Genomic DNA, 56,972 nt, shown 5'->3' with positions numbered 1-56,972 from the left:
CGAGAAAGGCTTCCTCTTCCGCAAACGCCGCATTCATCGAATGCCGGTACAATTCCTCGATGCCCGCCGACAAATGATATTTTCGCAGGAAACGATCACCGAGAAAATTGACGGCTTGGATGCTGTTGGCGACGAAACTGGCCAACAACCCCTGATGAAACCGGTATTCGCGATGCGACGAAAATGTGATCTGGCTATTCATGGGCGGGGATGAGAGCAATGTCCGGCGTGCCTGGTATCACGCGTTGGTACTCCAGACATCATTGATTCGTCTCTCCGCAACAGTGCGGGGCAGAGTGTCATCGAACTGTCATGTAGGTCTGTAGGGTGGGTGGAGCGAAGCGATACCCACCACATGACGCTGCCGATTACCGCCGTTTTACGTTGATGATGACGCAGTTGGGACCCCGCCACAGTCCAGTCTGCAGGCATTGATTTTTCCATTCCACGCAGGAATGGACGCCCATGTCACCCAGCGTATCGCGAAGCGTGTCGGTTGGCGCTTTGGGACTTCTGAAATAGGCAACGCATGCATCTGCAAATTCGGAACAGGTGGAAAAAGACGGTTCTCGAGAAGCGCAGGGTGAAGGCACATCGTCAGCACTGGCGACCGCCCCCATTCCAACAAGCATCATGACGATCAATAAGCTTGGCTTAACGGATGTCACATTTACCCCCGGGCTCGGCAGAACGTCGTAGAGTAGAGCGAAGCCTCCAAGAGAATGGGCTTCGCTCTACCCATCCTACGACGTCTTGTCATGCCCCGCGAAGGCGGGGCATCCAGTACGTCGCGGCTTCTCGGCTCAATCACTGGCGCCTCTGGAATACTGGATCGCCCGCCCCCGTGCGCAATTGCGCACTCGGGCGGGCGATGACGGCTGAGAGTGCGGCGGTCTAAGCTTTCCCTGCCCCACTCGTCTCCCTCGGCCTGAAATTCTCCACCAGCCTCAGCAGCACCCTCGCCCCTGCATCGGCATCGGCAAGTTCGACATGCTCCGCCGGGTTGTGGCTGATGCCGCCGCGGCAGCGGACGAACAGCATGGCGACGTCTGATATATCGATCATCGCCATGCCGTCATGCCCGGCGCCGCTCGGCAGTTCGAACACGCCGAAACCTTCGGCGGCGACGGCGTCCGCAACCTGCGCCTTCAGCCAGGGCGCGCAGGGCACGGTGCGGTTTTCGTGGGTGACGTCGAGCTGCAGGACAAGATTGCGGCGCTTGGCGATGGCTTCGATGCGGCGCACGATGTCGGCGAGGGCCATCTTGCGGTGCGGATCTGATGGCGCGCGGATGTCGAGCGTGAAGGAAGCGAGGCCGGGGATCACGTTGGTGGCGCCGGGCATCGCGTCGATATAGCCGACGGTGCCGACGAGGCCGGCCGCATCGGACTTGCAGAACTCCTCCACCATGCAGATGCATTCGGCGGCGCCCGCCAGCGCATCGCGCCGGAACGCCATCGGCACCGTGCCGGCATGACCGGCCATGCCGGTCAGTTTTGCCGCCAGCCGCGTGGCGCCTGCGATCGCGGTGACGACGCCGACCGGCAGATTATTCTCTTCCAGCACCGGCCCCTGCTCGATGTGCAGCTCGACATAGGCGTGGAGTTCGCGGCGGGTGCGCGCGGCCGCGCCGATATGATCGGGGTCGAGGCCGAATGTGACCATCGCATCGCGCATCGAAATGCCGGCATGGTCGCGTGAATTGAGCGCGCTCTCGACAAACGTGCCCGCGACCGCGCGGCTGCCGAGCAGCGTCGAGGCAAAGCGCACGCCCTCCTCGTCGGCAAAGCCAACGACTTCGACCGCGAACGGCAGCCGCCGTCCGCGCCGGTTCAAATCGGCGACGCAGGAGATGGCCGTGATCAAGCCGAGCGGGCCGTCCCATTTACCGGCATCGCGCACGGTGTCGTAATGCGAGCCCAGCATCAGGCACGGCAGGCCGGGCCGGTCGCCTTCATAGCGGCCGCAGACGTTGCCGATGGCGTCGAGACGCGCCGTCATGCCGGCCTCGCGCATCCATGACAGAATGAGGTCGGCAGCGGTGCGGTGCTCGGGCGAAAGGAAGATCCGCGCCAGATGCGCCGGCGTCTCGGAGATCGCCGAGAGCTGGTCGATCCGGCCGACGATTTCATCGCCAAGCGCTGCTTTGCCCGACGCGCTGCTGGCCACTTCTGTCTTGCTCATGCTTTTCCTGTACAGCGCCGCGCCGTTTCCAGCGCGGGCCGATCGATACACATTCAATGCCGGCGCCGTCGACGCAACCCGCCGCGGCCCCCTGACTGGTAGCAGCCCCAATTCGCCTGACCAGCCGGCAAGGCAAGAAATCCGCCGCCAATCGGCCGGCTGACGGCGCTGCGGGATCTAACAATTGCTTAACGACCTTGCATACAATCAGGAAATGCCGCCTAAAAATTAGCCATCTCTGCCCTGCACAAATTTTACATGGCGGATAGCGCTCCCGGATAATTCAATCCGTTCATTAGCTTATGCAGGAATGCCCGCTTCACGCCCTCTGGCATGAAGATTGCGACATCGCTCCCCGAGCCCGCCGCATCGGCGCGGCCCGCGAAATAGGGGGCGGTCCAGCCGCCAGAGGGAGCAGCACATGGAATTTGGCAGGATTTCACGACGGCATCTGTTGCAGGGCGGTGCGGCGCTGACACTCGGCACCGCTTTCGGCGCGGGCGCCGCGCGCGCGGCCGGCACCACCATCGGCTTCGTCTATGTCGGGTCGCGCGACGACTACGGGTACAACCAGGCGCACGCGCAAGGAGCGGCGGCGCTGAAGAAACTGCCCGGCCTCAAGGTGATCGAGGAAGAAAAGGTCCCCGAGACCGACGCGGTCGAGAAGACCATCGAGTCCATGATCAACCTCGACGGCGCGTCGCTGCTGTTCCCGACCTCGTTCGGCTACTACAACCCGCACGTCATCAAGATGGCGAAGAAGTTTCCAAAACTGCGCTTCGAGCATTGCGGCGGCCTCTGGAGCGACAAAGACCCGACCAATGCCGGCAGCTATTTCGGCTATATCGACGAGGCGCAGTATATTTCCGGCATCGTTGCCGGCTACTCCACCAAGAGCGGCAAGCTCGGCTTCGTCGCGGCGAAACCGATCCCGCAGGTGCTGCGCAACATCAACGCCTTCACGCTCGGCGCAAGACTAGCCAACCCGAAGGCGACCACGCAGGTGATCTTCACCGGCGACTGGTCGATGCCGGTCAAGGAAGCCGAAGCCACCAACAGCCTGATCGACCAGGGCGTCGACGTCCTCACCTGTCACGTCGACGGTCCCAAGACGATGGTCGAGAACGCCGCGCGCCGCGGCGCGATGGTGTGCGGCTATCACGTCAACCAGTCGCCGCTGGCGCCGAAGGCGTATCTCACCGGCGCGGAGTGGAACTGGGAAGCGCTGTATCCGAAATTCGTCAAGATGATCGCGGCCGGAGAGACCATTCCGAACTTCTATCGCGGCGGCCTCAAGGAAGAGATCGTCAAATGCTCGCCCTATGGCGAGGCGGTCTCGGCCGAGGCGCGCAAGCACGCCGATGACATCAAGGCCAAGCTCGTCGCCGGCAACTACACCATCTTCAAGGGCCCGATCACCGACAACAAGGGCAACGCGGTCATTACATCAGGCACCGATCGCGGCCAAACCGATCCTGAACTCGAGAAGATGAACTATCTGGTGGAAGGCGTGCTCGGAGCCACTTCGTGACAACAGGTTCGGCGGATCCGGTGGAGGCGGTCGGCGTTGCGCCGGCCGCTGATCCCGGCTTCCTCCAACGCTACGGCGCGACCATCGAATATATCCTGATCCCGGGCGCGGCGCTGGTCGGCGCGCTCGCAACCTTCGGGCTGTTCGTGGCGCTGTTCGGCAAGAACCCGCTCGATCTGTATTTCTACATGTACCAGGGCGCGTTCGGCACCTGGTTTTCCTGGCAGAACACGCTGACGCGTGCCGCGCCGCTGATCCTGACCGCGCTGTGCACGGCGCTGCCGGCGCAACTGGGTATGGTCATTATCGGCGGCGAAGGCGCGCTGCTCATTGGCGCGCTTTCGGCGACTTCAGTCGCATTGGCGATGCCGTGGGCCTCGCCGCTGGTGGTGCAGACCGCGATGGTGTGCGCCGGCGTGATCGGCGGCGGCCTCTGGATCACGCTGGCGGGCGCGCTCCGGCAATACCGCGGCGTCAACGAGACGATCTCGAGCCTGCTGCTGGTCTATATCGGGCTTGCGGTGCTCAACCATCTGGTCGAGGGCGCGATGCGCGACCCCGCCAGCCTCAACAAGCCCTCGACCCGCGAGATCGGCGCGGCCAACATGATCGGCAGCATTCCCGGCACCGACGTGCATTGGGGGCTGGCGTTCGGCCTGGTCGCGGCGTTCGCGTCCTACGTCCTGATCTATCACACTGTGTTCGGCTTCTCGGCGCGGGTGGCAGGCGGCAACATCCGTGCGGCGAAAATCGTCGGCCTCGGCGTCAACAAGCTGATCCTGACGATCTGCTTCCTCGCCGGCGGCGCCGCCGGCATTGCCGGCATGGTCGAAGTCGCCGCCGTGCAGGGCCGCACCAACGCCAATCTCGCGGCCGGTTACGGCTTTACCGGCATCCTCGTCGCGTTCCTGGCGCGGCATAATCCGCTGGCGATCATTCCCGTGGCGATCCTGCTCGGCGGTATCAGCGCCAGCGGCGGGCTACTGCAGCGACGGCTCGGATTGCCTGACGCCTCGGTGCTGGTGCTGCAGGGCATCATCTTCGTATTCGTGCTGGCGAGCGACGCGCTGTACGGCCGGATCGGCTTCCTGAAAGGAAAATCCTGATGGCGGATGGATCGCTCGGACTGTGGACCGTTCCGCTCGCGGTACTCGGCGGCGCCATCCGCGTCTCGACGCCGTTTCTGTTCGTGAGTCTTGGCGAATGCATCACCGAGCGTTCGGGGCGCATCAATCTCGGCCTCGAAGGCACGCTGGTCATGGGCGCGATGAGCGCCTACGGCATCTCCTATCTCAGTGGCTCGCCCTGGCTCGGCGTGCTCGCCGCCGGGATCACGGGCGCGATGCTGGGCGCGCTGCATGCCGGCATCTGCTCGCTGCCGCGCGTGAATGACATCGCGGTCGGCATCGCGTTGATGCTGTTCGGGACTGGTCTTGCCTTTTATCTCGGCAAGCCGCTGATCGAACCGACCGCGGCGCGGTTGCCGGCGATCGATTTCGGCTGGTGGAGCGATGTGCCGCAGGTGCGCGCGGCGTTGCGGATCAACGTGCTGTTCCTGATCGGCATTGCGCTGGCGCCGATATTATACTGGGCGTTCAAGACCACGCGCTGGGGTCTGCTCATCCGCACCGCCGGTGAAAGTTCGGATGCGGCGCGGGCGATGGGCTATTCGGTGCTGGCGATCCGGCTGCGCGCCACCATGGTCGGCGGCTTCCTGTCCGGGATCGGTGGCTCGTTCCTGTCGCTGTTCTATCCCGGCAGCTGGAACGAGGGCCTCTCCTCCGGCCAGGGCATCACGGCCGTGGCGCTGGTGATCTTCGCGCGGTGGGACCCGATGCTGTGCCTGTGGGCGTCGCTGGCGTTCGGCGGCGCCGCGGCGCTGGGACCGGCGCTGCAATCGGTCGGCGTCACCTCGGGCTATCACCTGTTCAACGCCGCGCCCTACATCCTGACGCTGGCGATCATGATCATCACCTGTTCGCCGAAGCGCACGCTGACCGGCGCACCAGCCGAATTGTCCATCACCCGATAGACGGGAGCGACCCATGCCCGAGCGCTATATTTCGTCCGAACCTTACGCGTGGCCCTACAATGGCGATCTGCGCCCGCAAAATACCGCGCTCGTCATCATCGACATGCAGACCGATTTCTGCGGCGTCGGCGGCTACGTCGACAAGATGGGCTATGACCTCTCGCTGACGCGCGCGCCGATCGAGCCGATCAAGGAACTGCTCAGGGTGATGCGGGCGCAGGGCTTTCACATCATCCACACCCGCGAAGGCCACCGCCCTGACCTGACGGACCTGCCCGCCAACAAGCAGTGGCGCTCACGGCAGATCGGCGCCGGGATCGGCGATCCCGGCCCGTGCGGCCGCGTGCTGGTGCGCGGCGAGGCCGGCTGGGAGATCATTCCCGACCTCGCGCCGCTGCCTGGCGAGCCCATCATCGACAAGCCCGGCAAGGGATCGTTCTGCGCCACCGATCTTGAGCTGATGCTGCGGCTGCGCGGCATCGAAAACCTTGTACTCACAGGCATCACCACCGACGTCTGCGTCCACACCACGATGCGCGAAGCCAACGACCGCGGTTTCGAATGCGTGCTGATCGAGGATTGCTGCGCCGCCACCGACAAGAGCAATCACGACCACGCGCTGAAGATGATCAAGATGCAGGGTGGCGTGTTCGGCGCGGTCGCAACCTCCGGCGCGTTCATCAAGGCGGTGTCATGATCATCGGCGAGACACCGCTTCCCGAAGGCCCGCTCGGCGTCGACGCGGTGGCGGTGACCATGAAGTTTGGCGACTTCCTTGCGCTCGACAATGTCGAACTGAAGGTGCGGCCAGGCTCGTTCCACGCGCTGCTCGGCGAGAACGGCGCCGGAAAAAGCACGCTCGTCAAATGCATCATGGGTTACTACCACGCGACCGAGGGCGACATTCTGGTCGGCGGCCGCGAACAGGCGATCGCCAACCCCAAGGACGCGCACGCGCTCGGGCTCGGCATGGTCTACCAGCATTTTACACTCGTGCCGGCGATGACGGTCGCGGAAAACCTGGTGCTGGCGCGCGATAACGTTCCTGCTGTCGTCAACTGGGCCAGGGAAAAGCAGGAGCTGGAAGCGTTTCTGGCGCGGATGCCGTTCAAGGTGCCGCTCAACGCCAGGGTTTCCGACATTTCCGCCGGCGAGCGGCAGAAATGCGAGATTTTAAAGCAGCTCTATCTGAAGCGGCGCTTTCTGATCCTCGACGAGCCGACTTCGGTGCTGACGCCGGGCGAGGCCGACGAGGTGCTGGGCATGCTACGCGACATGGTCGTGAACGGCGGCCTGACCATCCTGATGATTACGCATAAATTCCGCGAGGTGATGGCGTTCGCCGACGAGGTGACGATCCTGCGCCGCGGCAAGCTCGCCGGCAACGGCAAGGTCGCTGACCTCACACCCGACAGCATGGCGCGGATGATGATCGGCGCCGAAGAACTGACGGTTCAGCCGCCGCGCGTCGGACAATTGGGCGAGGCACGGCTGGAACTGAGCAAGCTTTGTGCGATCGACGATGCTGGCGCGGTCGCGGTCCACGACGTCTCGCTCACCGTCCGCGGCGGCGAGATCGTCGGCATTGCCGGCGTCTCCGGCAACGGCCAGCGGCAACTCGTGGAAGTGCTGGCCGGCCAGCGCGAGGCCGAGAGCGGCGAGGTTCGCGTTCGCGGCGATCTCTATTCGGCGAGCCGCGAGGAGATGCGACGGCACAAGATGTCGCTGCTGCCGGAGGAGCCCTTGAAGAACGCCTGCGTCGGCGGCATGAGCGTCGCCGACAATATCGCGTTCCGTGAGTTCGACCGCACGCCGTTCGCCACGCGCGGCTGGTGGCTCAATCGCTCCGCGTTCCGAAAAGACGCCGAGCACAAGATCGGGCTGTACAAGATCAAGACCCGCTCGCCGGACACCCCGATCTCGGCCCTGTCGGGCGGCAACGTGCAGCGCGCGGTGCTGGCGCGCGAACTCGGCGGCGAGGTCGAGGTGCTGATCGCCGCCAATCCCTGCTTCGGGCTCGATTTCGCCGCGGTCGCCCAGATCCATGCCGAGATCATGGCGGCGCGTAACCGCGGCGCCGCGGTGCTTCTGGTCAGCGAGGACCTCGACGAACTGCTGGAATTGTCGGACCGTCTGGTGGTGATGTTCCACGGCCAGTTCGTCCATGAAGCCCGCGCCAGCGAGGCCGATCTCACCGAGATCGGACGGCATATGGCAGGGCATTGACCGCCCGACCGCATTCGCGGAAGTGTGATCTGCCAGCACCACGCATTCCCTGCGGCAATGCCTAGATGCCCCCTTGGAACAATCCGGAGAGAGCGCCCGAAGGCAGCACTCGCCGCCGCAAGCTATTGCGCAAAAAAGCGATAATGGAGAACGACCATGACTGGGCTCAAGGCGCTCGTCGCGGGCGCGCTGGTCTCGACGATACTTGCAACGTCTGCGCTTGCGCAGGAGCCGGCGGCTTATGCGGCACGAAATCCGGACCGGGATGTGCTGAACGGCGGCGTGCTCACGCCTGCGGGCCGGCTGGCGCGGGAACAGCCTGGCGACGCTGCCGCCGCGCTCTATGCGATAAACAGGGCCAACGCGGGATTGGGAGGCGCCGCGCCTTCAGCGAGCGTCCAACGCCCTCGGCGCCGTCCGTTGCAGTAAGCAACGGCACGATCAATCAATACGCGCGGCGAGACCCGCGGGGCATTTGCGCGTTCGCAAAATATGGATTGGCGAGGCACTGGGCTGAGAGGCCCGACGCCGTCGCGGCGCACTGCGCCATCGAGCTAAAGCGGCAATCGATGTCGCTTCCTCCCCATCGGTAGTTCTGGATGCAGACCGGATAATTGCCGCCATAGGTCTGGGCCGGAGCCGGCGCAGACGTCAAAACGGTGACGGCCGTCAATATCATCAAAGCCGGAATGCGCATCGGGACCTCCATCGGGACTGACGTCACAGCATCAACCCACCGAACCAGACAAGCCATACCGCCGGCAGTCAATTCACATTCACGCGCGGGTCCGCGAAAGCGCCATGCGTTGAGCTCAGGCTATGTCCGAGTTGGGTCGTTCAGTACGTCGCGATTATCCCGCTGACGGCGGCGGCGCCGGAATTAGCCCATAGCGCAGCATCGTTGCCTTCATTTTTGCCGGATCAGGCGCGCCACCAACCAACAGCGCGGACATCTCCTTGAAGTAAGACGGCCCCAGCACACCGGGGGTAAGCGTGCAGAGACAAGTTGCCGGCGCGGGTGGACGACGCCGCGCTTGATGAAGACGCTTTCGCCGGGCGCTAGATCGATGTCTTCGCCATCGATGCGCCAGGTTGCCGTTCCCGTCAGGCCATAGACGATTTCATCCCAATTCTCGTGATAATGCGGCACCGGCATGCGGGCATTCGGCTGCAGCGTCATTTCGAACATATCGAGACTGCCTCCGGTCTCATCTTTGGTGTGCAGGAACTTGAGCTGCAGCGTGCCCATATTGATCAATTCCGGCATGACACTTCCTTTTTCGATCGAGGTATCACGGCGCAAGCGCCTTCGGCATTCCCCGGCCTAGCCGATATCAGCGGCGCTTTCGGCGAGATGGCTGAGATTGGCGTGAAAATGCTGCGCGATCTGCAATCGCGTCGGCACCCAGACGCCGTCATGCTTCATGACGTAATCGAGAAAGCGCATCAGCGATGCCGCGCGGCCGGGGCGGCCGACGACGCGGCAATGCAGGCCGACCGACATCATCTTCGGCGAGGTCGCGCCTTCCGCATAGAGCACGTCGAAACTGTCCTTCAGATAGGTGAAGAACTCGTCGCCGCCACCAAAGCCTTGCGGGTTCACAAAGCGCATGTCGTTGGCGTCGAGCGTGTAGGGGATCACGAGATGCGGCTGCAATCCGCCTGCCTTGATCCAGTATGGCAGATCGTCGGCATAGGAATCGCTGAGGTAGAGCAGGCCGCCGGCTTCCATCAAAAGCCTGAGCGTATTGATCGAGGAACGCCCGGTGTACCAGCCGAGCGGACGCTCGCCGGTCGCCTCGGTATGAACGCGGATCGCCTCGGCGATTTCCGCCCGCTCCACGTCTTCCGACATGTCCTTGTGTTCGATCCATTTCAGGCTGTGGCTGGCGATATCCCAGCCGGCCTCCTTCATGGCCGCGACCACTTCGGGATTGCGCTTCAGCGCGGTCGCGACGCCGAACACGGTGGCCGGCATCTTGCGCTCGGTGAACATCCGCCACAGCCGCCAGAAGCCGGCGCGCGAGCCGTATTCGAACATCGATTCGATATTGGCGTGGCGTTTGCCGGGCCAGGGCTGCGCGCCCAGCACATCCGACAGGAACGCCTCGGAGGCGCGATCGCCATGCAGGATGTTGTTTTCGCCGCCCTCTTCGAAATTCACCACGAACTGCACGGCGAGGCGCGCATTGCCCGGCCAGCGCGGATCGGGCGGATTGCGGCCGTAGCCGCGGAGGTCGCGGGGGTAGCCCGTCACCTAGACTTCCTCGAAACGGATTTTCTGCGCACCCTTCCACAGCACGGTCTTGCCGAATGCAGTGAGGTTCTCCAGCCCCGAGGTCAGGGTGATGAAGTGATTGCCGGCGAGCTGGCCCATCTTGCTGGCGAAATGCACGCCGCCATAGGCGAGCAGGATTTCGGTCTCGCTGATGCCGCCGGGATAGAGGATGATCTGGCCCGGCGCGGGATAGCTAGTGTGGTTCTCGTAGGAAACGCCGAAATCGAGATCGCCGAGCGGCATCCAGACCCCCTCGCCGCTCCAGCGGACATGGATCGCCTGGCTCTCGAACGGCATCGCCTTGCGAAAGGCGGCAACCGTCTTGGGCGCCAGTTGTTCTTCAAAACGGGCCTCAAAGGTGAAGTCGCCGGCACGGACAATTAGTTGGCTCATCGATCTCTTCTCTTGGGTAGGGATAGGGTTCAGCCATATCCATTGCAGCCGCCAAAAGCGGAAGCAAGGACCATTCAAGCTGGAAAATGCGGTTTGTGGGGCGCCTGCCGATAAAATCAGCCGAAAATGCCGTCGGTTGGCGTTCGCAAGTCAACCCGCGCTTATCCGGTAGCACAGGCTCCGCTTCTCGCCCGGCGCAATCTGCATCAATCCGGGCTTGCCAGTAAATTCGCCGTCGAACTCCGACGGGCTGGCAAATCCATGCCAGGGCTCGATGCAGACAAACGCCGCGCCTGATGGTTTCGACCAGACGCCGAGTTCGGAAAATCCTTCCCAGGACATCTCGATCGACGGCCCACGACCGGCCGCATAGCGAACCGATCCGCTCGCGAGCCGGTCGATAATAACCGCATCGTCTTCGAACAGCCGCTCGGTGAGCGCGAGGCTGTTGCCGCGAACCGGCGACGGTTCGGCCTTGGCGCGCATCAGGCCGCCTGCCAGCCTGCGGATCGGCGCGGGCTCTTCGTTCGAGAAGGTGAGCGCGTAGGCTTCCTTTTCCAGCCCCGGCAGCAGCGGCCAGTTGAACGCCGGATGGGCGCCGATCGAAGCCGGCAAAGTCTCGTCGCCGGTGTTGGTGATGTCGAACGTCACTTTCAAGCCGGCAACTTCAACGCTGTAGGTAACCTCGAGCCGGAACGCGAAGGGATAGCGGGCGCGCGTCGCCTCGCTATCGACAAGCACCAGCTTGCACGACGAGGCTCCTTGTTCCCGCCACTCGAACCGGACATCCCGCGCAAAGCCATGCTGCGTCATCGGATAGACCTTGCCACGGTGGCGCAGTTGATCGTCCTTGAGGCGGCCGACGATCGGGAACAGCAACGGCGAGTGGCGCGGCCATGCCGGCCCCGCCTGCCAAAGCAGCTCGATCCCTTCATTTCGCAGCGAGCACAGTTCAGCGCCAACGGCCTTGATGGTCGCCTCAATCGCGCCGCTGCGAAGCGTATGCTTGTCCATGCTGATACTTCACCACGCGGGGTGCCCCTGCCCCTCTCATAAGTCATGGCATTGCCCCCAGCAAGCGATGCCCTGGCGGCGTCATTTCCTGATGGCATGGTTGCAAGGCTGACACAGCTTCCGGCCTGTGAAGCGCTTGATTTCCCCTGTTGTTGCGCGTTTCATTCAGGCAACGAACGAATACCCCGGGGAAACAACCATGCCAGCCAGAATCATCGGTATGATCGGCACCCAGCAGGAGGGCGTCGCGGTTCACCTGATCAAGGGCCAGATATCGCGCCAATGGGTGATCGATTTCACCCGCCTGCATGAGCAGTGGAACTATGATTCCGTGCTGGTCGGATATTACGCCTCGGCCGCCGAAGGTTTTGCGATTGCCCTGTATGCGGCTGATCATACCGAGCGAATAAAATTCCTGATCGCGCATCGCCCGGGCTCGGTGGCGCCGGCGCTGGCGGCGCGGCAGATCGCAACCTTCGATCAGCTGACGCAGGGGCGGATGTTGCTGCACGTCATCGCAGGCACCAGCGACCAGGACCAGGCCAGCGAAGGCGACTTCCTGCCCAAGAACGACCGCTACCGCCGCGCCGGTGAATATCTCGACGTCATGCGCCGGATCTGGACCAGCGACGGCCCGCTCGACCACAAGGGCGAGTTCTATCGGGTCGAGGGCGCGTTCAGCGACATCAAACCGTTTCAGCAGCCCTACCCGCAGCTGTTCTTCGGCGGCTCGTCGGACGGCGCGCTGAAAATGGGCGCCGAACATTGCGACGTGTTCGCGATCTTCGGCGAGCCGCTCGCCGAGACCCGCGCCCGCGTCGACGATTTCCGCCGTCGCGCGGCCGCATTCGGACGCCGGGTCGGCTTCAACATGTCGTTGCGTCCCATCATGGCGGACACCGAGGGCGCCGCCTGGGACAAGGCGCACGCGCTGCTGGCGGACGTCGAGCGCAAAACCGGCGAAGCGCCGCAAGCAACCAACCATTCCGCCGAACGCCTGCTCGGCTACGCCGCACGTGCCGACGTTCATGACGAACGGTTATGGATGGGGATCGCGCGCGCCACCGGTGCACCCGGCAATACGTCCTGCCTGGTGGGAACGCCGGAACAGATCGCGGCTGCGGTGCTCAGGTATTACCGGCTCGGCATCCATTCGTTCCTGCTTCGTGGATTCGAAAATCCGCATGACACGATGGCGATCGGCCGCGACCTCATTCCATTGATCAAGGCCGGTGCGGACGCGATCGACCAGCAGGCCGAGGCGGCCGAGTAGCGTTGGCCCTCAGAATCTGCAAACACATCAAGATGCCGGGTCACAGCACGGCGCCAGGGAAGACTTTGGGACCAATTGCATGAAAGCCGTGGTGGTCGAGAATTACGATTCGATTGACGGCATCTCCATCAAGGAGATGCCGATGCCCGATATCCCGCCCGGCGGTGTCCGCGTGCGGATCGGCGCCGCCGCCATCGGCTTCGTCGACGGCTTGAAGGTGCAAGGGCTGTATCAGACCAAGGACCCGCTGCCGTTCGTGCCGGGCACGGAATTCGCTGGCGTGGTCGAAGCTGCCGCAGGCGACGTCGCCACGTTCAAGCCGGGCATGCCCGTGGTCGGCATGGTCAGGTCCGGCGCGCTCGCCGAATACATCTCGGTACCGCCGGCGGCGCTGAAGCATTTGCCGCCAAACATTGCCTTCGAGGCCGGAGCGTCTTTTCAGGCAAATTACCTGACCGGACTTTACGCACTGGATGCGCGCGCCGAACTGCGAAAGGGCGAAACGCTGCTGGTGCTGGGCGCGGCAGGCGGCGTCGGCATCGCGGCGGTGCAACTCGGAAAGCTGATGGGCGCGAAGGTCATCGCGGCGGCCTCGACGCATGAGAAGCGCGAATTTGCCAAAGGTTACGGCGCCGATGAAACCATCGACTACACCAAGGCGGACTGGCGCGACACACTTAAGGGCCTGACCGGCGGTAACGGTCCGGACGTTATTTTCGACCCTGTCGGCGGCGAGGTGGCGCTGCAGGCGTTCCGCTCGATCGCCTGGCGGGGACGGCACCTGGTGGTCGGGTTCGCCTCCGGCACCATTCCGGCGCTGGCCTTCAATCTGCCGCTGCTCAAGGGCGGCGCCCTGCTCGGCGTCGACCTCGCGCAAATCCAGAAGCGTGAGCCGGAAACCCATACCCGCCTGATGGCGCAGTTGTTCGACTGGCTCGCCTCGGGCCGATTGAGCCCCGTGGTCGGCAAGGTCGTGCCGTTCGAGAATTTTCGTGAAGCGTTCAAGACCATGCAGTCGCGATCTGCGCTCGGTAAAATGATCGTCAAATTTTCTTAAGGACCGAAGATGCCCGAACAGAAAACAGGTAGCAAAACCGGGCGTCGCCTGATGCATACGCGAACGGTCGAATGCAACGGCTACATCAGGGACGACGGGCTCTGGGAAGTCGAGGCCCGGCTGGTGGATACGAAGCCGTTCACGCAAGCTGCCGACCGCTATCGCGAGGAGCTGAAGCCCGGCGACCCCGTGCACGACATCCGCCTGCGGCTCGCGATCGACGACACGATGAAAATCCACGAGGCGGAAGCCACCATGGCGGCGACGCCCTATCCCACCTGCATCGACGTCGAGCCGATCCTGCAGCGGCTGGTCGGCGAGAGCATCGGCAAGGGCTGGCGCGAGGTGGTCCGGCGCAAGATCGGCCGGCTCGAGGGCTGCACCCATCTGTCCGAATTGCTGGGTCCGGCGGTGACCACGCTGTTTCAGACCATGTCGCACGGCGACGCGCCGGAAGGACGCGACTCGCTGGAACTCCAGCAGAACTCCGGCAAGCGGCCGTTCTTCATCGGTGGCTGCTACTCCTGGCGCACCGACGGCCCCATCGTCGCCGACAAGTTTCCTCAATTTGCGACCAAGCCGGCCGCACGGGACTAGGGTATTCAGACCAGGCAGAAACGCGTCCAGCAGGAGCCGACGCGACAATCCGGCGCAGGTCCTGATCACGCAATTGCAATCCCCGACTGCGCCGCCTTGTGAAGCCACGCGCTTGACAAGCCACTAACCTATGGTTGTCTTCTCTCCACCGATATACGTCTCATATTTTGCGAAGTCGCGAACGGCGTTCTGAACGGACATTGCGCTTGAAGCAAAACGCCTGTCCGGCCGTTTCTCGCTTCTGGCGCGCGGGGGATCTCATGTCGAAGCGTTTTGTGTCGAAGCGTTTTGGAGTTGGATTATTGCTCGCCTGCGTTACGGCACTTCTGCTTCCGGTGCTGGTCATACTCGTTGACATGATTTTCCTTCACCAGACGATGGTCAACTCCATCTACAAGAACGTCGATGACGTCTCCGACAGCGAGATGCCACCCACCGTTGCTTCCTTCCAATCCGGCCCTGACGTCGTCAGCACCATCGGCGGCAGCGGCGAAGGATTGAACTGCAGCCTCCCTGCCCTGACGAACATTTTCTTCGACCATCGCGCAGACGATAAAGGCAGACGCCATCTCGTGTTGCAACGGTTCCGGCAGGCGTGCGTGTTTCACGACCTCTGCTATCGCCATGGCCTGGCCACCTACGGCTATAACCAGAACGACTGCGATCGCATTATGCAGAATGCGGCTTTCCGGCTCTGCCTCTATATCCGGAACGGCGACGATGCGGATCAGGCGGCACGCTGCGAGACCGATTCAAAAATGGTTCTGGCGGGCGTGAGTATCGGCGGCGCCGACGCCTATCGCGCCTGGGACCGATCGACCTACTTCGAATTCGATTCGGATCCCTGGCGTTCCAGCGGATTCCTGGTCAGCCGGGTGGTCGATCATCCCTTTAAATCCATCGATCGGGAGAAGTACCAGGACGAGCCCGATCAAGTCATTCTGACATTCGAGAACAAGCGATCAAACCTTACGGTAACCTGCGTCACCTGCAAGGACGTACCGGTCTTTCAAACAACCGAACGCCGGAGCGACGTCAGCGCGGAACTCCGATCGGTCGGGATCGAGCGGCTTCCCGACGCCTTGCTCAAGCGCGAAGATCAGATTCTATCCAACACCAGTCCGGTTTGGCTGCCGCCGCGACGTCATCACGCCGCACCGCATCTGCTGGTCGATGGTGCGGGCAAGAATCATCTGATCTGGGTGACGCGGAACAATCCGGGAGACACCATCTCCTGCCTGGTCCTGGCGGATGCGGCGAAGCTGTTGACCCACACATTGCCAAAGCGAGACCTCTGCTCCGAGGAGGCGGGCTCCCAACTTACCATGGTTGAGGTCGATATGTATGCGAGCTCACCACTTCCAATGGAGATACCAAGTGCAAATGGCATTTTTGCAGCCGCAATCAGCGCGAAGCGGGAAGATGATCGCAGCCTGAGCTTCTGTCTGCGGTCCGCGTCCAGGAAGGTCGAGCGAGAAACGGTAAAGAACGACGACCAAGCCGATTGCATTCTCCTCTCCGGACCGGAGGTTTCCGGCGGCGCCGGCCTCGGCGCCTTTCAGAACTTTGCGGTCGTCCGTCCAGGTCAGCAAATCCTGTTCGCGCGTGATATTGCACCATCACCGGCATTGCTGCCGGTCAGGCTTCTCCAGAATGCCCTGGGCGTCAAATACTCGTCCAAAGGAACCATGCTGGTGATCGATGTCACCGCGCACTCCCAGGAAAAAAGGGCTTCGGGATCAAGAATCAAGAAGACGGTGAAGTTTGACATCGACGACCGTTTTGATCCGATGATGCCGATCACGCGCAAGCGAGACGATCTCCGCTTCCTCAGTCTGGAGTCTTCGATGGAAGGGGTCGGTGTCCGCATGATTGATTTTGAAAAAGAAAGCCCTGCCGTCGGCGATGTGAAGCTCACGATGAATGGAAGTGACGTAAACCTGCACCGGTCCTGGGCCTCACGACCTGTCCTTGTGCTTGAAACGCGCGAGGGACTCCCAAAAACCAAACTTGTTTTCTCGCGTGCAGAAATTGCGGGCGGATCTGCCGGTCCCAACGCCGAATCATTGAGTCTGGAAACGCTGGTATTTGAGCGCGCAGCGGACGGCCCCTCCGACGCGCCCTTCGTGAAGACCGGCGGGGCGGCATGCACGGTGAAGTACAAGTTCCAATCGCTTCCTGATTACCCCTGCTATCGTCCGTTCGATCCGAAACGCCCGATGCGGGCATCGGCGGCCGCCCGAATGCAAGCATCCCAACTGCTGGTCGGAAAATTCGCAGGCCAGGACGGACACGGCATTGCATTTCCCGATTTCTGCCTGCAGGGGGAACCCATCATCCTCAAGACAAAAGACGGCAGCTTCGCGCCAACGACGAAAACAGTCGGCGAGGAAATCGACAAGACACGCACGGTCACGTGCGATCCGCTCGACTCCCACAAATATGTCAGCGGGCCCATCAAACCTGGCCCTGACGTGACGGCGTCGGTTGCCGACCGGCCGCGGCCTTAGGGCAGCCGGTCAGCTCTCACGCGGACCCGTCTTGACGACCTCCGCATGCGGATCGCCCTCCGGCAGGATGTCGCGTATGTAGTCGCGGCCCTTCCACTCCGGTGGCGGCGGAGGCCCCTCGCCTTCGCGGGGAACGTAGGGCGACGGACTGGCGCCGGCGAGATCAGGCACATAGCGCGGGCAGTTCGGATAGATTTCGCACTCGATCCGCACCACGAGCTGCGCGCCGTAATGCCGGCCGATCGCCGCCGCGTCGTCCAGGATTGCCGCACGGCCGTTGATGCGCATGCGCCGGCTCTTGCCGTCGAAGCGCACGAACAACAGCCCGACATTCGGATTTTTCGACAGGTTGCCGAGCGTCCGGTACATCGAATTGCCGTCATATTCCGGATACTCGATGACGTTGGGACCGACGATTTTCACGAAACCGGGATCGCCCGACTTGATGTTGCAATCGACATAATCCGCATGGGAAGTGCCGATGAAGAAGAACGGCGAACTCTCGATCAGCGCCTTCTCGTCATCCCAGAACTCGTAATGCTTGCGGTGCCGCTCGATCGCCTCGGCCACCCGCCGCCCGTCGAACCGGTCCTGCAGTTCGCTCATGCCTTCATGATAGAACGCCCGCTGCCACATCGACTTGCTCCCTTTTTTCCCAGGAGACATTAACGCCGATCCAGCGCAGCCGCCAGCTGTCGCCGGACGGCTAGTATTCGAGATGGGGACGAAGCGCTTTCAGCTTGGCGGCAAGTTCGCGGGCGTCGGCGTCGTCCGACTGCGAAAGATGCCGCGTGATCGAGGCATAATCCGCATCTGACTTGTGCTGGTTCAGCTTGCGCTGCCCTTCCACCTGCTTCACGTCCATTTCGAGCACGACGATCGATTGCAGCATCGACTCGCGCTTGGCGGCTTCCATCGATGACAGCGACCATGGCTGCTTCGGCGTCAACCGCTCCTCGAAGGTCGACAGGAGCACGTCGCCATGGCTGCGATTACTTTCCATCGAAAGCCGACGCACCGGACCGGAAAGATGCACGGCCTCGTAGAGCCAGGTCGAGACGTGGTCCGGCGTCGCATACCAGTCGTTGGAAACATAGGCGTCCGGACCCCACACAATCAGCAGGAACGAATTCTTGCCGTCGGCGAGTTCGGCCAGCCTGTTGCGTGCGGTCAGGTGAAACTGCACCGTGACGGCATCGCCCGTCCGGTTGATCCTGAACGGCACATGCGAACTGATCGGGCCGTCGGCGCCGCTCGCAACCATCGCACCGAACCCGCGCGAGGCGGCGAATTGCAGCGCGCCATCGCGGTCCCAGGCAAACATCGGACGAAGGATGTGCACGGCAGCTTCCTTGCTTTGCTCAGGGGGACGGGTCTTGCCGCCTGGCGCGGTCGAAAATGGCGAACGCCGCCGCCAGCGCACAGCCGGCGATGATGCCGACCGTAAGATCCTCGATCAGCGTGAGTCCGAAAGTGGCGAGCAGCACGCCGGCGCCGCGCCAATCGTGCAGCAGATCAAGGAATTCTTCCTTCTCCGCCATGTTCCAGCACACCACGACAAGCACGCCCGCCAGCGCCGACAGCGGGATGAAGCTTGCCAGCGGCGCTGCGACCACCATGAACACAAGCACGAACAGCGCATGCATCATGCCGGAGACTGGGCTGACCGCACCGGCACGAATATTGGTGGCCGTGCGCGCGATCGTTCCGGTCACGCTGATGCCGCCGAACAGTGCGGATGCGATGTTGGCGACACCCTGCGCCACGACTTCCATGTTGTAGCGGTGCTTGCGCCCCGTCATGCCATCGGCGACCTTGGCGGAGAGCAGGCTCTCGACCGCGCCGAGCAGCGTGAAGGAGAGCGCGGCCGGCAACACAGCGAGTACGGACGCATACGAGATCGATGGCAACCGGGGTCCCGGCAATCCATCCGGCAGTTGGCCAAAGCGGCTGCCGATGGTCTCGACCGGCAGGCCGAACAGCCATGCCGCCACCGAGGCCAGCGTCACCACGATCAGCATGCCCGGCCAGTTCGGCGCTATCAGCCGCAGCAGGAAGATCAAGGCGACCGAGCCGATGCCGACCGCAAGTGCAGCCGGGCTGATGGTCGGCAGCGCCTGACCGAGTGCCGCAAGCTTGGGCAGCAACGGTCCGGGTTCGGCGCTTGGCAATTTCAGGCCGCCGAGATCGCGCAGCTGGCTGGCAAAGATCGTGACCGCGATGCCGCAGGTGAAGCCGACGGTCACGGCGTGCGGAATGTAGCGAATGAGCGCGCCAAGCCGCAGCAGGCCGATCAGGGCCAGCATGAACCCGGAGAGGAAGACGGTCAGCAACAGGCCTTCCAGGCCGAACTTGGTGACGGTGGCCGCGACCAGCACAATGAACGCGCCGGCCGGGCCGCCGATCTGATAGCGGCTGCCGCCGAGCGCCGAGACTAAAAAGCCGCCGATGACGGCGGCATATAATCCCCGCTCGGGCGAAACCCCCGAGGCGACGGCGATCGCCATCGACAGCGGCAGCGCCACGATCGCAACCGTCAGCGCCGCCAGCATATCCCGGCGGAGGTGGCCAAGATTGTATCCCTCGGCCAGCACGGTGGCGAGTTTCGGACGATAGGTATGGGCCGTAGCGGAGCCGTCAGGCATTGCGGGTAAACCGATCTGGACTTGGGCATCATAGCCGACGATCAAGCGTGCGTCAGCATGCCCCTGCTTCCTTGAGACCGCGATAGGCCGATATCGCGGCGCTCCGCAACTTTTGCCGTTGCCGGCGATAGCCCGGTGGCCGGCGTTGGCCGGGATCATCGCCTTGAGCCGACAGTCCGGGCCTTGCGAAGCGCTTGAGATCGCGAAGATCGCCGAGCGTGCGTTGCAGCTGTTTCGCCGGCGTGTGGACGTGGCGGAATTCGCCATGGCCGAACACCGGGACGATTCCCGTCAGCGCCTCCAGCATGTAGCGAAATCGCTTCGCCCTGATCCGCAGCCGGTGACGAGCCGATGCGCCGAGGGCTTTGAGCCGCCGGCCTTTGCGGATCAGTTGCCGGCGCCAGCGATTGAGCTCGCGCTTGCAATAGGCCTTCAGCGGCCTTGCGGATTTGCGGCGCAGCATCCGCTCCCAACGCGGCAGCCATGACCCGCCCCCGATCCAGCCGGACATCGCCTCGATCAGGTCATGAAATCGCGGCGAACGCAGGCAGTGAACCATCCGGCGATGATCGCGCGTCTGATGCGCCTCGAGATCCTCGCCGATCATGCGTTGCGCCCAGTCCCGGTACCGTTTGCGGCGTGCATATTCCACGACCACGTCGCTGTCGCGCGCGGCGCCGAGCGAGCCGTTCAGCCATGCAAGCTCTTTCTTCAAGCGCCGCCATTCGGCATCGACAACGATCGAAGCGAAGAAGAACACGGCGGACCGCAGCCGGGTAATGGCAACACGAATCTGATGCACGGCTTCGGCATCGCCTGCGCAGGCGCTGCTGTGATGTAGCCTGACCTTGCCGACGCAGTCCTGCGCGATTTTCTGGAACGCAGTCGCGCAATCGAACTGCGCGGCCGAAGCGGCCTTGCGCAGGCCCATTTTGGTTTTGACGGTGCTCTTCATCTGCCGCGCCCGATCGCGGGCCGAGCATACAGGCTGCCGCACCGCAAAACTTTCATCCCCGTCACGCGCTCCGGTCCATCTCGCCTAACATGGCCCGACCCGTCGCACGGCGCCAGCCCGTACGGCCGGCCAAAAGCAGGCCACAGCTTGCGGAGAATGATCGCCGCAACCGTCAAGCCGAGATAGAGGGTCTGGTGTCAGGCCAATCAGCGGTTGCGACCGGTCAAGCGGGAACCGCTTGATCGCGCGATGGTTCTGCGGTTGATCAGCCGGCGTGCTCGATGGCGCGGATGGCACCGCGCAGTTCGGCCAGCCCACGCAGCCGGCCGATCGCGGTGTAGCCGGGATTGGTGCGCTTGGTCTCGGCGAGATCGTCGAGCATGCGATGGCCGTGGTCCGGCCGGAATATGATTTTTTCAGCCGCCGAACGTTTGCGGTTTTCGGTCAGCAGCGCCTTGAGCACCGCGATCATGTCGACGTCGCCGTCAAGATGGTCGGATTCGAAGAACGACAGGCCGTCGGCTTCGCGTTTGGTCGCCCGCAGATGCGCAAAGCCGATCCGCGACGCGAATTGCTTTGCGATCGCCGGCAGATCATTCTGCGCGCGTACGCCGAGCGAGCCGGTGCAGAAGCAGATGCCGTTCGCCTTGGACGGAACCGCGTCGAACAGCGCAGAATAGTCTTCCGCCGATGAAGCGATGCGCGGCAGGCCGAACAGCGGCCGCGGCGGATCGTCGGGATGCAGCGTCAGCGTCACGCCGAGTTGCTCGGCGACGGGCGTGACGCGCGCGAGAAACTCGATCAGATGCTGGCGCAGCACGCCAGAATTGATGCCGCTATATTGCTGCAAGCGGTCGCGGAACTGCGGAATGGTCAGGGGATCGGTGGTCGATCCCGGCAAGGCGCTGGCGATGTTGGTGACGAGGACATCGATATCGGCCTGCGTCATCCCGGCGTGAAGCTGCTTGGCACGGGCGCGCGCGCTTTCCGAATATTCCGCCGCCGCTCCCGGACGCTGCAGGATGTGCAGATCGAACGCCGCGAACCGTTCCTGGTCGAAGCGCATCGCCTTGGCGCCGTTCGGCAGTTCCCATTCCAGATCGGTGCGGCACCAGTCCACCACGGGCATGAAATTGTAGCAGACGATCTTGATGCCGGCCGCGGCCACCGCCTCGAGGCTGGCGATCCAGGCCTCGATCGAGCGCGTGGCCTTGCCGCCGAGCCGCTTGACGTCGTCGGGGATCGGAATCGATTCCACCACCGACCAGGTCAGCTGCGAACGGCCGGGCTGGCTTTTCTCGATGATGTGCTTGCGCTCCTCGACGCCTGATCGCGTCCAGGCTTCGCCGATCGGCACCTGATGCAGCGCGGTGACCACATCGGTGGCACCGGCCTGGCGGATATCGTCGAGCGACACCGGATCATCCGGTCCGTACCACCGCCATCCCTGCAGCATCATGGGAACTCTCCTGAATATCTTCCGGTCACTGCGCCGTCAGCACGACCTTGACGCTCTGCGAACGGTCGAGCGCGAGGCGAACCGCATCGGGCGCGACCGACAGCGGACGCTCAGCCGTCACCAGCGACAGCACATCGACGCTGCCGTCGGAAATCAGTTCGACCGCGGTCATGAATTCTGGCCCGAAGCGGAACGAGCCGCGCAGGTCGATCTCCTTGGCCATGACCGCGTTCGCGGGCGTCGAAATTTGTCCGCCCGGCAGATTGCCGATCTGGACGACGACGCCGCCGCGCCTGACCGCGCCGATGGCGCTGGCAAGGCCGGCCGCCGTGCCGGACACTTCAAACGCCACGTCGTAAGGCGCCACCGCCTTCAGGGCTTCATCGCCTTTGGAGATGTCGATGACATGGTTGGCGCCGAGCCGCGTTGCGAACGCCAACGGCGCGGCGGCGATATCGACGACGGTGACTTCGGCAATGCCGGCGCGGCGCGCGGCCAGCATCGTCAGCAGGCCAATGGGGCCCGAACCGAACAGCACGGCGCGCTTTCCCCTGACGTCGCCGGCGCGGGCGACCGCGTGCAGGCAGACCGCGAGCGGCTCGGCCAGCGCCGCGGCCTGGTACGTCACATGGTCCGAAATCTTGACGCATTGCGCGGGAATGGCGTCGAACAGGCTGGAAAATCCGCCCTGCATGTGCGGCGTCTTCGAGGCCGAGCCCATGAAGAAGATGTTTTCGCACAGGTTCAGCCGCCCCTCGCGGCACGGCGTGCAATGGCCGCACCAGCGCGACGGATTGACGGCGACGCGGTCGCCGGTCTTCAGGCCGGGCGCGCTGCCCGAGATCTCGACGACCTCGCCCGCGATCTCATGGCCGAGCACCAGCGGCGAGGTGACGACAAAATCCCCGGTGCGGGCATGGCGGTAGTAATGCATGTCGGAGCCGCAAATGCCGCCGGCGCCGAAGCGAATCCGCACCATGCCAGAGGCCAACGGATCGAGTGGCCGCTCGACCATGCGCAGATCCTCGGGGCCAAACAGTGTTGCAGCCAAAGCCTTCGATGTCATTTTGCGAGTCCTATCACTTGGCAAGTCCCATATATTTCGGCAGCCAGAGCGTCAGCTCCGGGATGTAGGTGATGGCGACGAGCGCCAGCAGCAGCGGCACCAGCCAGGGGAGGATCGCCATCGTCGTGCGCTCGACCGAGAGCTTGGCGACGCGGGCGAGCACGAACAGCACCATGCCAAGCGGCGGGTGCAACAGGCCGATCATCAGGTTGAGCGTCATGATCAGCCCGAAGTGAATCGGGTCGATCCCAAGCTTGAGCACGATCGGCAGCAGGATCGGCACCAGGATGGTGATCGCCGCGATGGTGTCGATGAAGCAGCCGACGAACAGGATCAGGATGTTCGCCAGCAGCAGGAACACCCATTTGTTCTGGGTGATCCCGAGTATCGCGTCGCTCAGGATCTGCGCCGCCTGCGACACCGTCAACAGCCAGGCGAAGATCGAGGCCGCGGTCACGATGAACAGCACGGATGCCGTGGTCTCGATGGTATCGAACGTCGCCTTCGCCACCGTCTGCAACGTCATCGAGCGATAGCGCACCAGCCCGAGGAACAGCGACCAGATCACGGCGGCGACCGCGGCTTCCGTCGGCGTGAACCAGCCCAGCGTCATGCCGCCGATCAGGATGACCGGCGCCATCAACGCCATCACGGCGGAGAAATCGAAATACCAGTCGAGCGCCAGCAGCGCCACGAGCCCGATGCCAACCGCCATGTTGACCGAGAGCCCGGCGAGCACCAGCAGCCAGACCGCGAGCGGAAAGCACAGCACGACCACGATTTCGAGCCCGGCCGAGCCGATCTGCCGCCAGGAGAACGGCGTATCGCTGCCCCAGCCGTTCTTGTGGGCGAAATAGGCCACGGTCGCCATCATCATCAAGGTCATGACGACGCCCGGAATGAGGCCGCCAAGGAACAGCGCGCCGATCGAGACGTTCGCCATCATGCCGTAAATCACGAACGGCAGCGACGGCGGGATGATCGGGCCAAGCGTCGCGGACGCCGCGGTCACGCCGACCGAAAACTCCGTCGAATAGCCGTGGTCCTTCATCGCCTTGATTTCGATGGTGCCGAGGCCTGCGGCGTCGGCGATCGCGGTGCCGGACATGCCGGAAAAGATCACCGAGCCGACGATGTTGACGTGGCCGAGGCCGCCGCGCATCCAGCCCACCAATGCGACCGCAAAGCTGTAGATGCGTCCGGTGACGCCGGCGATGTTCATGAGGTTGTCGGCGAGGATGAAGAAGGGAACCGCGAGCAGTGGAAAGCTCTCGACGCCCGCGATCATGCGCTGCGCCAGCGTCACGTCGGGCGTGATGCCGGTGACGAGAATATACAACAGCGACGACACCGCCATCGCCAGTGCGACGGGAAGGCCGACCAGCATCAACAGCAAAAATGCCCCAAGCAGCAGCAGCATCGCCCTACCCTTCCGTTCCGTCGAACGCGCCGGGGCGCTCCAGTATCGAATAGCCGCGCCGCCAGTTTTCGATCGCGATCTGGATCGACCGGCCGAACATCAGCACGAAGCCGAGCAGCACGCCGTAATAGACAAAACCTTTTTCAATCTTGATCGTCGTCATCCGCTCTTCGCCGATGATCTGGATGTAGACCCAGACCAGCTTGATCGCATAGCCGAAGAACGCGATCCGGATCAGGTCGATCGCGGTCGAGAGCGCGCGCCCCACCGCATGCGGCAGATAGCGGAACACCAGGTCGACCTGGATGTGCCGCGACAGCCGCACGCACATCGAAGAGCCGATGAACACCACGCCGATCAGGCAATAGGTCGCGATCTCCTCGGTCCAGGCGTAGCTGTCGTTGAGGACGTAGCGGGTGAAGAACTGCAGGAAGACGCACAGCGCCATGATCCAGAAGATCACCAGCGCCAGCCAGTCCTCGAACGCATACGGACTGAGGTCAGCGCCCTTCGGCGCCTCGTCCTCGAACGTATGGGCGATCTCCTCCGCCGTGATCTGCTTGTGCACTTCAGCCATGGAGTTGGGCTTTCTTTCCAAACTGGCTCGAGGTGGCTCGCCCCTGCCCGCCGCGATGGACGCGGCAAGCAGGGGTAAAAGCCCGTCGGTTTACTTCACCGCCTGGATGCGATCCCAGTCGGCCTTGCGGTAGTCGAAGCTCTCAAAGCTCGTGGTCTTGATCACGGTGTCACGGAACGCGGCCTTGTCGACCTCGGTGACGGTGAGCCCCTTCTGCTTGAAGAAATCGACCAGCTTGGCCTCGTTGACCTTGATCTCGCCGGTTGCCTTGGCGGCGGCTTCCTGGGTCACTTCGGTGAAGATCTTGCGATCCTCTTCGCTGAGCTTCTTCCAGAGCCCGCCGGAGATGATCGTGTTGAGGTGGTCGACGATGTGACCGGTCAGCACGATGTGCTTCTGCACCTCGTAGAACTTCTTCGCCTCGATGGTGGTGAGCGGATTTTCCTGGGCTTCCACGGTGCCGTTCTGCAGCGCCAGATAGACCTCGGCGAACGCGATCGGCGCGGTGTTGGCGCCGCAGGCGCGCGGCATCGCCAGATAGGCCGGCACGTCGGGCACGCGGATCTTGAGGCCCTTCATGTCTGCGCAGGCCTTGATCGGGCGGTTCGACGAGGTGTGACGCACGCCGTAATAGGTCACCGCCACGATGCGGTGGCCGGTCTTGTCTTCATAACCCTTGGTGAGATCCTTGAAGACATCGCTCTTGGTGTAGGCCAGCAGATGATCGGCGTCGCGGAACGTGTAGGGATAGTAGGTCACGCCGATCGGCGGGAAGCTCTTGGCGGCGAAGCTGGAGCCGGAGATGATGATGTCGACCGAGCCCAGCGAAAGGCCCTGGTTGATGTCGGCTTCCTTGCCGAGCTGCGAGGCGGGGTAGACGTCGATCGCATAGCGGCCGTTGGTGCGCTTGCCGATCTCCTGTGCGGCCCACACCGATGCGGTGTGGAACGGCTCGGACGTCTCATAGACGTGCGCCCATTTGAGTTTGGTCTGCGCCATGCCGGCGCTGGTGGCGGCCACAAGCGCGGCGGCGGAAGCCGCCAGTACAATCGTCAATTTCTTCAACATTGAAATCTCCTCCATTGTTACATTTGCTTTTCTTACTCAACCGCTTCGGCCTTTTTGGCCGAACCGTTCGAATGCCAGTTCAGCCGCTCCTGGCCTGCGCGCGAGGCGATGCGGCTTCGGTTCCAAAATTTTGTGCAAAGCGTTCCTGCGAACGCGCCAGATGCTCGCGCATGGTGGTGCGCGCGGCGTCGGGATCGCGCGCGGCGATGGCGTCGCGGATCGCCTGGTGCTCACTGAGCGCGGCGCCCCAGGATTCCGGGTTCTCGAAATAATGCGCCAGCTTGGCGAAATAGGGATTGAGCCGCTGGTCAAAGAGGTCGCCGACGACGCGAACCAGCACGGCGTTATCGAGACTGCCTGCCACCGCGACATGGAACGCGCGGTCGTGGATCATCGAGGCGTCGCCGGGATGCTGGGTGTTTGCCATCGCCAGCAGCGAGGCGTCGATGCGCGCGATATCCTCGGGCTTCGCCACCCTCGCCGCCTGTTCGGCGATGGCGCCTTCGATGAATTCGCGGGCGCGCAGCAATTCGAACGGCCCTTCGATGATCGCGGAGGCCGGCAACAGCGAAGCGAGCGCGGCCGGCTCGGCCACATAGATTCCGGAGCCGACCCGAATGCGCACGCGTCCTTCGACTTCGAGCGCGATCAGCGCTTCGCGCACCGTGGGACGGGAGACCTTCAATTGTTCGGCGATATCGCGTTCGGTCGGAAGCCTGGAGCCGACGGCGTATTCGCCGCTGTCGATCAAGGCGCGCAGCTGATCGGCAACCTGGCGGTATAGGCGTCGCGCTTCCACTGCCTCTAACGGCACGCTGTTTCCTCCGAACGACCTCGTGGGTCGGTTTTTTTGGTAAATTGGCCTTACCAATTGACCAAACATTGACCTTGCGGGCACGCCATGTCAAGGGAAATGGCGAAAATTCCGCCATTCCAACCCAAAGGAGGCCGATTTGCGCCTCTCGAACGCCAGCCTCGCCCGGCTTCCCGGCCATATCCGCCGCCCCGGTTACGACCGCGGACGCGTCACACCGGGCATCGTCCACCTCGGAATCGGCGCGTTCCACCGCGCGCACCAGGCGGTCGTGATCGACGATTTGCTCGCAAACGGCGCGACGGACTGGGGAATCATCGGCGCCAGCCTTCGAAGTTCGGACACCTACGACGCCCTCGCCCCGCAGGATTGTCTCTATGCGGTTGCCGTTCGCTCCGGCGCGGGCACCGAACACCGGATCATCGGCTCGGTGCTGCAGACGGAAGTGGCTAGGCGCAACCCCGCGCAATTGATCGCGCGCATGGCTGATCCCGCCACGCGCATCGTCTCGCTGACGATCACCGAGAAAGGCTATTGCCACACGCCGCAGACCGGCGAACTCAACGCTGAGCATCCCGATATCGTCCACGACCTTGCAAACCCGGATGCACCGCGATCGGCTCCGGGATTCATCGTGGCCGCGTTGGCGCGCCGCCGCGCGGCCGGTATCGCGCCCTTCACTGTGCTCTCCTGCGATAATCTTTCGGCCAATGGCCATACCGTGAAACGGATCCTGACGCAGTTCGCTCAGCTGCGGTCGCCCGAACTCGGCAAGTGGATCGCCGATCACGCCGCCTGCCCGTCGACGATGGTCGATCGCATTGTGCCCGAGACCACCGACGCCGATCGCGCGGCGGTCTCGTCCGAACTCGGCATGACCGACGCCTGGCCGGTGATCACAGAACCATTTACGCAGTGGATCGTCGAAGACAATTTTCCGGGCGGCCGGCCGGATTTCGCCCGCGCCGGCGTGCAGCTCGTCACTGATGTGACACCGTTCGAATACATGAAGCTGCGGCTGCTCAACGCCAGCCACTCGGCGCTGGCCTATCTCGGCTATCTCGCGGGCCATGAGACCATTGCCGCCGCGATGACCGACGATCGTTTTGCGGCGTTCGCCCATGGCGTGATGCAAGAATCCGCCGTGACGCTTTCGATGCCAGAGGGGACCGATCTGGCGGGATACAGCGCCTCGCTTCTCCAGCGCTTTGCCAACCCTGCCCTGCGTCACCGTACCTGGCAGATCGCGATGGACGGATCGCAGAAGCTGCCGCAGCGGCTGCTCGGCACGATGCAGGACCGGCTGCGGCAGGGCGCGCCGATCGATACGCATGCGCTCGCCGTCGCGGGCTGGATGCGCTACATCACGGCCAGCGATGAAAAGGGACAGGCGATCGACGTGCGCGATCCCCTCGCGGCGGAACTGGCCGCGATCGCCAAAAACGCCGGCCCGGTCGCAGATCGGCTGGCGCCCGCATTGCTCGACGTTCGTTCGATCTTCGGCGAATTTGGAAACGACCCCCGCCTGCGCGACGCCGTGACGCGCGCGCTGGCGCAGCTCTACGAAGTGGGCGCCCGTCGGGCGGTGCAGGCCTGGCGGCCGGCATAAGCGACTGCGCTGGTCGCGGCGCATTGCTTCGCAGGGTTCCGATTTCCGCGACCCCAAATGCCAAATATTGAGTGGCCGGGAACATTCCGAATCCGGGAACATTCGGCAACTCGTCGGGTTGGTGATCATCAAACCCGAAGGAGTTCAGTCATGAAGAAATTGATCGTCGTGCTCGCGATTGGCGCCGGCACCCTGCTCGCTACCGGCGCAACCGCCGCACCGCTCTCGAATGGCATTGCCGTGATGCCTGATAACGGCATCGAACATGTCAGAATGGTCTGCGACGAATATGGCCAATGCTACCGTACCCGCGGCGGCCGCCGCGTCGTCGTTGAGCGCGAATACGGCGACAGCTACAATTATTACGCTCCGCGCGAGCGATACATCGAACGCCGCGGCTATTACAATGACGGCCCGAGCGTCGGTATCGGCGTGGGACCGGGCGGAGTCGGTGTTGGATTCGGCGTCGGACCGCGCTGGTAGGATCTAGTTCGCCACGCATCAAGGCCGCAGAGAAATCTGCGGCCTTCGGCGCTTGCCCGGCTTTCGATACCGCTTGAGGTTTTGAGATGGACGAAAACAAGTTCGCTGCGCTGCTCGGCCACGCAGCACTGAAAGTGTGGCCGGAGCTGTCGCGCGACGCCCAGGAAATGCTGTTTGCGGCTGCCGTCGATGACGGCGTCATTGCAAATACGCTCGCAACCTACCTGCACGATCATCATCCCCGGACCGCCCATCCGCCAAAGCCGACGGCGCTGGTCTGATTCTGATCTGCATGGCGGCAGAATTTTTACAACCGCCGTAGAACTATTCGAAGACCTCTGCTCGCCTGGCGCTGGCGCTCGCCAGATTGCAAGCACCAAAATTGCAAATCTGGCGCGGGCTATGGGAGCGACTTCGCTTTCTCTCGCAGCGCACACCGCTGATAATACTTTCAGAAGACACAACCCTGTGTTTCAATCGGTCCTGCGGAAACCGCAACCGCGTGCGTCCGCAGGCCGGCTCCTGCCCCGATCGCGAGTCCCGGCCAGCAGAACACAACGCACGGACTAAAAACCATAACAACGGAGGAAATCCATGGACATCGATCGTCGTCAGCTTGCGTTACCGGTACTCGCCATCGGACTTCTCGGCGTGATGCCAGCCTTCGCCGGCGCCGATGAAGATGCGGTCGCCAAGAACCTCGAGGCCTTCCGCACCGCGCAGGCCGCCGCCAACGCCGAGGGGCTCGCCGCGCTTTGCGCAGCCGAACTCAGCTACAGCCACTCCGACGGCCGGGTCGAGGACAAGGCGGCCTTCATCGCCGGCGCGACCAGCGGAAAATCGAAGTGGCTGTCGCTGACCTATAAAGACCCTGCGATCCGCGTCGTCGGCCCGGCCGCGATCGTCCGGTTCCACTGGCTCGGCGAGCAGGAAGCCGTCGCAGACGGCAAGAAGAGCGCCACCAACCTCCACATCCTGATGAACTGGCAGAAGCAGGGATCCGACTGGAAACTGCTGTCGCGCTCAGCGACCAAGCTCGGGTAGCAGTCACCGTTTCGTAACGGCCCTCGCCGCCAATCGACCACCAACAGCGCACGCCGTGCGCTGTTGGTGCGTTGGCAGGTGTCAAAAAAGAAGCCGGGAACTTGTAATGGATTTCATCGAACTTGATGGCGTCGGGCTGCGCTACGAACTCAGCGGCAAGGGTGACCGCACCCTGGTGCTGGTGCACGAAATGGCTGGCTCACTCGAAAGTTTTGACGACGTCGTGCCACGGTTCTCGGAAGCGCGTCGGGTGTTGCGCTACGACACCAGAGGCGCGGGAATGTCCCAGAAGGTGCGCGGCGAGCTTGGCATCGATACGATGGCCGACGACATCGCAGGCCTGCTCGACGCGCTCGGCATCGCCGGCAAGGTCGCACTGGCGGGTGTCGCCCTCGGCGGCGCAATCGCACTTCATTTCGCGGCCCGATACCCCGAGCGCACCAGCGCGGTCGCGGTCAGCAGTCCGGCCACCGGCGTCGCAGCGGAGCGTCGCGCGGCAGCGCTTGAACGGCTCCTCAAGATCGAGGCCGCCGGCATGGCTTTCGCCGTCGCCGATTCGATGCAGAATGGTTATGCGCCGGAGCTGCGCGGCGACATCGCGCGCTTTGAACGATACCGGGCGCGGTGGCTCGGCAACGATCCCGCGAGCTATGCCACGATCTGGCGCATGCTGGCCGGCCTCGACATGCAGGACGAACTGACAAGGCTGAGCTGTCCCGTGCTCGTGATCGGCGGCAGTTTTGACCGCGTGCGCCCGCCCGCACTCGCGGAAGCCACGGCCACAACAATCCCCGGGGCACGCTACGTCGAAATTCCCTCAGGCCACTACATGGCGGTGCAAACGCCTGATCTGTTTTCCGATTGCATCGACGCGTTCCTCAAGACGCTCGATGCCTGATCGCACCCCTCCTCCATTGCACAGGGTCTTCCAACATGCCTTCGCAGCCCGCACAGCAAATTCCCGGCGTCTATCATCGCAAGATCGGGGACATCGTCGTCACCACGATCAGCGATGGCTATCTCGACGGCAATCTCGAGGTGATGCGCAACGTCGACGTCGAGAAAGCACGCCGAATCCTGCAGGACGCATTCCGGCCGGCGCGGCGAACCAGCGTCAACACATTCCTGATCCACTCGAAGGGTCGTATCGCGATCGTCGACACCGGATCGGGCAATTATCTGCAGCCGACCGCCGGCCACGTGCAGCGTAATCTTGCGGCAGCCGGCATCGATCCGAAATCGATCGACACCGTGCTGCTCACGCACATGCACCCGGATCACTCCGCCGGCCTGACCGACATGTCGAACGGCCAACGCTTGTTTCCGAACGCGGAACTGGTCATGCACGAAAACGAACAGGCCTATTGGTTTGACGATGGCGAGATGAGCAAGGCCGACGAGCGAGCCAGGCAGCTCTATTTTGGCGCCGGCCGGGAGCAGGTCGAACCGTACAGGGAACGCACGCGTCTGTTTCGAGACGGCGAGGTTTTTCCCGGCGTGACCGCAGTACCCAGCCTCGGGCATACGCCGGGCCATACCGCGTATCTGATTGCATCTGATAATGATCAGTTGATGATCTGGGGCGACACCGTGCACGTGCCGGAAGTGCAGACCGCGTTTCCCGAAGCCGGCATGGCCTTCGACACCGACCTCGCCGCGGCGGCGGCCTCACGAAAACGCATGTTCGATCGCGTCAGCGCAGACGGCATCTTGATCGCCGGGATGCACCTGCATTTCCCCGCATTTTCGCGCCTTGCACGCCGTGGCGACGCTTATGCGCTTTATCCGGAGGCATGGGTTCACAATCTGGCCTAACGGGACGCAGCGCAGCCCGGGTGGCGTGACCAGGAGCCCGTTCTACGTTGCATGGGGTTGTTTTCGCGATTTTTTGTCCGGGCCCAGTCCGGGTACCAAACTGGCGCAAACAAAGTTGCGGACTATATGAGGGATCGTAGTCCGTCCTATCAATCACGCCAGCTGCCCCCTTGATCAAACTAGTCATCATCTTCCTGTCGTTGGTTTTTTTCCCGATCGGTGTATCGGCGGCCCGCTATTTTTCCGCTGAACCCCGCGGGGGCTGGCAGACGGCGGACCGCTCCAGCGCCGGGCTTTTGCCCGAGGCATCCCGCCATCCCGATGCGGTGATTCGCATTTATGGCGCGCGCACGCTGCGGTGGAAGGCGATCTTCGCGATCCACACCTGGATCGTCATCAAGGAGCCGAACGCCGCGACCTACACCCGTTATGACTACACCGCCTGGGGCGAGCCGATCCGGACCAACGGCTTCGCGGCCGATGCGCGCTGGTTCGGCGCCACCCCCGAAACCATCGTCGCGGTCGATGGTGAGGAAGCAAGTCGCCTCATTCCCAAGATCCGTCACGTCGTCGAAAATTATCGATTCCGGGCCTATGGCGACTACAGCCCGTGGCCGGGTCCGAACTCCAACACGTTCGTGCAGGCCGTCCTCAATGCGGTCCCCGAACTGATGGCCGTGCTGCCGCCCACCGCGATCGGGAAAGACTATCCCTACGAGGGCAAGTCATTCGGACTGACGGCTTCCGGCACCGGCGTTTTTGCGTCGCTCGGAGGTTATCTCGGCCTCACCGTCGGATGGATCGAAGGCTTCGAGATCAATTTCCTCGGCGCGGTGCTGGGGTTCGATATTCGCCGGCCGGCGCTGAAATTTCCGGGCATCGGCCGATTGGGAATGGCGGCTGGAAGTTAGCGCGCCGTTAACCTTTGCCGCTGGATTGGCGTCGCGCGATGTGACCGCATCGTCACTCGCATGATGCGGCAAAAATTCATGCATGATGCGCGTAATTTGATCTCGCATTACGCGCAGCACCCCTTATCTCTGGCTCAGGTAGGAAATTCGCCCCAAGGACAACTCCGAAAAGGAGCCATCTAATGGCGAACGTATTAACCACTGGGGCCTGGCTTTCTGCCCCGACCGAAAAGACTTCATTTTTTGCAAGATTGTTGCGCGCTCGTATCGAATCCAATGAGCGACGGGCTGCCCGCGCCGTTGAGACGTACGTTACCGACCACGGGCTGCAACAACTGTCAGATGATGCCGAGCGCCAAATCGATCGCTTGTTCTCAAGGGCGGGCCGATAGCCATGGTCACACTCATCATCATGCAGGTCGCAGCCAGGCTCGCTCGTTTTGGCAAACAGGCTCATGAGACGTGGCGCGAAACCCAGCGCCTCCGTCGCAGCCTTGCCGGCCCAGCGGAAGAATAACCGCAACCCGCACGGGTCCCCTTCGTTTCACCGGTCAGCCGATGAAACGAGAGGGAAATGCGCGCCTCAGCCCTTGAGCGCGGTGACCACGACCTCAATCAAGGCGCCGCCACCGAGATCGGCCACGCCGACGGTGGCGCGCGCCGGCAAATTGTCGCCAAAGAATTCGGTCCAGGCCGCGTCCATCTCCTTTTTCTTCGAGAGATCCGTCACAAAGATCGAGGCGCTGACGACGCGCGATCGATCCGTGCCCGCCTCCTTCAGATAGCCCGCGATCTTGCCGAGGATGTTGCGAGTCTGCTCGCCCATCGAGACGCTGGTGTCGTCGGCGATCGTGCCGCCGACGAAGACGAACCCGTTGGCTTCAACGGCGCGGTGCATGATCGGGGTGCGGATGTTGCGGATGATGTTCATGATGTCCTCATCTTGGTTCTAGGGTGTGGAAGAATGAAAGCGCTCGATGCCGAGATCGCCGATCCGGGTCTGGGTGCCGCCACTCGCGATCAGCTCCGTCATTACGGCGCCGGCGCCGGGGCCGAGTTGGAAGCCGTGCAGCGAAAAACCGAACTGGTGATAGAGCCCTGCGTGGCGGGCGCTCGGGCCGAAGACGGGCAGTTCGTCTTTTGTGCGAGCCTCGATGCCGGCCCACGCGCGCACGATGGTGGCGCTGCGCATCACGGGAAATAATTCGAACACGGTGCGGGCGCTGATGGCGAGACTGCGCCAGTCCAGCACCGTCTCGTTGCGATCCTGGTCCGGCGTCGCCAGATGGCCGCCGCCGATCAGCACCGTGCCGTTGGCGAACTGCTTGAAGGACAGCTTGCGGCCGCGCAGGATCACGACGGGATCGATGAAATGCGGCACGCGGGAGGTGATCATCAGCATCGGCGCCACGGTTTCGACCGGCACCGGCTCGCCAAGATCAGCGGCGATGCGGCCGGCCCAGGCACCGGCGGCATTGACGAGCACCGGCGCCGCATAGCTATCGGCACCGACATCAACCTGCCACAGCCCGTCCTGCTTTCGAATGTTGGTTGCGGCGACGCCCTCAACGACGGTTGCGCCGAGCGCTTCGGCCTTGCGGCGGATCGCGGTGGTGGTTCGGGCCGGTTCGGCCGCGCCGTCGCGCCGCGACACCACGCCGCCGGGGCAAGTCTCCGCCACCGCCGGCACCAGCCGCCGCAGCTCAGGCCCATCGATCAGCTCCTCGTGGGTGAAGCCGAGCGCGTTCAGCTCGGCGACGCGCGCGCGACAGGCATCGAATTCGGCGGCGTTCTCGGCGACCAGCACCTGGCCGTGGCTTTCGAAGCCGCAGCTATCGTCGACCAGCGCTTCGATCCGCTCCCAGATTCCCATCGAGCGGATCGAGAGCGGGATCTCGGCGACATGCCGTGCAAGCTGGCGGACGCCGCCGGCATTGACGCCCGAAGCGTGGCGGCCGGCATAGTCCTTCTCGATCAGCACCGGCTTCATGCCGGCGAGGCACAAATGAAGCGCGGTCGAGCATCCGTGGATACCGCCACCTATGATGATGGCATCCGCAAGCTTGGTCATCCGCGCACCACCGCATTGACGTCGGCATCGGTCTTCGGCACCGCCGCCAGTTCCGCCAGCGTGATCGGCTTCACCGGCGCACGCAGCCGGTAGTAGCCGATCTCCTGAGGCGTCTTGCCGCGGGCCTGCGCCATCAGCTCGGTGACGGTCAGGCCGCAGAGCCGGCCCTGGCAGGGACCCATGCCGGTGCGGCGATAGGCCTTGAGCTGGTTGGGACCGGTCGCACCGATCGCGACGGCGTCAAGAATGTCCTTGGCCGATACCTCCTCGCAGCGGCAGACGATGGTGTCGCCAGAGGGGATGCGAAATTGCGGGGCCGGACGGAACAGCGTGTCGAGGAAAATGCGGCCGCGCTCAGCCTTTACCAGCGCACCCCTGAAGGTTGCCATCGGCGCGAGCCTGGCAGCAGCCGTGGGCGCCAGCGCCTCGACCGCAGCGCGTGCGGCGATACGGCCGCGGACAATGGCGGCTTCCGCGCCGCCGATCCCGGCCCCGTCGCCGGCGATCGCGATGCCTTCGACCGACGTGTTGCCGTCGCGGTCGAGCACCGGCGACCAGCACAGCTGCAAATCATCCCAGCGATGTTCGATCCCAGTTGCCATCGCGAGATTGACGTTGGGCACCACGCCCTGGTGCAGCAGCAGCAACTCGGCCGGAACAGTCTCGCGCCGGCCGCCGGACAGATAGGTTACGGTTGCGAGCTCGCCGTCACCGGCGGCAGCGAGTTCGGTGACGCCAGACACGACAGGCACTTTGGCGCGCACCTGCCTCATCAACGCAAAACCCTTTGCGAAATAGGGCGACGTCATGAAGGCGAAGGCGTGAGGCAGCGCGGCAAAATAATTTCGACGCTCGGTCGTATCGAGGATGCGGTCGATACGACCGCCGAGGCGTAGGATCTGCGCGGCGAGCAGCCACAGCAGCGGCCCCTGGCCGGCGATCACCGTCGACCCGTCCGGCACGAGGCCCGACGATTTCAGCATCGTCTGCGCGGCGCCTGCGGTCATCACGCCCGGAAGGGTCCAGCCGGGAATCGGAAACGGCCGCTCCAGCGCGCCCGTCGCCAGAATTACACGACGCGCCTTGACGAAGAACGACGCGCCGCCGAGCGACACGCCGATTTCGAGATTGCGGTCGAGGCTCCAGACCGTCGCGCGGTGGATGATTTCGGCGCCGCTTGATCGCACCGCCTCGACAAGTTTGGCGCCCGCCCAATAGTCGGCGCCGAGATGGTCGCGTTCCGTCACCGGGGTCGAGGCGATGGCGCGCCAGACCTGGCCGCCGGGACCGGCGTTCTCGTCGAGCAGCAGCGTCGACAGGCCAGCCTCGGCCGCGGTCGTGGCGGCGGCGAGCCCGGCGGGCCCTGCCCCGATCACCACGACATCATAACTTTCGCGCCTGGCAGTCGTGTTCATCGGCCGATCTCCCGCTTGCCCTTCTGGATCTCGATCTGCATGCCCTCGGCGACGGGCACGAGGCAGCCCTGCCGATTGCCGACGCCGTCGATGGTGACGAGGCAGTCGAAGCACACGCCCATCATGCAATAGGGCAAGCGCGGCGCGCCGCTCACCGCGGTCGCGCGGCGCACGTCACGGCCGGAGGCGAGCAACGCTGCGGACACCGTATCGCCCTCGCGCGCCGCGACGGCGGCCCCGTCCACGACGATGTGCACGGATCGTCTGCTGTCCTGATCGGATCGTTTGAACATTGGCTGCCTCTTCGCCCCTTCGGGTCGTGTCGATGTCAGTAATAGCCGCTGCCGGTCGCAGCATGGTTGGCGTCGAAGCGGCGGGCCGAGAACGCGCCGACCAGTTCCGGTTCGAGCGCGCCCGCCGCCACCATACGCGCGATCTCGAAGGCGTGGTTGGAAGCCAGCGTCACGCCGGAATGACAGCAGGTGACGAACGCGCCCGGCGCGCTCTCCGACTGATCGTAAATCGGGAAACCATCCTGCGGCATCACGCGGATGCCGGACCAGGTGCGCACGACGTTGAGGCGCGCCAGATGCGGAAACGTGCGCTGCGCCCGATCCGCCATCACAGCGCTGACCGCATGGTTCAGCGTGCGATCGTCGAGCTGATCTTCCTTGCTGTCGCCGATCATCACCGTGCCCTCGTCGGTCTGGCGAATGGTGGTCAGGGGATGCGGCAGGAACGGCATGGTACGCTCGGTCACCACGATCTGACCGCGGGTCGGACCCATTGGCGCCGACAGGCCGACCATCGGCGCCAGCGACTGGTTGGCGTTGCCGGCGGAGAGCACGACCTTGCCGGCACGGATCTCGCCCTGCGATGTCGAGAGGTGGAATTCGCCGCCGCGCCGCGCGATTGCCGAGACCGGCCGCTCGGGAAAGTATTCGATGCCGAACAATTTCAGCCCGGTGTGGAAGGCGCGGAAAGTGCGCAGCGAATTGACGTGCCCGTCCCAGGGACAGAAGCTGCCACCGGAGACCTCCGGCCCGATCAGCGGCAGCATCTTCTTGACCTCGGAGGCCGACAGCATCTCCATCCGGTAATCAGCCGCGCCGACCTGGTTGTGCATGCGCGTGACAAGCTGTGCGCGCTGCGCAAACTCGTTCTCGCCAAGCGTCAGGTGGAAACCGCCATTCTGCTGCAGGGCGACGTCGAGCCCGGTCTGGTCCTTCAAGTCGGCGGCGAGCCTGCCCCAGGTCTCGGACGCCCGCATGGTCCAGCCGGTGTAGGCCGGCATGCCGAGGCCCTTGCTCTGCACCCAGACCAACGCGAAATTTGCCCGCGAGGCGCGCTTGGCGATGTCGCCCTCGTCGAGAACAACGACCTTCTTTCCGAGCCGGCCAAGACCCCAGGCGATAGCGGAGCCGAGCAATCCGCCGCCCACGACCGCGACGTCATAATCCTTTGACATATGGCTTCTCCTAGCGCCCCGGGTCGTTCTTGCCGGCCAGCACGCGGTCGAGCCCGTAGAAGCGGTCGAGCAGGATCAGGGCGGTCATGGTGATCGCGATCACGCTGGCCGAGACTGACGTCACCAGCGGATCGATGTTGTCCTGGATGTAGAGGAACATGCGAACCGGCAGCGTCTCGGTGCCTGGTGTCGCCAGGAAGACGGTCATGGTCAGATCGTCAAAGGATTGAATAAAGGCCAGCGCCCAGCCGCTGATGACGCCCGGCAGGATCAGCGGCAGCGTCACGCGGCGGAACAGCGTCCAGTCGCCGGCGCCGAGCGAGACCGCGGCCATCTCGATCGAACGGTCCATGCCGGTCGCCGCGGCCAGCGTCAGCCGCAATGCAAACGGAAACACCACCACCACATGCGCGACCAGCAGTCCTGCAAAACTGCCGCCAATGCCGATCGCCGTGAAGAAGCGCAGGAAGGCGATGCCGAGCACGACATGCGGGATCATCAGCGGCGACAGGAACAACGCGGCGAGGGTGTCGCGGCCGCGAAAACTGTAACGGGCGATGGCAAGCGCCGCCGGCACCGCGAACAGCACCGCCACCAGCGAGGATAGCGCGCCCAGCCCGAGGCTGACCCAGAACGCATGGACGAACTCGGGATAGTTCGCGATCGTCCTGAACCAGCGCAGCGAGAAACTGGTGGTCGGCAGCGACAGATAGCCCTCGGGAGTGAAGGCGACGAGACAGACCACCAGGATCGGCGCCAGCATGATGACGACGAAGATGGTATGGAAGATCAGCGCGAGCGGGCCGTTGGTCCTCATCGGAACACCTCGGCATAGCGCCGCTCGATCAGCGCGTTGCTGCCGACGACGATCAGCACCAGCGCCACCAGCAGCAGCACCGCCACCGCCGCACCGAGCGGCCAGTTCAGCGTGTTGAGGAACTCGTCATAGGCGAGCGTCGCCGCAACCTTGAGCCGGCGGCCACCGATGATGGCGGGCGTCGCGAAAGCGCTGGCGGAAAGCGAGAACACGATGATCGCGCCCGACAACACGCCCGGCATGATCTGCGGCAACACGATGCGGCGGATGATCGTGAACGGGCCGGCGCCGAGCGACAGCGCGGCGTTCTCGATCTGCGGGTCGACGCGCTGCAGCGCGGCCCAGACCGACAGCACCATGAACGGCATCATCACATGCGCGAGTGCGATGACGACGCCGGTCTCGGTGAACATGAAAGGCAGCGGCGAGCCGATCAGCCCGAGCGACATCAGCAGCTTGTTGACGAGGCCGTTATTGCCGCCGAACAGCAGCGCCCAGCCGAGCGTGCGCGCCACCACGGAGATCAGCAACGGGCCAAGGATCACCAGCAGGAAGAAGCTCTTCCAGCGTCCGCTCATCCGGTTGAGGATGTAGGCCTCCGGCGCACCGAGCACGGCGGTGATCAGCGTCGTCAGCAGCGCGATGCGGAACGTCCGCCAGAACATCTCGGCAAAATACGGATCGGTCGCGACCTCGTGCCAGTTCTTCAGGATGAAGACCGGCTCGATGCCCTTGTACTGGCCCCAGTCGTGGAACGAGAGCATCACCGTCATGGCGAGCGGAATCACCAGAACGCCGACGAACAGCATCAGCGCGGGCGCGGTCAGGAGCCACGCCGTGCGCGCATCGCGTCCGTCCGTCGCAGGTGCCGCGCTCATGCGGCATCTCCGGCGCGGCGCAGGCTCATGTCTTCCGGCCGCCAGGCGAGCCGAACGGCCTCGCCCTCCGCGGGCTGCGGCTGGCCGTCGTTCTGGCGGATCACGATCACCGCGCCACATTCGCTCTCGCACTGGAACAGCCAGTGATTGCCCTGGAAGATGCGGGTGACGATCTTCGCCGCGAGCCCGGCGTCACAGAAGCCGATCCGCTCGGGGCGGATGCTGATCGTCACCGGACCTGCAAGGCCAGCCGGTGCCGGCGCGCTCCAGGAACCCGCGATCAGCCGCCCCGGCGTGGCGGTCCGGTCGATGGTCGCCGCGAAGTCATTGGTCTTGCCGAGGAACTGGGACACGAAGGCGGACGCCGGCCGCTCGTAGGTCTCCTGCGGCGTTCCGATCTGCTCGATGCGGCCCTGGCTCATCACCACAATCCGGTCGGACAGCGACATCGCCTCGTTCTGGTCGTGGGTGACGAGGATCGTGGTGGTGCCGAGATTTCGCTGGATCTGGCGCAGCTCGATCTGCATCTCCTCGCGCAGCTTGGCGTCGAGGTTCGACAGCGGCTCGTCGAGCAACAGCACGCTCGGCCGGATCACGAGCGCGCGGGCAAGCGCGACGCGTTGCTGCTGACCGCCGGACATCCGCCGCGGGTAACGCTCTTCGTAGCCGGCGAGCCCGACCATCGCCAGCGTGGCGCGAACGCGCTCGCGGCACTCGGACCGCGGCACGCGCCGCATCTCGAGGCCAAAGGCGACGTTCTCGGCCGCCGTCATATGCGGGAACAGTGCATAGCTCTGGAATACGATGCCGAGCCCCCGTTTGGCCGGCTGCACCACGGTCAGGTCGTGTCCCTCGAGCCGGATCGCTCCGCGCGAGGGATCGAGGAAACCCGCGATCATCTGCAGCGTCGTGGTCTTGCCGCAGCCCGACGGACCGAGGAAGGAGACGAACTCGCCCTTGCCGACGGTCAGACTGAAGTCATCGACCACAGTCTGCGTGCCGAACTGTTTTGCGACACGCTCGAGCTCAAGAAAGGACATGGATGCTTCCGGGTGCTGCTGTGGCAAAGCGCGACGATGGGCCTGCGGCGTCGCGCCGGACCATCGCCGAAATCGTGTCCGCCGCCGAGTCTTAACTCAGCGCTCGACCTCGCGATTCCAGCGCTTGGTCCATTCCTCGCGCTTGTCGTTGATGACGGTCCAGTCGGGCGTATAGAGTTTCGCGGCGCGCTCGCCGATCGGCGCCATCTTGCCGAGTTCCGGCGGGACCACGACCGATTTCAATACCGGGCCGTAGCCGTAGTCCTTCAGCAGCACGAGCTGTATTTTCGGCTCGAGCAGCGTCTTGACGAATGCCGATGCAAGCGGCGATGCGTTCGGCTTGGTGATCGGACAGGCGGTCGTCAGCAACGTGGCCGCACCTTCCTTCGGATAGACGAAGTCGACAGGGAAGCCGGTGTTGGCGAAGCTCTGGACCCGGGCCGTGCCCCACACGGCCAACACGGCCTGGCCGGACTGGAACAGCTCGGTCATCTTGCCCGGCGAAGGCTCATAGGCCAGCACGTTGGGATTGACGTCAGCCTTGATGATCTTGAAGCCGGCGTCGACATTGGCCTCGCTGCCACCATTCATCCGGGCGAGCATCAGCAAGGTGTGCAGGCCGTAGGTATTGTTGATCGGCGGAATGACCAGCTGCTTCTGGTACTTTGGATCCTTCAGATCGTTCCAGGAGGTCGGCGGCGCCCAGCCCTTCTCCGCGAAGATTTTGGTATTGTACATCAGGCCGGTTGCGACCAGACCAATGCCAACCGCGCGGTCGTCCTTGAAGCGTGCGGCGTCGTAGATATCGGCAGGAAGCCCTTCGAGCTTGCCGCAGAAGCCGAGCTGGATGGCCTGGTACATCGGACCGTCATCGACGATCGCCACGTCGATCTGCTGGTTACCCTTCTGCGCTTGCAGCTTGGCGAGCGTGTCTGTCGAGTTGCCGGCGACATATTCGACCTTGACGCCGTTCGCCTTTTCGAACGCCGGGATGACCTCGTCGCGGATCGTCTTCTCAAACGAGCCGCCGTAACCGGCGACATAGAGCGTCTTCTGCTGCGCCAAACCCGCCGACGGGGCTAAGGCGATCGCGGCAATGCTGACGGCTCCGATAAGGGCGAGATGCTTCATATCGATCGATCTCCATATCCGTTTGCTGGGTGACACCCGGAGCGCATCCTCTTCTGACCGCCTGTCGGTACCGCGGTACGATGCTATGTCGGACCCGCGCGCAGATTTGGCCTTCACCGGTCCGCTCCCGACCGACGTCGCCCAAAAAATCAGCTACCTCCAACCTTGATGAAAAAGATCGCAATCCACGCTTTCGTCGTCCAATTAATAATGGCACCCTCTTCATGCCGGAATATTATGGATGGAGAGAAGATGGCGCGGATCAATTCGCGGCAGGTCGAAGCCTTCCGCGCGATGATGCTGACGGGCAGCGTGACGGAAGCGGCAAAGCTGATGGCTGTGACGCAGCCGGCCGTCAGCCGGTTGCTGCGCGACTTCCAGGCGCTGCTGAAAATGGAGCTGTTCGACAAGCGCGGCACCGGACTGGTGCCGAGGGCTGCCGCGACGGCGCTCTACATGGAGGTCGAACGGTCCTTTGTCGGTCTCGAGCGGATCACGGCGGCAGCCGAAGAAATCCGCAGCCGCCGGACCGGCACGCTGCGGATCGCGGCCCTGCCGGCGCTGTCCAACGGCTATCTGCCGAGGCTGTCCGGGCGCTTCCTGATGGAGCGGCCGAACCTCAATCTGTCGTTCTTCGGCGTGATCTCACCGATTGTGGTCGACTGGGTGTTGAACAACCAATGTGACATCGGCTTCGCCGAAGTGCCGATCGCCCATGCGGGATTGTCGAGCGTACGGTTGCCGGCGCCGGCCCGCGTCGCCGTTCTGCCAACCGGACACCGGCTCGCAGCCAAGGCCACGCTGCAGCCGCGCGATTTCGAAGGCGAGACCTTCGTGTCCCTGACGTCGGGATCGACCGGCCGGCATCTGATCGACCAGGCTTTCAATCGCGACGATGTCCGCCGGGTTCTCCGGGTCGAGACCAGCCTCTCGGAAATCATGTGCGGGCTGGTGTCATCCGGACTTGGCGTCGCGATCTGCGACCCGTTCACGGCGCAGGAGTTCGAGAACCGGGGCGTCGTGGCCCGGCCTTTCCTGCCGCGGATCGATTTCGAATTCGCCGCGGTGTTCCCGCCGCAGCGCAGTCCCTCGCCGGTGGCCCTGGACCTGGTGGAAGCCGTGCGGCAGGCGCTCAGCGAGATGAGCAACCCGCCGCAAGCATAGGCCCGTCCTACCAGTTACGCTGGGCGCGGAAGGCGAGTGACAATGTGCCCTGGTCCTTGAGTTCGTACAGGGCTGCCGGCTTGACACTGACGGCCGGCAAGGCGGCGAGGCCGGAATATTGCTGATCCACATGCGTGTACATCAGCTCACCCGTGAAGGTGAGGTTTTTCACCGGGGACCAGCGCGTGTTGGTGCCGATCTGCGCGACGTTGAAGTTCGGATTGCAGGTCGAGCCGGGTGTCAGGAAGGTGGCGACGGTGGCGCAGATATAACCTCTTGCCGTGGCATTGTAGCTGACCGACGTGTAGGAGCCGAACAGCGCTGAATTCCACTGGCTGTTCCAGTTGTGCGTGTAACCAGTACGAAAGCCCCACAGTTTGGTCGTCTCGATCCCATTGCCGGTCGTGAAAATGCCGTCAGACACACCCCCAATACTCAGGCCTTGGTAAGCGCCAGCCAGGCCGCTGCTGCCATACATCGCGACGGTGGGTGCGACCAGACTCTGCCAGACGTAACGGCTGGCACCGTCCGAATAGCCGAATGAAATATCGATGTCGTCGCCCTTGCCGGTCGGCAGGTTCTTGATCGTCATGGCCAACTGACCGGCCCAGCCCCACTTGTTGCTGGGATGGCCTGAGGTTTCCGCCGGGCCGTAGTAGCCCGCGTTGATGTCGTGCGCGGCTACCGAGGCCTGGAACATGCCCCAGGCCTGATCGACGCGAAGCATGCCGACGATGTCGGGAGACCGCGTGCCGCCGAAATTATTGACGCCATAGGCGCCGGCCGCGAAGCCGGCCGCAGTGAGGCCCGACGCGTTCCACAAATTGGTCTGGTAGTAGGTGACCTGATCCTGCAGCGAGACTGTACCGCTAATGCCCTGACCGAAATCGGCCGTATAGGAAAACTGGTTCACGCCGGTTTGATCGGAGTGGCCGCCGAGGAGCGCGTCAGTGATGTTGGCGGGATAGCCGGCGAAGGGTGCGTCGAACATCGATACCGCCCTGCCGATCGTGAAGCCGGCGAACTGGATGAACGCGAAGTTGACGCCGAACCCGCCGCCTGAGGTAGCGCCGTCGGCTTGGTTAAGCGGCGACGCAGAGTACGTGGTGCCACCGACGCCACCAGCGGCGGCAGCGGCATAGGTACCTGTGGTCCAGGAAAAATTCACATCGAAGTAGGTACGGACCACGCCGTATTCGGTCGCGGTGCGGGTGTCGACGTTGAGGTTTTCGCGGGCGCGAGCGAAATAATAGTTGCTCAGCCGGCTTTTTTGACCCGCCAGGCCACTCCAGGCCGGGGTGCCCTGAATGCCGCCGCCGTTGAAGGTGACATCGGCGCGCATGTAACCGCCGAGCTTGATACAGGTGTCGGTACCTGGGATGAAGTAGAAGCCGTTTCCATAAAGCGAGCAGATCCTGACATATTCGACCGCCTTGGCCTTGACTGGAAGATCCGCCGCCTGGGCTCCGCTGAAGGCGACAAGACATGCTGCCGTGCCAAGAACCGTGCTGTTGAATATCTTCATGCTCTGCTTGCCTGCTCTTTCGGAGTGGCCCTCGCCAGGCCTTGCTCCGCAACCGTTCGAATCTTAGGTCGCAGATTTAGGTAACGATCGAGCAACGGACACCCCGCACAAGTGTCCTCAGACTTCTTTCCTGGCGAGTGTTACGCGAAAGGCACAAGGACAGGATCTTCCCTCATAAAATGGAAGCACTGCTCTGCGTCGTTTGCAGTGCTAGGCGCCTTGCGATGGCGATGATCGCGAGAAACATCGAAGCCGAGCCGGCACGGCTGGAGCCCAGGCTGCGACGATGCCGGCCTCTGCTGCGAAGGCCATCGAAAAAGATCAGGCAGCCGACACTACCGCTCATCGCGATGCGTGGTTGTCGTCACCGGGACTTCAGCAACCGAAGTCGTTTTGGCACCTCAGGCTCTGGAAACGCTCAGGGCGGCGCCACTGTTCATGGAAGGAAAAAGCCCCAGCTCGGAGGCTTGCGAGCTGAGGCCAAGGCTTGCTGGACCAGATGCGCTGAAAGCCCAGCGGCGTGAGCATAGGCTCGGGTCGCCCCCTCATCTATCATCCGTTTGATTTACCTCGAATTTTCCAAACACAGAGGATTGCAACAGGGTAAGGTTCCATACCCTTTTTTTGCGGGAGTTACTCCGCATGCCTCGCTCCCCGTCCATCGTGCCCCATCGCGGCGATCACGACATCTATCTCGTGCTAAACGATTTTGGCAGGCTCGGACGCGCCTGGTGCGAGGCAGACGAGGAAGGCACCGACCGCGAGGCTGTCATCCGCCGTCTCCTGGAAGACCAGTTTAGCCATCCGGTGCGGATCGTCGCCTTCAATACAGCCGAGGGCTGGTCGCGCGACGTCACGGTGGATATTGCCGACGAGTTGCGCCGGCGCTTTCCTGAATTCGATGAGGTGCCGCTCTCGGTGCAGGAGTTCCTGGAAACCGCTGTCCGGCGCTGAGCCGTAGCGGGACCATTGTCGTCCTCAACAATCACACCGCCGAAATCGAGGGAACTCAGTAATCCTTCTTGAGTATACCCAATCGGTCATGTTGCGTTTCGCTTAAACCAAGGGAGCCTGGCGATGCGGCCAGGACGATCCTTTGCCGGTACCCTGCCAGGTCTCATGCGTTACAACGCCTTCGTCATCCAGGTCGCCACTCCAGGCACGAGATAGACCAGCGCGAGAACTGCTATGCTGATGACGAGGTATGGCACGACCGCCTGGAAGATATGCCCCATCGATACTTGAGGCGGCGTCACCCCCTTCATCGTCATCAGCAACAGGCCGTGGGGCGGCAGCAGCATTCCCAGTTGCATGCAGATCAGGAACAGCACCCCAAACCACACCGGGTCGATCGCAAGTGAGTTCACCAGCGGCATGAAGATGGGAAGCGTGATCAGCATCATGCTGACCTGATCGATGAAGACGCCGAGCGCGATCAGGATCAACAACATGACGATGACGAGAGCGTTGGCCGAAAGCCCGCTTTGCGTGATGATGTTGACGATGCCATTCGTGGCGCCGGAAAACGACAGTATTTGAGAAAAGGTCGTTGCTCCGATGATGATGAAGAGAATCATCCCGGAAATAAGCACCGTGCCATGCAGGGATTGCCACAGAACTTTCGGCGTCAACGCTCGGTAGACTCCCGCGAGGACGATCGTCGCGAAAGCGCCGATCGCAGCAGACTCCGTCGGCGTTGCCCAGCCGGCCACCATCGCACCGACGACAAGCCCGAAGATCGAAACCAGCGGCACCACATAGAGGACGAGCGGACTGAACCTCGCCCATCCGCTGTATTCCTTGAAATCGCTATCGGGCGCCAATTCCGGCTTGAACAACGTGCGCAGGATAATCCAACCGACGAAGAGAACCGAAAGAATGATGCCCGGCATAACTCCCCCGATGAGGAGCTTGGAGATCGAAATGCCGGAGAGACTCCCCAACAGAACGGCAAGGGCGCTCGGCGGAATCAGCATATCGACCGCGCCGATCGCCATGATGGGGCCCGTTGCCATCGTGGGATGATAGCCCCTCGACAGCATGATCGGCACCATCAGGCTGCCGAGCATCGCCGTCGTTGCGATGGTCGAACCCGAAATCGCGCTGAACACGGTTCCCGCCACGACCGCGACCACCGCAAGTCTGCCCGGGACGTGCTTGATAACCCTCTCGATGCCGTCGATGACCTTGACCGCCAAACCGGTGTGAAAAAGCACTTCGCCCATCAGGACAAAGAGCGGAATCGGCGTCAGGGAGAACGTGGTGATCGAGGAGACCGAGCTGCGCACGAGCTGGGACAGGCCGGCTTCACCGGCCATAAAGAGGAAAGCTCCGATCAGATTGATGAGGAGAAACGCGAAGCCGACCGGCAGTCCGGCGAACATCAGAACGGTTGATCCGCCTAGCAGCAACCAGGCGGCCGCTTCCCAACTCATCATGACACCGACACCTGCTCGTTGCGCGGCTGCCGAGGTCCGTCGAGAAGGCTTCGCAGCCGGAAGATCGCCTCGAGCGACAACAGCACGAACACACACGGCAGCGGCGCCAGGCTCCACCACTCCGGATAGACGACGGTCTTGATGAGCATGGCGTCGCTGCCCGCACTGCGCGCGGTAACAATGAAGCCGTACCAGACAATCGCGAGGCAACAAACGAGCATCGCGCAGGCAGCAAGCAACTCCATCAGCCAGCCGATCCGCGCCGGCACCATGTGGAGCAGGAGATCAATCCGGATATGGCGACCGCTTCGCAACAGATATGGCGCCACCAGCAAGGTCATCAGATAGATCGCAGACTCAGACAAGTCGCTGGCCAAGGCAAACCCTCGGGGCATCCCGGGCACGGCCACGTTGCGAAGGAATACGTCAACGCAAATGGCCAGCATCATCCCAAACAGCAACACACATGCCAAGGATACCAACGCGAGGCAAAGTTTGCCAATCGACCGATCCAGCACATCCATAGATCACACTCTCGACACTGGCGGATGTCGCAATATCAGCGATTGCCGAACAATGCTTTCAGCTTTTCAGCATGCGCCGGACTCGCCTTGATCGCAGCGGCCCAGGCGACGCTGTAAGCAGTATCGACGAAGACCTTCGCTTTGTCGCCATCCAGCTTGATCGTCTGGATGCCGGCATCCGCCTGTCGCTTTTCCTCATCGACAGCGTACTGCTTCCAGAAGCCGTTGCCTGCCTCCAGCTCCAGCGCCATGCCATTCAGGAGTTCGCGCTGCTTCTCGGTAAGGCTCTTCCATTTGTCCAAATTGACGATGATGGAAACCTCCGCATCGTAAAAGCCCGGATCGACGCGAAATTTGGTGTGCTGCTGCCAGTTCAGGTCGAACAACCCGCCGATCGGCCAGCCATAGCCATCAACCACCCCTCGCTCCAGCGCCGTATAGACTTCACCTGGCGCCGTCGTGACGACATTCGCATTGAGCGCCTGAAAAAACTCGCGATAAACCGGCGTGATCCGGATCTTGAGGCCGGTAAGGTCCGCCTTGTCGATCTTCTTGTTGAGATAGAGATGGAACGGCTGGTTCTCGACCATCCGTGCCAGGTACTGCATGTTGGCTTTCTCGTTCCACACCTTGTTGATGTAGTCGAAGGCCCCGTTCTTCCGTTGTTCGGCGACAGACCTTTCAGTGAGCTTCAACATGTCGGATTCGGGCATGACGTTGGTGTAAAAGGCCCCGGTCGACATGGCGATATCGACGACCCCCGTCTTCACGGCATTACCGACTTCAAATGTGGGAATGGCGCGCGGCCCGCCAATGAAGTTTATCTGCAGGACCCCTTTGCCGCGCTCGTTTACCGATTTCACCCACTTCAAAAGATGGGAAACGTAAAAGCTGTTTTCCGGAAAGGCCGACACGAGACGCAGCGACACTTCCTGCGCCATTGCAGAAGCCTGAAACAGGATCAGGCAAGCCACCGCAGCCAACAGACGTACGAGCTTCATTTTGTACTCCCCCTATTATCTTTGTCCGATATCTTCAGAAGCTTAGCTGAACCTTCATGGATCGGCTGCGATCTCCCGCAACCTCGAAGGCGTGTATCGCCTCTTCCAGTCCAAAAACACCGGTCAGCAGCGGCGCCAGATCCACCCGCTTCTGGTTGATGAGGTCGACGGCGAGACCGAATTCTTCATGGAAGCGGAAGGTGCCGCGCATCTCAATCTCCTTGGCCACCACCATGTTCTGCGGGATCGAAACGTCGCCGCCGAGGCCGAGCTGGACCAGGATGCCGCGCGGCTTGAGCACCTCCAGCCCCGAGCGGACCGCCCGTTCGTTGCCGGACGCCTCGAACTGGACATCGAAATAGCCCTTGTTGGCCGAATAGGCGCCGAGCTGATCGGGGGCGTCAGCGACATTGATCACCCGGTCGGCGCCGAGCCCAAGCGCTTTCTGGAGAACCGCGGCCATGACGTCGGTCGCAACGATCTCCCGCGCACCGTGCAGACGTGCCGCCACAATCGCCAGGGCGCCGATCGGGCCGCATCCCGTCACCAGCACCCGCTTGCCGAGCAGCGATCCGGCGCGGTTGACCGCATGCAGGACAACTGCGAACGGTTCCGCAAAAGCCGCCTCGTTGATCGAGATGCCGTCGGCGACCTTGTGGCATTGCCAGGCTTCCGCGACGAGGAGCTGGCGAAACGCACCCTGGATATGCGGCATCGGCATCGCGCTGCCGTAGAAGCGCATGTTGAGGCAATGGTTCTGCTGGCCCTTCAGGCAATAGTCGCAGGCGTTGCAGGGCCGGCTCGGCGACACGGCGACGCGGTCGCCGATCGCAAGCCCCGATACCGACGCCCCAAGTGCCTTGATGGTCCCGGCCACTTCGTGACCGAGGATCATCGGCTCGCGCACCCGCACCGTGCCGAAGCCGCCATGGTTGAAATAATGCAGATCCGAGCCGCAGATGCCGCCGGCCTCGACGGCGATCTCGACCTGTCCCGCGCCGGCGGCCTCGGGTTCGCGTTCCTCGACCCGCAGATCGCGGGCGGCATGGATGACGACAGCTTTCATGGTGGAACTCCCGCGGCGCCAACCTTACAGACTGGTGGTGATTCCGCCATCGACATAGAGCGTGTGCCCGTTGACAAAGGACGACGCCTTGCCGGACAGGAACACGGCGGCGCCGACCAACTCCTCGACATTGCCCCAGCGTCCGGCAGGGGTTCGCTTTTCGAGCCAGCCCGAGAATTCCGGATTGTCCACCAGCGCCTGGTTGAGCGGGGTCTTGAAGTAACCCGGCGCGAGCGCGTTGACCTGCAGGCCGTATTTGGCCCAGTCGGTGCACATGCCGCGGGTCAGGTTCTTGATCGCCCCCTTGGTTGCGGTGTAGGGCGCAATGCCCGGGCGCGCGAGCTCGCTCTGCACCGAGGCGATGTTAATGATCTTGCCCCGGCCGCGCGGGATCATGTGGCGGGCGACGGCCTGGCCGACATAGAACGCGCTCGAAATATTGGTGGCGAGCAATTGCTCCCATCTCTCGACGGGAAAATCCTCCAGCGGCGAGCGGAACTGCATGCCGGCGTTATTGATCAGGATATCGATCGGCCCGGTATTCTGCTCGATCGCCCCGACGCCATCCTTGGCGGCCTGCGCGTTCGTGACGTCGAAGCCGGCGAGCGACACCTTGTGTCCGGCGGACTTGAGCTTCGCCCCGGCCGCCTCCAGCTTGCCGGCGTCCCGGCCGTTGAGGACGATCTCGGCGCCGTGTTCGGCAAGGCCCTGCGCCAGCGCGAAGCCGATGCCCTGCGACGAGCCGGTAATGAGCGCCCGTTGGCCGGTCAGTTGGAAAAGTTCAAATGCCATGTAACGACCCCTGCTGGCGTCGGGGGCAACAGCTTACCGCCCGAGCGGCTCCTTGATACCGCTCAATCCAGGCCGCAGGAAGGGGCGGAATGGATGTAGCTTATCGATAACCCGCCTGGACCGTGTCGCGGCTCATGATGCGCGTTGGCGCCTGGGGTGAACGGCGCTCGGCTATCTCACGGCTGCACCGAGCCACCCCGGCACCGGTCGCCCCTCACTCGACAGATAACGCGCCAGCGCGGTGACAACCGGCATCACCGCGGGCCGCGAGGTCATGCGCTCGCGCCACGCAAGCAACCTCGGTGTCTCCTGCCCCAGCACCGCTCCCATGCGTTCGCCGAACAAGGCAGCCATGTAGAAGGCAATGTCAGCGAAGCTGTAATCGCCGGCGAGCCATTCGCGATCAGCCAGAAGCGCATCCATCTCCAGGTAATAGCGTGACGCACGTTCACGTGCTGCGACTGCGGCCGGGTCGTCGGGCGTGTCCTGCAGTCCCATCAACTTAACGACGTGCGGGAAGTAGATTTCATCGGACTTCATCTCGAGCAGGCGTGCGGCGGCCCGCGCTGCCGGCTTGCGGGGCCACAGCGGCGGCGCCGGTTGCACGTCCTCCAGGTACTCGAATATTTGTGTCGAATCGAAAATCTCCACGTCACCGTCGATCAGCACCGGCACCTGCCGCTTCGGATTGACCCGCAGCACCTCGGGATGTTTCGGTTCGTAGCCGCGGTCGCGATCGTATGACACCATGACGAGCTGGAAATCGATTGCCTTCTCGATCAGGGCGATCTGGACCTTGGCGCCAAACATGCTGAGCGGTCCGGAATAAAGGATCATCATTTTCAACTTCTTATTATTTTGAGTGACCGAGTGGGATGAACGCTTGCGCCATGGTCCAATGCATCACAGTTTGATGTCAACGCAAAAACCGCAGGAGACCCGTGAAGTGACCGGAGTCTGGCCGGATACGCGCGGCGGGCGATTACCGATTCTCGACCAATTCGAGGCTTGCGAACTCGCCGAAATCGATACGTCGGAATGGTACGTGCCAAGCGCAGATGAGGGTCGCCAACTGGCGCAGGCCGGAGATCGGCTTGGCGTCTATCTGATGGCCTATCGCGCCCGGCACGAAGCGGAAGTGGGTCGGGGTCTTTGCAATCGGATCGTCGCAGCGCGTCTGGATCCTGCCGCTCTTGATGAGATCCTTGAGATCGAGAGCGCCTTTCCTGACGTGGCGATCGTCGCCTACGACCGTCCGCTGCGCCGACGCTAATTGCGTTGCCGGCAACGGCGTTCGGGGGTCTTTCTCTCTCCTGCTTTCTTGAAAAGCCGCCAGCGCTACCGGTGGACAGCACCTACGAGAGCTCTGCCGACCAGTTCCTGGCGCCTCCGACGCTGGCGTCCAGTAAAGAGGTTGCCGGGCGCGGCCTTATTGGCTGTCGCGATCGGCGAGCAGCGCGTCCGCGCTCTTGGTCAGCCCCTCAGCCACTTGCTTTGCAGCATCCGGGCTCAGCGCATACCCTTCCTGGTTTTCCAGCCGGTGATTGAGAATAAGTAGGACCAGGCCCCTGCCCTCGGTGTCCGCCGTCACGGCGAAGGTCTTCGGGACTTCAAACCTGACTTCATTCTGGTTGCCCCCCGAGCGAGCATTTCGCTTGGGTACCATGGCGGAGCCCGCACCGGGAACAGCCACTGCAAGGGTCGACCCAAGCGTGCTTCGCGCGCTGACCAGCGCATCGATAAAATCGTCGACACACTCGCGCGCAATCTTGAGCTCCACGTCGCCAATATACTTCCCGCTTCCACCGACGATGACCTCCTTCCGGTCGTCCGAGAGCCTGGATGACTTTACCTCGCTGATCCTGATCGCCATTCATGAACGCTCCGGGCCAGGCCTGCCCCTATCCTGATCATACTCTTTCTCGCGTTCTCGGGCCAATCGTCGGGCATCGCCCCGTCAGTTGCGCACTGCAATGCTTCTGTCGAACGCTGCTAGATCAGATCATCACGGTATGACAGAAGTGTACCCGTCGTGGCGTCTGCCGCAAATGTGAAGCCGTCCGCAGAGTAGTCGCCGAGCAACGAGATGTTGGCGGTGTGAACGCCGTCGCTCACCGTTAGGGTTCCGCCGGTCTCCTCCGAATTCTCAACGTAACTTACGTTGGTGCCTTCTCCAAACGTGACATCGAGCAGATGGAGCTGATCATCCTCGTTAAATCCCGAGACAATTCCGCTGAAGTCGAAGGAGTCGCCGAGCCTGAGCGTTCCAGTCGCTTCGGCATCAAACGTTACGTTTACAGATGAGGCTGCTTCGAACTCGATCGTGGCTACACCATCGATCAATGCAGTGCCGCCAGTTACGCTGCCGTTGAGCGTGATGTCTGCTCCATTCGCCCACAGCAATCCGGAGTTATCGAGGTTGCTGTCGATCACCAGCCCGCCGCTGCCGGTCGCTTCGAGTGTTCCGGAGTTAAGAACTGTGTTTGCACCGGTATCGATTTCGAGTGAATTGGTGCCGGTGGCGATGATCGTGCCTTGGTTGACCAGGATCATCATTCCGTCACCAAGGTGGCCTGCGCCGGAGATCGTGTTGTCCACGTTCGTCAGCGTGACGTCCGAGACCGTTCCGGTGATTACGTTTTCGGAGCTATCAGACAGGATGACCTGCCCGGCGCCTTCTAGCGTGATGCCATACTGGATAAGCTGAAGGTCGGTTTCGGCACCCGTCGAGTTCAATTCGATCGTGCCGGTGTTTTCGATGATGCCGCTCAGCGGCAGAATCGCGCCATTGCTGATCACCATGTGGCCGATGTTCTCCGTGACCGGTGTCTGGTCGAAGACGAAGTCATCAGCGGTGAGCGAAGCGGCATCGATCCCATTCAGCGTGATCGTTTGACCGTCAGCGAGCGTGATCACCGCGTTGCCGGCCGCGTCGTTTGCCGTATGCGCCTGGATGTCGCCGAAGCCAGTGAAGTCGGCATAGCCAATCAGATCGATCTGATCGGAGGCAGCGTCGAAGCTATAGATCACATCATGGCCGATCGGCTGGGAGAACACGAACAGGTCTTGGCCGCTGGAGCCGGTCAGGTTGTCGTCGCTGGAGATGGCGAAGATCGGATTGCCGGGGGCAAAGGCTTCGACGTTGTCGGTGAGCACCGAGAAGCCGTCCGTGCCATCGGCGTTGGTCCAGGTCATTGTGACGCTGAGTGCCATGGCGCCTGCGAACTCCGCGGGCGTGGTAACGGTGAGCGTGGACACGTCACTGGTCCGGACCGTCCAGGTGCCATTTCCGTTGTCCGTGCCCTGGCTCACCATCCAACCGGCAGGCACGCCACAGATCGTAACGGTCACTTCCCCGGCAGCGTCAGCAGGATATTCGAGTGCCAGGTTTATCGGTGAGCCGGCCACACCGGCAGGCGCCACCACATAGTCGGCGACTATGTTGGGAGCACCAACAGCGGTCACGCTTGTGTAGTTGCTGAATCTTGCAACGAGCGTTGCCCCAGCTCCACCCCCAGTGTCATTGGCATCGGCGTCGTAATACAAGGCGACCTGATCGGTGCCAGCGACGTCTGTGTAGGCCAGGACAAACACACCACCGTTGAAGGTGCCATTCTGGGCGTCCAAGCGAGTGTCGATTTCGCCCGCCGTGTCTACGTCGTTCGTATTAGTGAGATTAAATCTGACTAGGTCGGCTCCGGCAATACTCGTTCCGGCTCCACCTAACCCGGCCGTCGTAACCGTGACGATTGAGTTGAAGCCGTTGCCGCTGCCCGCATAGCTAAATCCGCTCAAGTACAACGTATCATCGGCGGTGACGAAGTCATTGATCACGTCTGAGCCGCTAGTGTTCGTGAGGACGAATGTGTCGCTGCCGGTGCCTCCCGTTAGGGTGTCCACACCGCCCGCGCCGACCAGCAGATCGTTGCCGCCGCCGCCGTCGAGGGTGTCCGCGCCTGCACCGCCAAACAGCAGGTCATTCCCAGTATTGCCGGTGTGCGTCGAACCGTCGCCATCAGACACGAGGATCGTGTTGACGCCAGCCGCCGATTGGGCAGACGCGGAGTCCGCATCTGTCAGGAGGAGCGTGTAGGGCGAGGAGCTGAGCGCATAACCGCCGAACGTCGCGCCGCCAGAGAAGGTCAGGAATTCGACCTGGTTGGTAGCAGCATTGTTGAACTGGCTCGTCACCGTAACGGTGGTGCTGGCCACCGCAATGCTGAGATTGCCCGCATTGCTGGTGGTGCTCGTGTCGCTGAAGCTCAGGGTCGTCAAAGTTGCCCCGGCGGCATTGAACGCGATGGTGTCGGTGCCTGCCCCCGTTGAGCCCGCGTCGCCATTTTCATTGAGCGTATCGCCGTCATCAGCCAGGTCGAAGACGTAAGTGTCGTCACCCGCACCGCCGCGCAATTGATCATTGTCGTCACCGCCGACGATGAGATCGTTTCCGCCTGCACCGTTGATGGTGTCGCTGCCGTCATTGCCAAACAGAAGATCTTTTCCGCTGTTGCCGCTAATCGGGTTGGTGCCGCCGTCGTCCGCCATGATTGTGTTGACGCCGGCGGCAGCACTGGGAGCGCCGTCGTCATCCGTGCTGAGCGTGTAGGGAGACGAGCCCAGGCTATAGCCCGCGAAGGTCGCTCCACCGACGAAGGTGAGCGTTTCCACGGTGTTGCCGGCTGCTGTATCAAAGTGACCAGAAACGGTAATCGTATCTGTTGCCCCATAGGCGATGACCAGATTTCCATTCCCGGTACCATTGCTTGTATCGGAAAAGTTCAGGGTCGTGAACGTTGCGCCATTGGTGCCGATTAAGATCGCATCCGTCCCGGACGTTTCAGTAATCGTGTCGCTGCCATCCCCCGAGCCGCGGAAGGCATAGGTGTCATTCCCAGCGCCGCCATTCAGCGCGTCTGTGCCGGTATAGCCAAAGATCACATCGTTGCCTGCCGTGCCGGTGATGGCAGGGTTTTCCGTCGCATTCGGGCGATCGATCGTTGCCGTAACCGCGGGGCTGCTCGCGTTGCCCACACCATCGATCGTTTGGTAGCTGAACGAACCGTCGGCTGTCGCATCATCGTTGAAGGTGATGAAGCCGGTGCCCTGCCCGCCATCGGTGTGAGTGACAGAGGTCGCACCTGAAGAGCCCGCGACTGGTCCATTCCTTGCGTCCACAGCGCCATTGGCTGTGTCGTTCAGCAGCAGCAGCCACTCAGGAATTTCGATGGTGTCGTTGTTGGCGAGAATTGTCTCGCCGGTGCCTTCGTGTACCGGCGTGACATCGAAGATCGCCGTATCGGTCGCGATTGAGAATGCCGTCGAGCCACCGGCGGGCGTCGGGTCAGCAAAGGCGCCATTGGTCCCGGTGTCCTGGTCCCAGGCCCGGAACGTAATGTTGGCTGCGCCGTCGTAGTCGGCATTTGGCTGGAAGTAGAGCCGTGTATTGGCATCCGCAGCGAGAAGCCGAGCCGAGTCATCGGTAACTGCGCCGAGCGCGTTCCAGTTCGTGCCACCGTTGATGGAGTAGAACCACGTGCCATTGGCTGTGTCAGCTGCGATCACCGCAATGCCGGTGACTGTGTCGTCGACGTCGGTGACATTGTCGAGACCACCAGCCGGGGAATTTAGATCGACGAGTTGCGAAACCAGCGTGCCAACGGCACCCACCGGCGCACCCGCATCCTCTGCGACCGCAGTCCCGGCCGGCGTTGCCGCCGCATTGAGCACCGGTGCGTCGTTGGTGCCGGTGATGGTGAACGTGACGTCCTGAATGGCGGAGTCCGTCGTGCCATCATTGACCCTGACCTGGTAGGTGATAGTCAGCTGTTGACCTGCTTGCAGGAAGTCGAGGTTAGCTGCCGCGGGATCGTAGCTGTAGCCGATGTTGACTGCACTCCCGGTCGAGGTCGTGCCGGTGAGCGTGAAGGCACCGCCAGCAGTCAGCGCCGCAGCGCCAGCCGGTAGCGAGAATGCGCCGCCATTGAGCAGCACCGTCGGGCTGCCAACCACCGAAGCGGTCAGCGTGTCGCCCACGTCGAGGTCGGCGACCGAGAAGGTGCCGTTGATCGCAGCCAGATCCTGCGCCGAAGCGCTGGCCAGCTCGGCCACTGCCCCTGGATTGGTCGTGTCGCTCAGCACCGGCGCATCATTGGTCCCGGTGATAGTGAACGTCACGTCTTGGGTGCCTGAGTTCGTCGTGCCGTCATTGACCTGCACCACATAGGTGATGGTCAGGCTCTGGCCTACGCGCAGGAAGTCGAGGTTGGCTGCCGCCGGATCGTAGTTGTAGCCGATGTTGACGGCGCCGCCATTCGAGCTCGCCCCGGCGACCGTAAAGGCCCCGCCTGCCGTCAGCGCCGCAGCCCCCGCCGGCAAGGTGAATGCACCGCCGTTGAGCAGGACCGTCGGGCTGCCCACAATGCTCGCCGTCAGCGTGTCGCCAACGTCGTCATCGCTGAGCGAGAAATTACCGGTGATCGCCGCCAGATCCTGCGCCGAGCCATTGCTCAGTTCCGCAACCGCCGTCGGGTTGGTGGTGTCGCTCAGCACCGGGGCGTCGTTGGTGCCGGTCAGCGTGATCGTCAGCGTCGCGCTATCGCTGTCCCCGTTCTCGTCGGTGACGGTGTAGTTCGCCACCACGACCTCGGTGTCGCCCTCGCCCAGATGCTGGTAGGCGGCATT

General features: G+C 63.0%; 54 protein-coding genes and 1 pseudogene (1 of these 55 running past the window's edge). 20 read left to right on the top strand and 35 right to left on the bottom strand.

Features of this window, described 5'->3' with window-relative positions; all coding sequences use genetic code 11:
* On the bottom strand, nt 1–202 hold the beginning of the coding sequence (locus JQ641_RS36600) for a hypothetical protein (protein WP_212002029.1). 1,163 nt of this gene lie to the left of the window's left edge; 202 of the gene's 1,365 nt are visible here — the first part of the coding sequence; it begins with the start codon at nt 200–202; its stop codon lies off the left edge, out of view.
* A 692-nt stretch (nt 203–894) separates the two neighbouring features.
* Complete coding sequence (locus tag JQ641_RS36595) at nt 895–2,184, bottom strand: allantoate amidohydrolase (RefSeq protein WP_212002027.1); 1,290 nt, start codon at nt 2,182–2,184, stop codon at nt 895–897.
* A 421-nt stretch (nt 2,185–2,605) separates the two neighbouring features.
* Between JQ641_RS36595 and JQ641_RS36590 the strand changes: the two genes are divergently transcribed.
* The 6 genes from JQ641_RS36590 to JQ641_RS36565 all read left to right on the top strand — a co-directional run bounded on the left by JQ641_RS36590 (nt 2,606) and on the right by JQ641_RS36565 (nt 8,402).
* Nucleotides 2,606–3,715, top strand: a complete 1,110-nt coding sequence (locus JQ641_RS36590) for a BMP family ABC transporter substrate-binding protein (protein WP_212002025.1) — start codon at nt 2,606–2,608, stop codon at nt 3,713–3,715.
* Nucleotides 3,712–4,821 (top strand): ABC transporter permease, encoded by a 1,110-nt coding sequence (locus tag JQ641_RS36585; protein ID WP_212002023.1) that lies wholly within the window; start codon nt 3,712–3,714, stop codon nt 4,819–4,821. Before JQ641_RS36590 ends, JQ641_RS36585 begins: the two co-directional genes overlap by 4 nt.
* Entirely contained in the window at nt 4,821–5,747 is a 927-nt protein-coding gene (locus JQ641_RS36580) for an ABC transporter permease (RefSeq protein ID WP_192734931.1), read from the top strand. The genes JQ641_RS36585 and JQ641_RS36580 overlap by 1 nt, the downstream gene beginning before the upstream one ends.
* A gap of 13 nt (nt 5,748–5,760) precedes the next feature.
* Nucleotides 5,761–6,444: a biuret amidohydrolase gene (biuH, locus tag JQ641_RS36575; protein WP_212002021.1), complete on the top strand. Its 684-nt coding sequence runs from the start codon at nt 5,761–5,763 to the stop codon at nt 6,442–6,444.
* Nucleotides 6,441–7,973, top strand: coding sequence for an ABC transporter ATP-binding protein (locus JQ641_RS36570; RefSeq protein WP_212002019.1), 1,533 nt, complete (start codon nt 6,441–6,443; stop codon nt 7,971–7,973). The genes biuH and JQ641_RS36570 overlap by 4 nt, the downstream gene beginning before the upstream one ends.
* Before the next feature lie 156 nt (nt 7,974–8,129).
* Nucleotides 8,130–8,402 (top strand): hypothetical protein, encoded by a 273-nt coding sequence (locus JQ641_RS36565; protein WP_212002017.1) that lies wholly within the window; start codon nt 8,130–8,132, stop codon nt 8,400–8,402.
* 16 nt (nt 8,403–8,418) lie between these two features.
* Here the strand turns inward: JQ641_RS36565 and JQ641_RS36560 are convergent, their stop codons facing one another.
* The 5 genes from JQ641_RS36560 to JQ641_RS36540 all read right to left on the bottom strand — a co-directional run bounded on the left by JQ641_RS36560 (nt 8,419) and on the right by JQ641_RS36540 (nt 11,658).
* The gene (locus JQ641_RS36560) at nt 8,419–8,670 is read right to left on the bottom strand and encodes a DUF3551 domain-containing protein (RefSeq protein ID WP_212002015.1); all 252 of its coding nucleotides are present in this window, start codon (nt 8,668–8,670) and stop codon (nt 8,419–8,421) included.
* Between the two features lie 210 nt (nt 8,671–8,880).
* Nucleotides 8,881–9,240: a cupin domain-containing protein gene (locus JQ641_RS36555; RefSeq protein WP_249151141.1), complete on the bottom strand. Its 360-nt coding sequence runs from the start codon at nt 9,238–9,240 to the stop codon at nt 8,881–8,883.
* A 57-nt stretch (nt 9,241–9,297) separates the two neighbouring features.
* Nucleotides 9,298–10,230 (bottom strand): allantoinase PuuE, encoded by a 933-nt coding sequence (gene puuE, locus JQ641_RS36550; RefSeq protein WP_212002013.1) that lies wholly within the window; start codon nt 10,228–10,230, stop codon nt 9,298–9,300.
* Complete coding sequence (locus JQ641_RS36545) at nt 10,231–10,644, bottom strand: DUF3830 family protein (RefSeq protein ID WP_212002011.1); 414 nt, start codon at nt 10,642–10,644, stop codon at nt 10,231–10,233.
* A gap of 150 nt (nt 10,645–10,794) precedes the next feature.
* Entirely contained in the window at nt 10,795–11,658 is an 864-nt protein-coding gene (locus JQ641_RS36540) for an aldose 1-epimerase family protein (RefSeq protein WP_212002009.1), read from the bottom strand.
* A 199-nt stretch (nt 11,659–11,857) separates the two neighbouring features.
* Here JQ641_RS36540 and JQ641_RS36535 point away from each other — a divergent pair, with 199 nt between their 5' ends.
* The 4 genes from JQ641_RS36535 to JQ641_RS36520 all read left to right on the top strand — a co-directional run bounded on the left by JQ641_RS36535 (nt 11,858) and on the right by JQ641_RS36520 (nt 17,095).
* A complete protein-coding gene (locus JQ641_RS36535) occupies nt 11,858–12,931 on the top strand; it encodes an LLM class flavin-dependent oxidoreductase (RefSeq protein ID WP_212002008.1) in 1,074 nt (357 codons plus the stop codon).
* Nucleotides 12,932–13,010: 79 nt separating this feature from the next.
* Nucleotides 13,011–13,988: an NADPH:quinone oxidoreductase family protein gene (locus tag JQ641_RS36530; protein WP_212002004.1), complete on the top strand. Its 978-nt coding sequence runs from the start codon at nt 13,011–13,013 to the stop codon at nt 13,986–13,988.
* Nucleotides 13,989–14,039: 51 nt separating this feature from the next.
* Nucleotides 14,040–14,585, top strand: coding sequence for a DUF2889 domain-containing protein (locus JQ641_RS36525; RefSeq protein ID WP_212002002.1), 546 nt, complete (start codon nt 14,040–14,042; stop codon nt 14,583–14,585).
* 206 nt (nt 14,586–14,791) lie between these two features.
* On the top strand, nt 14,792–17,095 hold the full coding sequence (locus JQ641_RS36520; protein ID WP_212002001.1) for a hypothetical protein: 2,304 nt from the start codon (nt 14,792–14,794) through the stop codon (nt 17,093–17,095).
* 9 nt (nt 17,096–17,104) lie between these two features.
* On the opposite strand, the gene JQ641_RS36515 is transcribed toward JQ641_RS36520, so the two are convergent.
* From JQ641_RS36515 to JQ641_RS36470, 10 genes and pseudogenes are all read right to left on the bottom strand, one after another.
* The gene (locus JQ641_RS36515; protein WP_212002000.1) at nt 17,105–17,731 is read right to left on the bottom strand and encodes a pyridoxamine 5'-phosphate oxidase family protein; all 627 of its coding nucleotides are present in this window, start codon (nt 17,729–17,731) and stop codon (nt 17,105–17,107) included.
* 70 nt (nt 17,732–17,801) lie between these two features.
* Nucleotides 17,802–18,437 (bottom strand): FMN-binding negative transcriptional regulator, encoded by a 636-nt coding sequence (locus JQ641_RS36510; protein WP_212001997.1) that lies wholly within the window; start codon nt 18,435–18,437, stop codon nt 17,802–17,804.
* A 55-nt stretch (nt 18,438–18,492) separates the two neighbouring features.
* Nucleotides 18,493–19,740 (bottom strand): annotated as a pseudogene (locus JQ641_RS36505) (SulP family inorganic anion transporter); the annotation flags it as partial.
* 52 nt (nt 19,741–19,792) lie between these two features.
* Entirely contained in the window at nt 19,793–20,695 is a 903-nt protein-coding gene (locus tag JQ641_RS36500; RefSeq protein ID WP_212001994.1) for a CHAD domain-containing protein, read from the bottom strand.
* A gap of 265 nt (nt 20,696–20,960) precedes the next feature.
* Nucleotides 20,961–22,154, bottom strand: coding sequence for a mannonate dehydratase (gene uxuA / locus JQ641_RS36495; protein ID WP_212001985.1), 1,194 nt, complete (start codon nt 22,152–22,154; stop codon nt 20,961–20,963).
* Between the two features lie 25 nt (nt 22,155–22,179).
* Nucleotides 22,180–23,220, bottom strand: coding sequence for an L-idonate 5-dehydrogenase (locus JQ641_RS36490; protein WP_212001982.1), 1,041 nt, complete (start codon nt 23,218–23,220; stop codon nt 22,180–22,182).
* Nucleotides 23,221–23,233: 13 nt separating this feature from the next.
* Nucleotides 23,234–24,640 carry a TRAP transporter large permease gene (locus JQ641_RS36485; protein ID WP_212001980.1) on the bottom strand — a complete coding sequence of 469 codons (1,407 nt, stop codon included), beginning with the start codon at nt 24,638–24,640 and terminating at the stop codon, nt 23,234–23,236.
* A gap of 4 nt (nt 24,641–24,644) precedes the next feature.
* On the bottom strand, nt 24,645–25,217 hold the full coding sequence (locus JQ641_RS36480) for a TRAP transporter small permease (RefSeq protein ID WP_192734950.1): 573 nt from the start codon (nt 25,215–25,217) through the stop codon (nt 24,645–24,647).
* A gap of 90 nt (nt 25,218–25,307) precedes the next feature.
* Entirely contained in the window at nt 25,308–26,285 is a 978-nt protein-coding gene (locus tag JQ641_RS36475) for a sialic acid TRAP transporter substrate-binding protein SiaP (RefSeq protein ID WP_212001978.1), read from the bottom strand.
* A gap of 79 nt (nt 26,286–26,364) precedes the next feature.
* Complete coding sequence (locus JQ641_RS36470) at nt 26,365–27,099, bottom strand: FadR/GntR family transcriptional regulator (RefSeq protein WP_212001969.1); 735 nt, start codon at nt 27,097–27,099, stop codon at nt 26,365–26,367.
* Between the two features lie 139 nt (nt 27,100–27,238).
* Between JQ641_RS36470 and JQ641_RS36465 the strand changes: the two genes are divergently transcribed.
* From JQ641_RS36465 to JQ641_RS36435, 7 genes are all read left to right on the top strand, one after another.
* The gene (locus JQ641_RS36465; RefSeq protein ID WP_212001966.1) at nt 27,239–28,708 is read left to right on the top strand and encodes a mannitol dehydrogenase family protein; all 1,470 of its coding nucleotides are present in this window, start codon (nt 27,239–27,241) and stop codon (nt 28,706–28,708) included.
* 150 nt (nt 28,709–28,858) lie between these two features.
* Complete coding sequence (locus tag JQ641_RS36460; RefSeq protein WP_212001964.1) at nt 28,859–29,191, top strand: hypothetical protein; 333 nt, start codon at nt 28,859–28,861, stop codon at nt 29,189–29,191.
* Nucleotides 29,192–29,277: 86 nt separating this feature from the next.
* On the top strand, nt 29,278–29,472 hold the full coding sequence (locus JQ641_RS36455; RefSeq protein WP_212001962.1) for a hypothetical protein: 195 nt from the start codon (nt 29,278–29,280) through the stop codon (nt 29,470–29,472).
* A gap of 313 nt (nt 29,473–29,785) precedes the next feature.
* On the top strand, nt 29,786–30,235 hold the full coding sequence (locus JQ641_RS36450; RefSeq protein ID WP_212001960.1) for a nuclear transport factor 2 family protein: 450 nt from the start codon (nt 29,786–29,788) through the stop codon (nt 30,233–30,235).
* Between the two features lie 106 nt (nt 30,236–30,341).
* The gene (locus JQ641_RS36445; RefSeq protein ID WP_212001954.1) at nt 30,342–31,133 is read left to right on the top strand and encodes an alpha/beta fold hydrolase; all 792 of its coding nucleotides are present in this window, start codon (nt 30,342–30,344) and stop codon (nt 31,131–31,133) included.
* A gap of 35 nt (nt 31,134–31,168) precedes the next feature.
* Complete coding sequence (locus tag JQ641_RS36440) at nt 31,169–32,050, top strand: MBL fold metallo-hydrolase (RefSeq protein WP_212001952.1); 882 nt, start codon at nt 31,169–31,171, stop codon at nt 32,048–32,050.
* A 170-nt stretch (nt 32,051–32,220) separates the two neighbouring features.
* Entirely contained in the window at nt 32,221–32,961 is a 741-nt protein-coding gene (locus JQ641_RS36435) for a DUF3750 domain-containing protein (RefSeq protein WP_212001949.1), read from the top strand.
* Between the two features lie 583 nt (nt 32,962–33,544).
* Here JQ641_RS36435 and JQ641_RS36430 read toward each other — a convergent pair.
* The 9 genes from JQ641_RS36430 to JQ641_RS36390 form a co-directional block, all read right to left on the bottom strand.
* Entirely contained in the window at nt 33,545–33,892 is a 348-nt protein-coding gene (locus JQ641_RS36430) for a RidA family protein (RefSeq protein WP_212001947.1), read from the bottom strand.
* 18 nt (nt 33,893–33,910) lie between these two features.
* Entirely contained in the window at nt 33,911–35,032 is a 1,122-nt protein-coding gene (locus tag JQ641_RS36425) for an NAD(P)/FAD-dependent oxidoreductase (protein WP_212001946.1), read from the bottom strand.
* Nucleotides 35,029–36,447: an FAD/NAD(P)-dependent oxidoreductase gene (locus JQ641_RS36420; RefSeq protein WP_212001942.1), complete on the bottom strand. Its 1,419-nt coding sequence runs from the start codon at nt 36,445–36,447 to the stop codon at nt 35,029–35,031. The genes JQ641_RS36425 and JQ641_RS36420 overlap by 4 nt, the downstream gene beginning before the upstream one ends.
* Nucleotides 36,444–36,740: a (2Fe-2S)-binding protein gene (locus tag JQ641_RS36415; RefSeq protein WP_212001941.1), complete on the bottom strand. Its 297-nt coding sequence runs from the start codon at nt 36,738–36,740 to the stop codon at nt 36,444–36,446. Before JQ641_RS36415 ends, JQ641_RS36420 begins: the two co-directional genes overlap by 4 nt.
* A 35-nt stretch (nt 36,741–36,775) precedes the next feature.
* A complete protein-coding gene (locus JQ641_RS36410) occupies nt 36,776–37,915 on the bottom strand; it encodes an NAD(P)/FAD-dependent oxidoreductase (protein ID WP_212001939.1) in 1,140 nt (379 codons plus the stop codon).
* A 10-nt stretch (nt 37,916–37,925) separates the two neighbouring features.
* Complete coding sequence (locus JQ641_RS36405; RefSeq protein WP_212001937.1) at nt 37,926–38,732, bottom strand: ABC transporter permease; 807 nt, start codon at nt 38,730–38,732, stop codon at nt 37,926–37,928.
* Nucleotides 38,729–39,610 (bottom strand): ABC transporter permease, encoded by an 882-nt coding sequence (locus tag JQ641_RS36400; protein ID WP_212001933.1) that lies wholly within the window; start codon nt 39,608–39,610, stop codon nt 38,729–38,731. Before JQ641_RS36400 ends, JQ641_RS36405 begins: the two co-directional genes overlap by 4 nt.
* Nucleotides 39,607–40,650, bottom strand: a complete 1,044-nt coding sequence (locus JQ641_RS36395; protein WP_212001931.1) for an ABC transporter ATP-binding protein — start codon at nt 40,648–40,650, stop codon at nt 39,607–39,609. Before JQ641_RS36395 ends, JQ641_RS36400 begins: the two co-directional genes overlap by 4 nt.
* A 96-nt stretch (nt 40,651–40,746) precedes the next feature.
* A complete protein-coding gene (locus JQ641_RS36390; RefSeq protein WP_212001929.1) occupies nt 40,747–41,781 on the bottom strand; it encodes an ABC transporter substrate-binding protein in 1,035 nt (344 codons plus the stop codon).
* 252 nt (nt 41,782–42,033) lie between these two features.
* On the opposite strand from JQ641_RS36390, the gene JQ641_RS36385 reads away from it, so the two are divergent.
* Nucleotides 42,034–42,945, top strand: a complete 912-nt coding sequence (locus JQ641_RS36385) for a LysR substrate-binding domain-containing protein (RefSeq protein WP_212001927.1) — start codon at nt 42,034–42,036, stop codon at nt 42,943–42,945.
* Between the two features lie 7 nt (nt 42,946–42,952).
* Here JQ641_RS36385 and JQ641_RS36380 read toward each other — a convergent pair whose 3' ends face one another.
* Complete coding sequence (locus tag JQ641_RS36380) at nt 42,953–44,470, bottom strand: porin (RefSeq protein WP_212001924.1); 1,518 nt, start codon at nt 44,468–44,470, stop codon at nt 42,953–42,955.
* A gap of 642 nt (nt 44,471–45,112) precedes the next feature.
* On the opposite strand from JQ641_RS36380, the gene JQ641_RS36375 reads away from it, so the two are divergent.
* Nucleotides 45,113–45,424 (top strand): hypothetical protein, encoded by a 312-nt coding sequence (locus JQ641_RS36375; protein ID WP_212001922.1) that lies wholly within the window; start codon nt 45,113–45,115, stop codon nt 45,422–45,424.
* A 170-nt stretch (nt 45,425–45,594) separates the two neighbouring features.
* Here the strand turns inward: JQ641_RS36375 and JQ641_RS36370 are convergent, their stop codons facing one another.
* The 6 genes from JQ641_RS36370 to JQ641_RS36345 form a co-directional block, all read right to left on the bottom strand.
* Entirely contained in the window at nt 45,595–46,854 is a 1,260-nt protein-coding gene (locus JQ641_RS36370) for a TRAP transporter large permease (RefSeq protein WP_249151143.1), read from the bottom strand.
* 50 nt (nt 46,855–46,904) lie between these two features.
* Nucleotides 46,905–47,432, bottom strand: coding sequence for a TRAP transporter small permease (locus JQ641_RS36365; RefSeq protein WP_212001920.1), 528 nt, complete (start codon nt 47,430–47,432; stop codon nt 46,905–46,907).
* Between the two features lie 35 nt (nt 47,433–47,467).
* A complete protein-coding gene (gene dctP, locus JQ641_RS36360) occupies nt 47,468–48,373 on the bottom strand; it encodes a TRAP transporter substrate-binding protein DctP (protein WP_212001917.1) in 906 nt (301 codons plus the stop codon).
* A 94-nt stretch (nt 48,374–48,467) separates the two neighbouring features.
* Entirely contained in the window at nt 48,468–49,499 is a 1,032-nt protein-coding gene (locus JQ641_RS36355; RefSeq protein ID WP_212001913.1) for an L-idonate 5-dehydrogenase, read from the bottom strand.
* Nucleotides 49,500–49,523: 24 nt separating this feature from the next.
* The gene (locus JQ641_RS36350) at nt 49,524–50,291 is read right to left on the bottom strand and encodes an SDR family oxidoreductase (RefSeq protein ID WP_212001910.1); all 768 of its coding nucleotides are present in this window, start codon (nt 50,289–50,291) and stop codon (nt 49,524–49,526) included.
* A 171-nt stretch (nt 50,292–50,462) separates the two neighbouring features.
* Complete coding sequence (locus JQ641_RS36345; RefSeq protein WP_283815264.1) at nt 50,463–51,128, bottom strand: glutathione S-transferase family protein; 666 nt, start codon at nt 51,126–51,128, stop codon at nt 50,463–50,465.
* A 76-nt stretch (nt 51,129–51,204) separates the two neighbouring features.
* Between JQ641_RS36345 and JQ641_RS36340 the strand changes: the two genes are divergently transcribed.
* Nucleotides 51,205–51,564: a hypothetical protein gene (locus JQ641_RS36340; protein WP_212001907.1), complete on the top strand. Its 360-nt coding sequence runs from the start codon at nt 51,205–51,207 to the stop codon at nt 51,562–51,564.
* Nucleotides 51,565–51,720: 156 nt separating this feature from the next.
* On the opposite strand, the gene JQ641_RS36335 is transcribed toward JQ641_RS36340, so the two are convergent.
* Nucleotides 51,721–52,164, bottom strand: coding sequence for a hypothetical protein (locus JQ641_RS36335; RefSeq protein WP_212001905.1), 444 nt, complete (start codon nt 52,162–52,164; stop codon nt 51,721–51,723).
* A 119-nt stretch (nt 52,165–52,283) separates the two neighbouring features.
* Nucleotides 52,284–56,927, bottom strand: coding sequence for a beta strand repeat-containing protein (locus JQ641_RS36330; protein ID WP_212001903.1), 4,644 nt, complete (start codon nt 56,925–56,927; stop codon nt 52,284–52,286).
* Nucleotides 56,928–56,972: the final 45 nt, after the last annotated feature.

This window comes from Bradyrhizobium sp. JYMT SZCCT0180 (assembly GCF_018130165.1).
Lineage (GTDB): Bacteria > Pseudomonadota > Alphaproteobacteria > Rhizobiales > Xanthobacteraceae > Bradyrhizobium.
This window is presented reverse-complemented; position numbering and strand designations above follow the sequence as displayed.

Excerpts from the sequence above, each read along its gene's own strand:
- JQ641_RS36365 (WP_212001920.1), bottom strand. The coding sequence starts at position 47,432 with ATGGATGTGCTGGATCGGTCGATTGGCAAACTTTGCCTCGCGTTGGTA.
- JQ641_RS36340 (WP_212001907.1), top strand. The coding sequence starts at position 51,205 with ATGTCAACGCAAAAACCGCAGGAGACCCGTGAAGTGACCGGAGTCTGG.
- JQ641_RS36485 (WP_212001980.1), bottom strand. The coding sequence starts at position 24,640 with ATGCTGCTGCTGCTTGGGGCATTTTTGCTGTTGATGCTGGTCGGCCTT.
- JQ641_RS36480 (WP_192734950.1), bottom strand. The coding sequence starts at position 25,217 with ATGGCTGAAGTGCACAAGCAGATCACGGCGGAGGAGATCGCCCATACG.
- dctP (WP_212001917.1), bottom strand. The coding sequence starts at position 48,373 with ATGGCGCAGGAAGTGTCGCTGCGTCTCGTGTCGGCCTTTCCGGAAAAC.
- JQ641_RS36355 (WP_212001913.1), bottom strand. The coding sequence starts at position 49,499 with ATGAAAGCTGTCGTCATCCATGCCGCCCGCGATCTGCGGGTCGAGGAA.
- JQ641_RS36460 (WP_212001964.1), top strand. The coding sequence starts at position 28,859 with ATGAAGAAATTGATCGTCGTGCTCGCGATTGGCGCCGGCACCCTGCTC.
- JQ641_RS36525 (WP_212002002.1), top strand. The coding sequence starts at position 14,040 with ATGCATACGCGAACGGTCGAATGCAACGGCTACATCAGGGACGACGGG.
- JQ641_RS36455 (WP_212001962.1), top strand. The coding sequence starts at position 29,278 with ATGGACGAAAACAAGTTCGCTGCGCTGCTCGGCCACGCAGCACTGAAA.
- JQ641_RS36380 (WP_212001924.1), bottom strand. The coding sequence starts at position 44,470 with ATGAAGATATTCAACAGCACGGTTCTTGGCACGGCAGCATGTCTTGTC.
- uxuA (WP_212001985.1), bottom strand. The coding sequence starts at position 22,154 with ATGATGCTGCAGGGATGGCGGTGGTACGGACCGGATGATCCGGTGTCG.
- JQ641_RS36515 (WP_212002000.1), bottom strand. The coding sequence starts at position 17,731 with ATGTGGCAGCGGGCGTTCTATCATGAAGGCATGAGCGAACTGCAGGAC.
- JQ641_RS36375 (WP_212001922.1), top strand. The coding sequence starts at position 45,113 with ATGCCTCGCTCCCCGTCCATCGTGCCCCATCGCGGCGATCACGACATC.
- JQ641_RS36545 (WP_212002011.1), bottom strand. The coding sequence starts at position 10,644 with ATGAGCCAACTAATTGTCCGTGCCGGCGACTTCACCTTTGAGGCCCGT.
- JQ641_RS36430 (WP_212001947.1), bottom strand. The coding sequence starts at position 33,892 with ATGAACATCATCCGCAACATCCGCACCCCGATCATGCACCGCGCCGTT.
- JQ641_RS36530 (WP_212002004.1), top strand. The coding sequence starts at position 13,011 with ATGAAAGCCGTGGTGGTCGAGAATTACGATTCGATTGACGGCATCTCC.
- JQ641_RS36475 (WP_212001978.1), bottom strand. The coding sequence starts at position 26,285 with ATGTTGAAGAAATTGACGATTGTACTGGCGGCTTCCGCCGCCGCGCTT.
- JQ641_RS36335 (WP_212001905.1), bottom strand. The coding sequence starts at position 52,164 with ATGGCGATCAGGATCAGCGAGGTAAAGTCATCCAGGCTCTCGGACGAC.
- JQ641_RS36400 (WP_212001933.1), bottom strand. The coding sequence starts at position 39,610 with ATGAGCGCGGCACCTGCGACGGACGGACGCGATGCGCGCACGGCGTGG.
- JQ641_RS36565 (WP_212002017.1), top strand. The coding sequence starts at position 8,130 with ATGACTGGGCTCAAGGCGCTCGTCGCGGGCGCGCTGGTCTCGACGATA.
- JQ641_RS36595 (WP_212002027.1), bottom strand. The coding sequence starts at position 2,184 with ATGAGCAAGACAGAAGTGGCCAGCAGCGCGTCGGGCAAAGCAGCGCTT.
- JQ641_RS36370 (WP_249151143.1), bottom strand. The coding sequence starts at position 46,854 with ATGTTCGCCGGACTGCCGGTCGGCTTCGCGTTTCTCCTCATCAATCTG.
- JQ641_RS36540 (WP_212002009.1), bottom strand. The coding sequence starts at position 11,658 with ATGGACAAGCATACGCTTCGCAGCGGCGCGATTGAGGCGACCATCAAG.
- biuH (WP_212002021.1), top strand. The coding sequence starts at position 5,761 with ATGCCCGAGCGCTATATTTCGTCCGAACCTTACGCGTGGCCCTACAAT.
- JQ641_RS36410 (WP_212001939.1), bottom strand. The coding sequence starts at position 37,915 with ATGTCAAAGGATTATGACGTCGCGGTCGTGGGCGGCGGATTGCTCGGC.
- JQ641_RS36560 (WP_212002015.1), bottom strand. The coding sequence starts at position 8,670 with ATGCGCATTCCGGCTTTGATGATATTGACGGCCGTCACCGTTTTGACG.
- JQ641_RS36390 (WP_212001929.1), bottom strand. The coding sequence starts at position 41,781 with ATGAAGCATCTCGCCCTTATCGGAGCCGTCAGCATTGCCGCGATCGCC.
- JQ641_RS36350 (WP_212001910.1), bottom strand. The coding sequence starts at position 50,291 with ATGGCATTTGAACTTTTCCAACTGACCGGCCAACGGGCGCTCATTACC.
- JQ641_RS36405 (WP_212001937.1), bottom strand. The coding sequence starts at position 38,732 with ATGAGGACCAACGGCCCGCTCGCGCTGATCTTCCATACCATCTTCGTC.
- JQ641_RS36580 (WP_192734931.1), top strand. The coding sequence starts at position 4,821 with ATGGCGGATGGATCGCTCGGACTGTGGACCGTTCCGCTCGCGGTACTC.
- JQ641_RS36395 (WP_212001931.1), bottom strand. The coding sequence starts at position 40,650 with ATGTCCTTTCTTGAGCTCGAGCGTGTCGCAAAACAGTTCGGCACGCAG.
- JQ641_RS36420 (WP_212001942.1), bottom strand. The coding sequence starts at position 36,447 with ATGAACACGACTGCCAGGCGCGAAAGTTATGATGTCGTGGTGATCGGG.
- JQ641_RS36415 (WP_212001941.1), bottom strand. The coding sequence starts at position 36,740 with ATGTTCAAACGATCCGATCAGGACAGCAGACGATCCGTGCACATCGTC.
- JQ641_RS36570 (WP_212002019.1), top strand. The coding sequence starts at position 6,441 with ATGATCATCGGCGAGACACCGCTTCCCGAAGGCCCGCTCGGCGTCGAC.
- JQ641_RS36590 (WP_212002025.1), top strand. The coding sequence starts at position 2,606 with ATGGAATTTGGCAGGATTTCACGACGGCATCTGTTGCAGGGCGGTGCG.
- JQ641_RS36500 (WP_212001994.1), bottom strand. The coding sequence starts at position 20,695 with ATGAAGAGCACCGTCAAAACCAAAATGGGCCTGCGCAAGGCCGCTTCG.
- JQ641_RS36555 (WP_249151141.1), bottom strand. The coding sequence starts at position 9,240 with ATGCCGGAATTGATCAATATGGGCACGCTGCAGCTCAAGTTCCTGCAC.
- JQ641_RS36440 (WP_212001952.1), top strand. The coding sequence starts at position 31,169 with ATGCCTTCGCAGCCCGCACAGCAAATTCCCGGCGTCTATCATCGCAAG.
- JQ641_RS36445 (WP_212001954.1), top strand. The coding sequence starts at position 30,342 with ATGGATTTCATCGAACTTGATGGCGTCGGGCTGCGCTACGAACTCAGC.
- JQ641_RS36535 (WP_212002008.1), top strand. The coding sequence starts at position 11,858 with ATGCCAGCCAGAATCATCGGTATGATCGGCACCCAGCAGGAGGGCGTC.
- JQ641_RS36345 (WP_283815264.1), bottom strand. The coding sequence starts at position 51,128 with ATGATCCTTTATTCCGGACCGCTCAGCATGTTTGGCGCCAAGGTCCAG.
- JQ641_RS36385 (WP_212001927.1), top strand. The coding sequence starts at position 42,034 with ATGGCGCGGATCAATTCGCGGCAGGTCGAAGCCTTCCGCGCGATGATG.
- JQ641_RS36450 (WP_212001960.1), top strand. The coding sequence starts at position 29,786 with ATGGACATCGATCGTCGTCAGCTTGCGTTACCGGTACTCGCCATCGGA.
- JQ641_RS36490 (WP_212001982.1), bottom strand. The coding sequence starts at position 23,220 with ATGACATCGAAGGCTTTGGCTGCAACACTGTTTGGCCCCGAGGATCTG.
- JQ641_RS36425 (WP_212001946.1), bottom strand. The coding sequence starts at position 35,032 with ATGACCAAGCTTGCGGATGCCATCATCATAGGTGGCGGTATCCACGGA.